We start from the raw sequence: 50,628 nt of genomic DNA on the forward strand, positions 1-50,628 counted from the left end.
GATTGAATACCGGTGCGCGCTGGCAGCATAGCTTTTTTCTAATGTCTACTTGACAGGGGTATGACCACAAGAGGTTCGGCTTTTCTGTATCCTACAGCTTCGGTTTTGGCAGCTGGATTCTAAAGGGGTAAGTTCTTCTATGCCTCAGTAACGAGTGAATAATCAAACACCTGCACTTGGTTTCTTCCGAGCATCTTCGCCTTATATTGCCGAAATAAGGGAGAAAACATTACGGAATATCTAATCGATCCGATGAACTTCGAACAACCGGGCCATCTTCGTATCCGGAAAGTGAACCTCTAACAGACCTTCTTCGGCATTCCAATTCCACTCGCAGGCATGCGATGCCCCCGGATAAGCGCAGCGGACAGCAGCCTGAAGACCCTTCAAATGTGCAAGGGGAAGCTTAATGTTTGCGGTATCTCCGGCAATACGCCATACAGCCAAATAATTGCGGTCATGATGGCGTAAGCCAAGGCTGATCCAATCATCCTGCTGCTTGGGCAGTCCGATCGGCCAATACGGATAGGCCTCACGAATGCTGCTGCGAATGGTTTTGTAGTAATCCAATGCTTCCTTAACGAGTTCCCTGCGCCTAGGATGGAGCTCTGCCAGGTGCCCGCTTTGATGCACGCGGAGCAGCAAGGCGTTTACCATGTTAAAGATAACCTCTTCATCATCACCCTCACGAAGCGGGTAAGACCACACAGCGGATTGCTCGGGGGTCAGCGCAGCCGGAGAACCCGCCGCAATAGCCGCATACTTGACGTAATTCTCCTGATCGCTTGTCGATTGAATGCTGTGGCGGCTGAGCATCGCATAGTCCATTCGCATTCCGCCGCTGGAGCAGTTCTCAATCACGAGCTGAGGGTATCGCGCAAACACCTCATCCAGCCAATTCAAATAGGCCCGGTTGTGCTGCAGCAAGCCGTCGCCATAGCTATCGGCATCGGTTTCGGTACCGATTCCTGCATTGATGTTATAGTCCATCTTGATGTAGCCAACCCCGTAATCTTCGACCAGGCGGCGAATGACTTCATTTGCATGATGAATGACTTTCGGATTCCGGTAGTCCAGCTGGTAACGGCTGCGGTCCTTGACCCGCTTCCCATGGCGCATGAAGAACCAGCTGTCATCCGTCTCTGCAAGCTTAGGGCTTTGAATGCCCATTACTTCAAGCTCCAGCCATAAGCCGGGGATCATTCCTTTATCGCGGATATAATCAAGAACAAGCTTGATGCCGCCGGGGAACCTTTCTTCCGAAGGCAGCCATTCGCCTACACCGTCCCACCACTCACCGGGAGCATACCAGCCCGCATCGATGCAGAAATATTCGCAACCGACCTCCGCCGCAGCGTCAATGAGCGGAAGCAGCTTCGCCGTAGTCGGGGAACCCCACAGACAATTCATGTAATCATTAAAAATAACACGCAGCAGCTCGTTATCTTCATTGGGCCTGCGGATGATCCGGCGATACCGGGTAAGCTGTTCGATCGCTTGCTCAAACCCGCCTTCTACGGATCCGACCGCAGCCGGAACGGATGTGAATGACTCGCCCGGCTGGAGCTTCAGCCACCAGTGATTGTCTTGCTCGGTCGGCCCGCTTATAAGCACAGTCAACAAATCCGACTGCTCCATGATCTCCCAATGCCAGGAGCCGTTGTGCTCGATTTGCCAGAATAAGCTGGTCCCTGACTCTTCATTCTCCAGCACCGCCATCGGAATATGCTCCGCTGCGGACCATGATCCCGTATTGCTGCAGGAAACCCGCTTCGATCCGCGGTCAATCAGATGCGACATCCCGAGCTCGGGCAGCTTGTACGATCTCCACTGCAGCTCGCTTTGCCAGCCATTGTGAGCGAGGAACAGCTTCATCTTGTCATCCCGGTCCTGCTTGCCTTCCTTATCCAGTCCGGTCAATGCCAGTGACGACACATACTCTACCTCGGCATCCGCCGTACCTTCATTCTTCAGCACAGCCCAGCAGCGAACGGTCTGCACCCCCTCATAGAACTGAAAGTGCTGCACGGCAAGCAGCCCTGTCTCTTCATCCCGCAGGCTAAGCTCCAGCTTGCGGCCGGCCTCATTGCGCGTATCCTGATGTCCGCCATATACCATCCGCAAGCCCGGATAGGAAGCACGGTGTGTCCGCCCGTGATATTCCGCGCGGTCCTCCCCGGTTAACTGCAGCTCCATCAAACGAAAGCCCGGTTTCTGCTTATTCTGAATATCCGCAGATACCAACGGTTTCGGGCTAAAATGAAGAAATAAGACATCCCCGCTTTCTGTAATCTCGAATGTAAGGTGAAGCCCATTTTCCACGATTTCTATTCGATTACTCATAACACGCTCACGCCTTTCTGATAAATTCATACAGGTTCTCACCCTTATTACAAAACTTAACCCAGCACTTCGAAAGTGCCGGGTTAAGAAACTGACTATAATTGAAGCTTACTGCGCAGATCCGAATTGAACCCAGGCTTTCTGAATTTCGTCGATCGCTTGATCCTTCGTTTTGCTGCCGCCGATGTAGGCCTGCATCAACTCACCGAATTTTTGGTGGAACGTATCAAGAGAATAGTTTACGGTCAGATCTCCGGATTTTTCCGTCTTCAAGATCTCTTCCATTTGCTTGGGCATATCCAGGTCAGGAAGCGGAGCATCCTTGATTGGAGGAATGACCTTCGCTACAGCCGAGAACCAGTTCTTGCCGTAATCGGACGTGTACAGCCAGTTGAAGAATGCGATTGTTTCTTTGGCTACTTTGGAATCTTTATTGATACGCAGCGCTTGGTCAGCGCCTGTAACAATTTGAGCCTGCTCCGGTTTGTCGCTGACCGGGTAGCCTGCAATACCGATTTGAATATCCGGCGTGATTTTTTTGATGGCTTCTTCGTCCCATGCGCCTTTACCGGTCATGAATGCAGCTTTGCCAAGTGCGAAGTCGCTTACCTCTGCATTGCTGTCGCGTTCAAGCGGTTTGTCCGTACCGTGCTTCACGGTCGTATCGATGAAGTTGAAGAAGTTAGTGGACAGTAAAGGGTGATCCTTAAAGGTTGTCTTGCCCGCGATGAACTGGTCAACCAGTTCCTTCGGCGTTATGCTTGCATCTGCTGCAGCTGCGTTCACGAAGTGCTGGAAGATATGCTTCCAAACCCACCACTCTTTATAGGCATTGGCGAATGGCGTGATTCCTTTTGCCTCCAGCTTCTTGATGGCGTCATCCAGCTGTGCGGTTGTTTTCGGCGCTTCTGTAATGCCGGCATCAGCAAGCAATTTCTTGTTGTAGATCAAAGACATCAAATTTCCTTTGAGCGGGAAGCCCAGCACTTTACCATCCGAAGAGGTCATGTTGACTTTAACGGCATCCGTCATGGCAGCCGCAAGCGGCTCATTGGTAAGATCAGCGCTGTACTCGGCGAAAGTATCGATATCTCCGCCTGCAGTCGTTTGGAATACATCCGGCGTACTGCCGGCAGCGATTTTCGATTTGAGCACGGTGTTATAGTCAGCCTGCATAATTTCAAGGTTAATCGTTACGTTCGGCTTTACTTTTTTGTACTCTGCAATGTATGCATTGAAAGCATCCGTGTATTCAGGAGAGGCGGTGAACATATTGATTGTAACGGGTCCGCCGGCAGCATCCCCTGCGCCGTTTCCAGCGTTATTGGCCGTATTGTCCTTACTGCCGCAAGCAGCCAGAATACTAATTATCAGTACGAGGCTCAAAGGCACTGCCAGAACTCTTTTGAACATTGTATTGCCCCCATTTCCTTTTGTTTGTTGTTCATGTTGCCTATTCTAAAGAAAAACCGGGAGGATAAGAATGTACATAAGTGAAGAGTTAAGGGTAAAAAAGTGGAGACATCCGGCCCGTTCACTTTTTGCCCCTTCCGCTGCCTGCGCGGTACTCTGAGGGCGACATAGCGTAGTAGTTGCGGAATGCCTTGCTGAAATAATTCTTGTCCTTGTAGCCAAGCATCTCGGAAATATCCTGAATTTTCAGGCTTGGATCATCGAGCAGACCCTTGGCCTTGTCCATCCTGACCTTCTGTACATATTCGTGAATGCCGAAGCTGAACTGCTGCTTGAACAGCTTCATTAAGTATTCCCTGCTCAGAAAGTATTTGTCCGCAAACATTGAAATTTTGATATCTTCAAAGTAATGATTATCGATATAAGTCTTAATGTCCTCGATAGCAAAGGGTTGATTCGCTGTTTGCGACTTTCTTATCAGGCCGCTGTAATAGTCCAATATGCCCTGAAGCAGCTGTTCGAATTGTTCCAGTGAGGCGAAGTCTGTTGAAAGACCGACCAAGCGCAGCCCTTGTTCCTCTCTCACCGGCAGCTGCTCCGATGCCACTCCAAGCTCAAGGGCCATATCACTCAGCAAAATAACAAACTCATGGATGGTCCGGTCAGCCTCGCCGATGCTAAGCCGTTCCGACGACTTCCAGTGGTTCACGTACTCGCTGAGAATACTCTTCGCGTTCTGAACGCTGCCGCTCTCAAGGGCGCTCCGCATCCTCGGAAGCCTGCTCATGAGAGACTGGTTATCCCTGAAGGCTGCAGGTTTATCCGGTATCCCCCTTACCGCAGCGCCTTTAAGCTTCAACAGGTCGATCCCGTTGACCGCTGCTTTGGCCGATTCATAAGACGATGCGATCTCCAGCGCATCTGTGCAGGAAGGTCCGACGCCTATCGTCACCAGAATGCCGAATAAATCATGCAGCGTAACGGCTACTTTATTCATTTGGCGGATGGCGCGGTTTGCGATATCTTCCGGATAACCGCCCTGGATGGTCAAGATGGATATCATCTCCCGTTCCCGCTTCGGACTTGCGAAGCTGAAAGCGCCGAAATGATCGCCGGCAATCTCATTAATGACATTGGCCAATGCAAAATGCAGTAAATCGATATCCTCATGAAACCGGCTCTTTCGAATCTCCTCCAGATTGAGCACCCTCATGGCAACAGCCGTGAAACGGTTATCCGGATCATCGGCCCCGATCAGTGCCAGAAATGCTTCATTGCTCTGGCTTTTGATGCTCCTCTCGATAAGGGAGAGATAAACCTTCTCTCTCAGCCTTGGCAGGGACATGTTCAGCGTGATATTGCGGTTAATAAACTCGCTTTCCTTCTTCCGCTTGGCATCGAGCACATCTATAGCCTTGCGCAGGGACGAATTGAGATCGGTGCGGTTAACCGGCTTGAGCAGATAGTCGACGACCTTCGAGCGGATCGCCTGCCTCGTATAATCAAAATCATTGTAGCCGCTGATCACAATCGTCAGCAGATCAGGATAATCACGCTCAATGATCTGCAGCAGCTCCATTCCGTTCATCTCCGGCATTTTCATATCGATCATCGCCAGATCCACCTTATGAGCGGCCAGCATTTCAAGTCCGATCCTGCCATCAGTCGCTTCCAGCACCTCTTCGACGCCCAGACCCTTCCAATCGCCTAATATACGGATCGCTTCACGCAATGGCTCTTCATCATCGATAATAAGTACTTTATACATGGCCTGCACCTCCTCGCGGTAGTAACATTTCCATCTCCGTCCCCGTATGATCCGTTCGTATGACCAGCTCCGCAGCTTCCCCATAGAGAAGCTTAAGCCGCGTATTCAGATTCACGAGACCGATACTCTCATCCCCGCTTTCCCGGTCTTCCCATTCATGCAGAAACGATTGCCTCACCTGCTCCAGTCTCTCCTCAGTAAAGCCAGGCCCATTGTCCCGTACAGAGATGACCGCATGGGATTCGCTTAAGCTTGCCCTAATATCAATCGTAATTGTGCTGGACACCTTCTCAAGCGCATGCTTGATCGAATTTTCCACCAGCGTCTGGATCGACAGCTTCGGAATTTCCAGCTCCATCAGCGACTCATCCCAGGCATACGCAGCCTGAAGCCGGCTGCCGAACCGCGCTTTCTGCAGGGACAGGTAGTTCTCGATATGCTTTAATTCCGCCCGCGCCTGCACGATGTCTTTGCCGCTGATGCAGTATCGTAGAGTCAACGCCAGCGCATCAACCATATCCGCAATATCATAACGTTCGTTCTTTAATGCTTTAGTCGATATCGCCTGCAGCGCATTGTATAAGAAATGGGGGTTGATTTCCGCCTCCAGCGCCTTCAGAATCGCATTTTTCTCCACCAGCTTCATTTTGTACCGTTCGTTGATCAAATCATTGGTTCTTCTGACCATTAGGTTGAAGTGGCGGGATATATAAGCGATCTCATCCCTTCCCTTTACCTCCGCCTCCGCATCAAACTTGCCTCCGCTAAAGCGGTTCATCTGATAAGAAAGCTTCTTGAGCGGCATCGTAATGGCATTGGAGAAATAAGTGACCGCGATAACGGATAAGATCAGGAATAAAAGCCCTATCGAGAAGTTAATATTCCGGGTCTTCGTGGCTGCTTTATACAGCTGTGTATAAGGGATCGGCTTTACCAGCTTCCACCCCTCCTGCTCCGCTGTGTCGGATACGACCAGATACTTCTGCCCTTGCTCCGACCAGGTTAAGGTTAACGGGCCAGGCCCGTCTTTATTTAGCTTGTCCATTAATCCAGCCGCCTGCGCCTGCTTGTAGAAGGTCAGGTCATCGGCATAAAAAGGTTCATTATCCGGGCTTAGAAACAACAGATGCTGCCCGCCGTCGAATGGAATGTCCTTGATGATTTCATCTCTGACCGAGGGAGCAAAGTAAAAGGACAGGACAGCCTGAGGCTGCCTGGTCACAATCGAGCGCAGCACCCGGTGATAAGCCATGAAGCTCTTGTCCGTTTTTACCGGATAACCGGGATCTGATCCAGGCAGGAGAAAGGATTGGTACGAACGATTCGATGGGCTTGCCATCGCTTTCTTATACCAGGGTAAGGCGGGAATTGCGGGCTCATTGCCGATCCGGACGTTGATATTATAATTCTCCTTGGTCAGGGCGTAGTACTTGCGCTCCTTTACCACGTACAGGTAGATGGCATTGAGATCATTGCGCGAATAATAAAGCTCACGCAGGTAATTCTCCAGATACATCTTGGATGCGTAATCCTCAGATTCATGCAGGATGGCATAAGTAATTTCGTCATACCGGATTTGCGGCAGCGACAGCTTCTCCATCCCTTTCAAATAATCCTCCAAATTCTGATTCACGAGCAGCAGGTTGTTCGACGTGCTAGCAATACTGTTCCTGACCGATTCCTTCTGAAGAATCTGATACGAGATGAAGGTTAGTGAGGCGACGACGAGGATAATAATCGAGGTAAACAGCAAAATTAGCTTGTTGACCAGTCTTCTTGACACACGCTCTAGTACCGCAGACAACCCTTTTCTCATGTTATGCAGGATGGCGTTCAGCTTCCCTTCCGCTCCATATTCCGTTCACCTTTTTACCCCTAACTGTTTTGTTAAATCCATTTTGGCGTCAGCAGGGCTGTTTTATAATACACATTATAGCTAAAACGGATTTGTTGTATAGGTGGGTATTATTCAACCAACTTACAGACTGAGACGAAATGAGGGTCTTCAATGTTTAAATCATTCGGAAGAAAATGGAGCGAGAAAATTGAGTTTGGCATTTTCACCCTGCCAGTATTAATTTGTATCGCCGTAGCGTTCTATATCCCGTTCGCGATGACGATCCGCTATTCCATGACCAAATGGAACGGCATTTCCAAGCACCCGAAATTTGTCGGGCTTGATAATTTCAAACAAATTTTTATGGGCGATGCGAACTTCACCAGCTCCGCGTGGTTTACCGTTAAATACGCGATTTTGTACATTGTCCTGGTGAATGTGCTGGCCATCCTGCTGGCCATCGTACTCGATATGAAGCTGAAGACATCCTCCTGGCTGCGGGCGGCTTTCTTCGTCCCTTATATTCTCAGCCTCGTCATTGTCGGATTTATTTGGAAATTCATCTTCATGCAGGGCTTCGAATCGCTTGGCGCCAGCACAGGCTGGGGTATATTTAGTCTCAGCTGGCTCGGAGAGTCGAAGCTGGCTTTTATTTCCATCCTGCTTGTTTCGATTTGGCAGTCCATCGGTTTCTATCTGGTGATCTATATCGCCGGCTTGCAGTCGATACCGGATGATTTGAAGGAAGCCGCCACCGTTGACGGCGCCGGCGCAGTACGCCGTTTCTTCAGCATCACGCTTCCGCTGCTTGCGCCATCGATTACGATTTCGGTATTTATGGCATTAACGAACTCCATTAAAGTATTCGACGTGATCTTGTCGCTTACCGGCGGCGGTCCGGGCGGCACAACGTACAGTATCGCTTACGACATCTATAGAGACACCTTCCAGAACAACCTGTACGGCTATGGAACGGCAAAAGCGCTCATTTTGTTCGTCGCGGTTCTAGTCGTTACACTCGTGCAGCTCACGATCTTCAAACGCAGGGAGGTTGAAGCCTAATGAAAAAGGATCGCCAATTCCATGCTGGACGAGTCGCTCTTGAGATCATTATGGTGCTCCTCTCACTCGTCTTCCTGTACCCGTTGTTCCTGGCTATTATTAACTCGCTGAAGAGCTTCGGGGAAGTCATGACTGATGTTGTCGCACTGCCGAAACATCTCGTATTCACAAACTATTCGTACGTCTGGTCGTTCATCAACTATCCGAAGCTGTTTCTTAACAACTTCATCATTACAACAGTGGGACTGGCGGGGATCGTTCTCGTGTCCTCTATCGCAGCCTATAAGCTGGCCAGAACAAAAACAAAGTGGAGCGGACTTATCTATTTGCTCGTTATTATGCCGATGCTTATTCCGTTCCAATCCATTATGTTAACGGTTCTCCAGCTGGCCAAAGATCTGAATTTGTCTGAAAGCACATGGGGACTCGGCATTCTCTACTGGGGCTTCGGCGCTCCGCTGGCCGTATTCATCTATCACGGCTTCGTGAAGGGCATTCCGAAGGAAATTGACGAAAGCGCAACGATTGACGGGGCTTCGGGCTTCAGACTGTTCTTCCTGGTTATATTCCCGCTGCTCAAATCCGTTACGACGACAATCGTCATCATTGATGTGATGTGGATTTGGAACGACTTCCTGCTGCCGCTGCTCATGGTTAACGGTTCGCCCGACACCAAGACATTGACGCTCGCAGCCTACACCTTTGTCGGTCAATACACATCAGACTGGCAGTATGCAATGACCGCCATGGTTATGGCTGTGCTTCCATCCATCGTAGTCTTCATCTTCTTGCAGAAATACATCGTTAAAGGGGTCGTAGCCGGTGCCGTAAAAGGTTAAGAGCGTTTAAGCTTGATGGCATAACATATGAAGGAGCCGGTCACCAGGGTGGTGACCGGCTCCTTCGATTACTACCGAAGTTTATTTCAGCTTACTTTCTTCCGTAATCCGCTTTAATTTCGCCCCATTGCTTCGTTTGCCACTTCACCACTTTGTTGCTGTATGTATTCGTCTGGAGCCACTTTACCGCGCGGTCTACGAGCTCCCAGATTTCAGCCGTTGATTCATCTCTTACGAGGGTGGAGGATACGGCTTTCTGCTTGACCCACTTGAGCGCATTGACAGAATCGCTGTACACGGTCTTATTGCTGCCCTGCTTCTTCAAGTAAGCGAGGCCGTGCACAATGGCCAGAAACTCGCCCAGGTTATTCGTGCCTTTGCGAATCGGTCCGACAGCGAAGATCACTTCCCCCGTCTGGGTGTCCACGCCCTTGTATTCCACCGGTCCCGGATTGCCGCTCGTGCCCACGTCAACGGAGATGCTGTTGTAATCGATCTCTTCGCCTGCCCCAGCTCCCTCCGCCTTGGCGGATTTCTGCGTTGATTTGCTGCCGCCGCCCTGTCCCCAATGCTTCTTCCAGCCTGCACGATACGCTTCCTCTGCTGCTGCCTTTGTTTCAAAGGATTTATACTTGGCATCGTCAAATTGATTGATTTGCTTCTGGCAATCCGGCCAGGCCGCGTAAACGCCGGGCTTTCTTCCTGCCCATACCACGTAAAATTTTTGATTTGCCATCTATGCAGCACCAGCCTATTCCTGAAATTAAGTAAACCTCTGGATCTTCCGATTCCGCTATTATAGCATGAAATTGCAGGACAAGCGTTGGTCTCCCAAAGCAATACAACAGCCTCAAAAGCCGTCCTCAGCACGGCTTCGTTCCGGGTGAGGACGGCTTTTTGGATAGCCAACTAAGATGTGCAAGCGTTCGCTAATGCCTCGCAGAAGAAATACGATTCGAATTGTAGACATCCGAATACTTTTTCTTCGTCTTCTCCCAAACATCCGCATATTCCGGATTTCTCTTGAACTGGGCGAGCGCGTACGAGCAGGAAGGGATGATTCTCCGCCCCTTCTCCCTGGCTTCTTCAACGACGTAATCAAGCAGCTGTTTGCCCAGATTGCGTCCCCGGTACCTGGGATCTAAGAACGTGTGGTCGATCACCCAGGTATCGACATCAACAAGCTTATACGTAATCTCACCTACCGTACCGCCTACGCCGATGAGTATATAGCTGTTTCCCTGCTTCTCCGCCACAAGCTCTTCTTGTATTTCCGTTTCTTTGGCCTCACTCATGGTTCCTGCACCTCCTGAAGGTTACTTTGAAAGCCTAACCCTCATTACCCCAAGCGGGAGATTTTGATGCAGGATTGCTAAGGGCCTAATTCCTCTTTCTTAATATGGTCGGTCTTCAGCTCTGCGCGCCGGAGGGCAATCTTGACCTTCACGGTGACGGGCGCTTTCGCGAACAGCTCATTCCAGTCAGCGGCAACAGGCTTGAATTGTTTAAAATGCCACCGGTACAGCTGCTCGCCGAAGCCGAATATGTCAACGCCGAATTTGTGCTGGACATTCTGAATAACCGCAGTCATCTGCTGCTTCACATAGCTCTCTGTTAACTCTTCCAGATGCTGATACCCGGATACTTCGGTCAAATGCTCCGCCATGTCAACACCGCCAATGATACCTTCTCCATTAATGGATAACTTGATACGAGGCGTACCTTTAATCATGGAAACCTGCATATGGGCGCGGGTACGGAGCAGCCGAATGGCAGCATACTTTTCTTTATCCTCAAGCGGTACGGATACGGTCGTGGCCTTCAACTGGTTGCTTGCCATCATTACCATGCGGCTTTCATCGGTATTAAGAAATCCAAGCAGCACATCTCCCCGAAAGACAGCTGTTCCTGATATTTCAACGAGAGACTTGGGAGTAACGGTTTGTATACTCTTCGTATCCATTCCCTTATCCGCTTTACCCTTTATCGTAACCGCTCCCATGATAAGCTCTCTCCCTTCAGCGAGAAGGCCTTGGTTGAAATCGAATAACCGGCTGGCGGGTACCCCTCCCCAAGCATCGCGGTAGCTTTCAATCTGTGACTGGATTTTGAGCGAAGAATAAGAGCCCCTGGGGAAAAGGATCTTCATGACACCCGAAGCATGAGCGGCTTGGCAAATCAAAATCAAGACATCCTCTCTCACATACCTCGAGCGCTGAATCGAATCCATATACTGCGAGATTCCTAACCTGGCCAGCCGCTCGTCAAACACAATAATCCGGGCATGAGAGATGACAAGCTGCCGATCCAGTTTTTCGTTCAACCGAAACAGGATCTCAGCAAGCGTGTTCCCTTCCATCGCCTGCACAATGGAAGGCGCAACTCCCTTTCCCGGCTGATGCGCCTGCGCTTCGCTCGCATTCATGATTTCCACCGTCGCCTTTAGCTTTCCCTTATGTCCTGGCTCAATAGCAATACCAGTAATAAGGGAAGCTTTATTCAGCTCCATGAGATCCCAGCACCCTGCCAATGTAACACTTGTCACAGCTACGCTAATTGCAAGAAGAAACCTTACCCATCTACTCATGGCGCTCCTCCTCTTTCACAGGGCTGGATGAATCGGCAGACGAAGCAAGGATCGGGAAACGCAGCAGCGCATCCTTCTGTCCAGCCTTGCGAAATGGAGAGAATGGGGATAGATAAGGCACGCCGAAGGATTCCAGCCTCGCCAAATGAATCAAGAGGAAGACGGTACCTATGATAACGCCGAACAAGCCTAGGATGGAAGCCAGAATAATGAATCCGAAACGCATCAGCCGGACATTAGCCCCAAACGTATACACAGGAGCAACGAAGCCCGATATGGCCGTCAGCGAGACTACAATGACATTAATATTCGATATAATGCCGGCTTGAACAGCTGCTTCCCCTAGTACCAAAGCACCCACAATGGATATCGCCTGCCCCACTACCCGGGGCATCCGGGTCCCCGCTTCCCGCAAAATATCGAAGGTGATCTCCATCGCCAGAATTTCGATAACTGCCGGAAAAGGCACCCCCTCCCTCTGCGCTGCTATGCTGGTCAGCAAGGCGGTTGGAATCAATTCCTGCTGGTAGCTGGTTACCGCTACATAAAGTGATGGAATGTATAAGGAGAACAGAAAAGCAAGATACCTCAGCATTCGTGTAAAGGTACCGAAGGCGAACCACTGGTAGTAATCTTCCGGGGATTTGAAGAAATCATTCATAACCGCCGGAACTGCCAGCACAAACGGACTTCCGTTCACGATGACGGCTATTCTTCTCTCCAGAAGGAGGGCGCAGATGGCGTCAGGCCGCTCGCTATTATAACTTAGGGGAAATAACGAGAACGGGGAAGAACTGATCATCTCTTCCAAGCTGCCCGAATCGAACAGGCTCTTCACCTTATTGGAGGATAGACAGCGCTTCACCTTTCGAAGCACCTTATCATCCACTTGGCCCTCAATATAGGCCGCATACACATCGGTACCCGATTGTGCGCCTAAGGTATATTTGTCGAACCGAAGATGCTCATTAGCCAGCCGACGGCGGATTAAACTCATGTTCGTTTGAGCAGACTCCGTGAATCCTTCTTTAGGCCCCCGAACCACAGTCTGTGTGGTCGGTTCATCAACCGATCTTGAAATCAGTTCCATGACGTCCAGTATAAGCATGGATGTGACGCCATGGATCCATAACCCTGCTTTTCCGGCCGTTAAATGTTTGGGAAGCGCTTGGATATCGGACAGAAATTCACCCGATAGGCCTCCATAACACTTTTCCTTCAAATATTGAAGCCGGTTGACGCCATCTTGTTCCCCTTCGCCTTGGCGCAGCAAAGAAAGCGGTTTGATGACATTCTCCATCATGAACGTGACGCTCGTCATCGTCTTGAGGTAACACAGCAGACCTTCCTCGGCGCCAATTAGGACAGTGACCAATGCAAGATCCTCAGTGCCGCCAAAAGCATCATGCAGATGAGACTTAACCTGCTCCATCGATTGAATTGGAATCGGCACCGCTGTCTGTTTGTTTGATATCGTCATGCTTGTCCCCCCTTTTTCCTCTACGAATCCAAATGATAATCCCTGTAAGCAGCGGAAGAAGGAGTTGGAAGGGAATATGCAGGATATACATGACATAATGAAGCCCTTCCTGTCCATGCTCGGCAAAATTATGCGTGATCATAATGGACATCGCCCCTATGATCAGAGCCAGGGGGAAAATGTAGCTATGACTGCTCGACCGGAATACAGATGAAACACCCTTCGCACCTGCGTATAGAAACACGGCGCATTTCAGCAATACTCCAAAAATAATAATTATCGCTACAAGCGCGTCCATACGGGTAATGATATCCGCGATATCAATCAGCCTTGCAGCATCCAGCAGCGGAAATGCGGAGTATTCCCCGTACTGCATACCGAGCGTACAGATCTGAAGAAGATCAGAGAGGGTAAGAACAGCACATGCGGTCACCAGTGCAGCTATGCCCGCTTTGCGAAACTGAGCACGGCCGCCCATGCTGGAATAAAACACGAGGAAAACAATTATTTCTCCATAGGGAAACCAAAGCGAGCTTGTGAAGCTGGCTTTAATAATAGGAGCAGCACCCTGAGATAGAATCGGCAGCACACGTTCCATATCAATGGACCCGCTCATTGCGAGGAATAGCCCCAGCGTACAAAAGAACAGTATCACTAAGCCTACGATTACCTCCGACAACCGGCCTAAGACCTTAATCCCTCCTGTCCCGGCATAAGCGACAAGACAGACAAACAGCACGACAAGAATATGGGGAGGGGTGCTTCGCAGCAGTGTAGTCATGACCAGCTCTATCATATCTCTTACATTACGTGCAGCAATATAAAGGAAGTAAATGGCGTAACCGAGCACGAACAGCTTGCCAAGGTAACGTCCCCAAGCATTCACCAGCAGGGAATACAGTCCGGTATGGGTAGAATCCGCCGAAAACAATAAGGTATACATCAAGAACATCAGAATAGCAGGCACCACGGCGATGATCTCAACCAGCCAGACATCCGGAGCAAGGCGCGGTGTGCCGATGATAATCGCCGTCCCCAGCAGCAGCGCAAGTATGAGGGTAAACGACTGAATTGCCGAGAATTTAGCTTCCATGGTTTCTCCGATTGCGGTGACGCCGTATAATCCGATATCGCCGAATGATAGGGATTGCGAAGGCAGCTGCGAGTATTAAATAGGTTTGCCAGCTATTATAGCCGAATCCCTGCTTGGAGAAGGCCTGCTGCAATGTTTCATGGAAGACGTACATATCCAGTACAGCCAAGAGTAAGGAGCTGAGCAGGACAACCGTCAACAAGCCAATAATCGTCATGTCAGCATCTCTCCCTTCTACATCCCTATGCGTTCCCTATTTTTCTCCATTCCGGCTAGGATTATGTAAAGCTGCGGCAAGTTCCCATGCCATAACGGCAAAAAATAAAGGATAGAGCGATCAGATACCATCTGATTCTCTATCCTTTTCCTTATGATGTGCAGGCAGCTTATTCTTAGGATGGCTGCTCTAGACGAATCGTAAACGCCGCCTGATCGGATGACTGCTCCGCATCCGCAGGAATGAAGTTCCAATACAGCGGCACCATAACCCTTAGACGTTCATATTCGGGAGGATTAAGCTGAAGGCCTTCTATCCGTTGCCCCGTAAAGCGGTAATCTCTCTCCTCGAGCTTGAGGAATTTGATCGCTAATAAACTCTTCAAGCCGCCGATCGTAATGAACGGGAAACTGTAGCCGTGAAGCACGGCCGCCTCTATTGCCGCCCGGTTCTCCTTGGCATAGGTCAGCAGACGCTCCCATTTCACCTCGGGATTGACACGCTCTGCAAGCTCATCTTCGCTTCCTGTCTGAAGAAGCTCCAAGATCTCGGAAGGCGCAAGCCCGTGAGCGAGCAGCCTCTCAAGCTGAAGCGCGTAAAGCTGAGGCAGCTTCACCTGGCTTCCAGCCTCTTCTTCGTTATGGCTGTTCATGCATTTCCCCCTCCATAACCATGTTTCACTGGTACCCTCATCATACGAGATGGCACGCGACGCTGTGATCGCTCCCCACCTTCCGGAATGCCGGTACTTCTTCGCGGCAGCACGCAACGGCAAACGGACAGCGCGTATGAAATTTGCAGCCGGAAGGCGGATTCGCCGGATTCGGCAGTTCCCCGCTCAGTACAATCCGCTCGCGCTTCAGCTTCGGAATCGGGATAGGCACAGCCGACAGCAAAGGGTGCAGCGGATTGCGGAACAGCTCGTCACGCGAGGCTGTCTCCATCATCGAACCTAGATACATCACGCCGATATGCGAGCATAAATGCTCGACAACGCTAAGATCATGGGAGATGAACAGATACGTAAGTCCCCGTGTATCCTGCATCTTGCGGAATAAGTTAATGATCTGCGCTTGAATGGATACATCCAAAGCAGACACAGGCTCGTCCGCGATAATGAGATCCGGATTCAAGACGAGCGCCCGGGCTATACCGACACGCTGCCGCTGACCGCCCGAGAATTCATGAGGGAACCGGTCGATATGATACGATGACAGCCCGCATGCAGCAAGAACCTCTAGTACGCGTTCACGAATCTCACCATGCGGTACGAGCCCATGATCGAGCAGCGCTTCACCGATCGCATCGCCAATTCGCACCCGCGGGTTCAATGAGCTGTACGGATCTTGGAAGATGAGCTGCATCTTCGGGCGCAGACTGCGCAGCTCCTGCGGTGATAATCCATGAAGATTAACGCCCTTAAACTTCACCTCGCCATCCGTCTTATCCGTCAGCCGCAGAATCGTACGGCCTACCGTACTCTTCCCGCTTCCCGATTCGCCGACAAGACCGAAGGTTTCACCTTGCTTAATCGAAAAGCTAATGTCATCAACAGCTTTCACATGACCGACCGTACGGCTGAGCAGACCTGATTTAATCGGAAAATATTTCTTAAGGTGATTAACCTCCAGCAGCGGCTGTGCCCGCTCAGACATGAGCAATCGCCTCCTCATACAGCCAGCATGCGGTCTTCTGCCGGCTGCCGGCCTTCTTCAATGCAGGCTCCGCCGTCCTGCAGATATCCATGCAGTGAGCGCACCGTTCATGGAAGTAGCAGGATGGCTTCAATTCAAGCGGACTTGGCACCTGCCCCGGGATCGAATACAGCTCTTCCTGGCGCTGATTAATAATCGGCTTGGATTTCAGCAAGCCCTGCGTGTAAGGATGCTTCGGATTCTCGAACAGCGCCACAACCTCGCCTTCCTCCACAACCTTGCCCGCATACATAACAATCACATAGTCCGCCATCTCCGCAACGACACCGAGGTCATGCGTGATCAGCAGAATAGACATGTCCGATTCTTCTTTAAACCTGCGCAGCATGTCCAGAATTTGCGCTTGTATCGTGACGTCCAGCGCTGTAGTCGGCTCATCCGCGATAAGCAGCTTCGGGCTGCACGAGATTGCAATGGCGATCATGATGCGCTGCAGCATGCCGCCGCTGAGCTCATGCGGATACGAATCCGCGATTTGCTCCGCACGGGAGATACCCACTTCACTGATAAGCTCAATGGCCCGCTTGCGCGCTGCTTTCCTGCCCAGCTTCTGATGCTCCATAAGCGGCTCCATGATTTGCTCGCCGATCCGCAGCACCGGATTAAGCGAAGTCATCGGCTCTTGGAAGATCATCGCAATCTCATTGCCGCGAAGGGTGCGAAGCTCGCTTCGGCTCAGCTTCAGGAGATCTTCCCCGCCAAACTTGATGCTTCCGCCGGCAACTTGGCCCGCAGGCTCTTCGACCAGCCCCATGACGGACATCGCCGTAATGCTTTTGCCGCTGCCGGATTCTCCAACGATACAGACAATCTCACCCCTGCGGACCTGTATACTAACATCATCAACCGCACGAACGACGCCTTCTTCGGTTGTGAAATGCGTTCTTAAATGCTCGATATCAAGGATATGATTCATGCTTGCATACACCTACCTTTTCTGCTTAGGATCGAGGACATCCCTTAACCCGTCGCCGAAAATATTAATGGCAATAACGGTCGCGAATATGGAGAAGCCAGGCGGAATCCACAGCCATGGCCGTTCTTGGAAGTCGATCATATTATTAGCGGCATCAATCATATTGCCCCATGTCGGTGTCGGCGGCATAACGCCGAGTCCGAAGAAGCTAAGCACCGATTCACTCAGGATCGCCCCGCCAATATTCAGCGTTGCAATGACGATTAGAAGTGGCACTAAATTCGGCAGCAAGTGGTTGAACAGCTTTCTGCGGTCGCGCAGCCCCAGAACAACAGCCGCCTGCATGAACTCCCGCTCACGCAGACTAAGCATCTGGCCCCGTACCATCCGGGCAAGTCCCGGCCATCCGACAATACTCAGCATCAGCATGACGATGTACATGCGGTAATCCGTAGGCACCTTCCACTCGGAGAGCAAAGCCCCGAATATGAACAGCAGCGGAAGACTCGGAATGGTCAGCAGAAGATCGGCAAGACGCATAATGATTTGGTCCACGATTCCCCGGTAATAGCCGGCGATGATACCGAGCAGCGATCCGATGAAGACCGACAGCACCATCGATGCCAGACCTACCGTAAGCGAAATGCGTCCCGCTTGAAGCACGCGCGTCAGCACATCGCGTCCAAGCTTGTCGGTGCCCAGCCAATGCTTCAGGCTCGGCGCCTTATTCATAAGCGCCATATGAATCTTGTTATCGGTGTACGGGGAGAACAGCGGCCCGATGAAGCAGGCCGCGAACATGAACACCACAACTGCGAATCCGCCGACAGCCAGCTTGTTCTTAAGCAGCCGCCGCAGCGACTGCCTCCAAAGCGAGGTGTGAGCCGCAGTTTTCTTAGCAGGGAAAACCTTCGTCTTCGCCGCTTCTCCGTTAATCGTTGACATTCACTTGACCTCCTACAGCCTGACCCGCGGGTCGGCGACATGGTACAGAATGTCCGATACCAGCGTGCCGATGACGGTCAGAATCGCAATAAACAAGGTGAATCCCATCAGCAGCGGGTAATCCCGCAGGGTGAAGGATTGCATATAGAGCTGGCCGATACCCGGCCAGTTGAATATTTTCTCAATAATCAGCGAGCCGCCGAACAAGGCGGGAAGCTCGAAGCCGATTAACGTAATCGCAGGCAGCAGCGCGTTGCGCAGCGCATGCGTGAACAGCACCTTGCGTTCCTTCAGTCCCTTGGCCCGCGCCGTACGGATGTAATCTTGTTTAAGGACATCAATCATATTGCTGCGGAAATAACGGGTTAGCGAGCCCAGCCCAAGCAGAGTCATCACGATGACCGGCAGGAACATATGGTGAATGACTTCCTTCATGTAAGCGAGTCCTGTGGCGCTGCTTCCGGTTGTCAGCATGCCGCCTGGGGGCAGCCACTTCCAATCGACAGCCAGCATTTTGATCAGCAGGAGCCCAATGAAGAACGACGGGATCGACATCGCAGCGAAGAGAGCGATCATCACGATCGTATCGAACCACGAATATTGCTTGTAAGCAGCGATAACACCAATAATCACGGCCAGCAGCCAAGTAAGGAAAGTTGAAACAACCGCCAGCAGGAAGGAGTTCCAGATATATTGGTTAAACAGCGTCAGAACCGGCTTCTGCTGCGCCAAAGAGTAGCCAAAGTCACCGTGAAAGGCATTTTTCATCCAAACGGCGTACCGTTCAATAACCGGTTTATTGAGCCCATAGATTTCACGGAGCTCCGCTTTGCGTTCCGCAGTCAGCTTGATGTTGCCCGTAATAAAGTCGCCCGGCGTTAAGGCGTATAGACAAAAGATTAAAAATGAGGCCGCAAACAAAATGATAACCATATACATGATTCGCTTCGTAATATACGCGCTCATAGCCGACTCCTTAACCTGCCATTCCCTGCCCGGAAGCTCCTGGCAGGGAATGGCTTTGCTTAATTGATCTTTATTTGCTCAGTGTCCAGCTTGGCAGGCTGGAGGAAAGTCCGTTGAACGGGCTGACGCTTAAATTCTGAATCCGGCCATTGTAGGCATAAACACTCTTCTTATAGCTGGTGAAGATGACCGGAAGATCGTCATTGACCAGCGCGTACAGCTCTTTATACACGGCTTTGCGCTCGTCGATATTCGAAGTGGCAAGACCTTTATCGTACAGTTCCTTGAACTTCGGATTATCGTAGCCTTTAATCTCGCCGTCGACGAATGGAAGCAGTCCGTCCGACGGATCCGTAAGCAGCGAGGTCGAGAAGGAAACGAGATCGTAATCCCCGCCCTCAACCTTGGAGACCAGCGCATTGAAATCCGCGAATACTTCAGGCTCGAACTTAATGCCGAGCGCTTCGTAGTTTTCTTTGGCTACCGCGATGAAGATGTCGGTGGTTGCGCTTTTGGAGCCGAGGTAATGAATCGACAGCTGCTTGCCGTCCTTCACGCGGATACCGTCCGCGCCTGCTTTCCAGCCTGCCTCGTCCAGCAGCTGCTTGGCTTTGTCTTGATCAAACTTATAAGGATTGATGCCCTCTTCCGTATACGACCATGAGATCGGAGAAGCAGGGATATTCGCGACTACGCCTGCACCTTGGTTCGCATCGACATAGATGCTTTGGCGGTCCAAGCCGTAGGTGAGCGCTTGACGGACCTTCTTATCCTTCAAGGCCGGGTGCTCCAGGTTCACTTGAAGGTAGCCGTAATTGCTTGGCGTATATGGGAGAAGATTAACGAATCCCAGCCCTTTCAGCTTGTCGATATTCTCCTGCGTTGCACTGAACGAGGCATAATCGACTTCACCGGTCTCCAGATACTGCCAGGTGTCGCCCTCAGCCGTTTTGTAGATAAAATGTTCGGTCTTCGGCTTGCCGTCGAAATAATTCTCGTTAGCAATCATGCGCACTTCCTGGCCGGGGATGAATTTCTCCAGCTTATACGGGCCGTTGCCCAGCGGGCTGCCGCTCAGCTTCTTCATGTATTCCAGCTGGCCCTGCTTGTAATCCTTGCCGTAGTAGGCCTTGGACAGCACATCAGATCCAAACGTGATAAGCGCACTTGCATTCGGCTTCTCCAGCGTAACGGAGATCGTTTGCGGATCGATCACTTTGATCCCTTCAATACTCTTGGCTGTACCGGCTTTGTAGGCTGCGCCGCCTTTAACAAGCAGTGTGTTGACCAGGGAATCGCCATCATACGATTTGTCATGCAGGATGGTCCAAGTGAAGGCAACATCATCCGCGGTTAGCGGCGTACCATCGCTGAATTTCAAGTCTTTACGCAGATGATACGTGTAAGTCAGGTTATCCGCAGTGACCTCCCAGCTCTCCGCGAGCCCCGGAACCGGAATCCCTTTATTATCCACTTTCACAAGCGGGGTATAGAGCAAAGACGATACGTTGCCGTCATAACCGCTTTGTTGGAAGTAAGGGGTGAACGCCCCGCTCGGATCCGTCAAACCGACGATAATGGTATCCGTGCGATTCTTTGCCGTTTCCGGCAGTTTGGACATGTCGCTCGCCTTGACCTCCTCGGTCAGCCCTGGCGCAGCGGCTGCCGGATCGGTTGTACCTGTGTTAGCGGCGTTATTCGCTGCAGGTTGAATCGCTCCTGCTTGGTTCGCGCTGTTGGTGCCGGTATTGCTGCCGCAAGCGGATAATAATAAAGATCCCGCAATAAGGACTGTGGATAGGGTTGCAATGCTTTTCTTCATGTTAAACCTCCTGGAGTGCGCTATTTCTGAATCGTCCCTGCTGTAATTCCGATAAAACCACTCTGATTTATTTGATATCCTTATTATATGAAGGAATATCAGTTCTGTAAAGAGAGAACCTTAAAATATTTCTTTTAGAAGAGAATTGTTATCCAGCTGTACAAAAAAACCACTCCCGCACCGGAATTTTCCCGGTGTGGAAGTGGTTATTCAACCTGCTTCTAGCTAAATGTCCTGCTCGATATAGCTCATGATTCTGTTATGCACCTGCTCCAAAGCGCCAATTCGCAGGCTGTATACGGTCAGCGTTTCGCCTTCGAAGTGCGCATGAAGCAGGCCGGCGCTGCGAAGCTTCGAGATATGATCATGAGTAATCCCCTTGGATAATTCCAAGTGACGAACGATTTCGATGAAGGAGCGCGGACCTCGCCGAAGATATCTTAATATCTTCAGCCTGCTCTTCTCCCCCAAGCTGCGAATCATCCGGTACTCATGCGGAGAGAGAAAGTCTTCGTCTCCGAGATGCATTCTGGCGGCATAATGGCAGATAGTCGCTTTGCCAAAATAACTAATGACATTAACCGGCTGAAAATGATACTGCGGCATGAGGATCACTTGCTCGAGACCGTTCATCGGGGTGAAAAGCAGCCCGTTCGTCGTGTCGTCGATGAGCTCAGGCACCGGTACCGAAGCAAGAGCCTGCTTCCGCCTCTGCGCTTCTTCATTAAGCTGGCTTACAATAGCCGGGTCGATATGCCGAAAATACTGCTCATTCCACTGTTCGAACAGTTCGATGGTCCGATCGCGGAATTCACCCATATGAACAGGGAACTGATTGCTGTAAGGCGACATGATTTCATATAAGTCCCCTGCTGACATCTCTTTCAGCCAAGCCGCGAATTCGGCTGCATCTTCGCCCGGGCACAGATGCACAAGCAGGTAAGTCAGCTTCCAATCGCCGTCAATTTGAATGTGATCCAGCAGCTCGGCCAGTGCAGGCGTCAAGCGCTGACGTACTTCCTTGGCCCATGAAGGAGATAAATCCAGTTTCTTATGTGATTTGCGGCAAACATAAGCATGCAGGCTGCCGATTACTTCGTATAAGGGTTTAAATCTTACATCCAAGCTGTAGTCCACATCGCACGCCCCCCTCTGCCCTCCATTATAGCGCGCAGACTCCGATGTGTTCTAGTTGGATTTTTCCACGGCCCTTATGCGGCAAGGATGCGCGTCACAAACCAGTAGAAGCCGGCCTCTTGAGACCGGCTTCTTATAAGCTTAGCGGAGCTATCGGAACGGCTTCGTGATGGTACGTCCAATATCCTCAATAATGACTCCGACTTCCGTGGCAAATTGTCTCACCGGATGTTTGCTGACCATATCCGCATGGGCGGCTTGAATCTTCTTATTGATCGCCTTATCCGATGTCACATAAATGTTGTAACCCGGAAACTCGCTCTTGAGTGTGCGGGTGACGCGCTTCTCCACTGTCTTCCCATGCTGATTGTTGTTCACATCCAGCCCAACAACGGCTTTATGTTTATCCACGATAACCGTTGCTTTGCTTACTCCTCTCAACCTCTCCGTGCTACTCTCCATCCGTTCCGCTATTCTTAAATGATTCCTGACAATGCTGGTATCCATGTCATCTCTGTTCATATGCGAATTACGAACGGTGATATCCGACAGCAATCTCGACCCTTTCGGAGCGGCCTTCGTCTCAATTCGATTCGCTGCATTTTTGGCTTTCATTTCGGTTTTATCCTCTGCGGTGTCAAGCCTGCAGGCTGTGAGCGAGGAGCCAATCGCAAGCGCCATTATCCATATTGCCGCTGATTTCCAAGGCTTATTCATATTTGACCTCCTCTTTGTGTTCTCTTGATTAGGATGATCCGGCCGGCCGTTTTCATAAGTGGGAAATAGCGGGGTAATGAGAGAAAATGCTAAGGACTAATTTCAATTCTTGGTGGAAAAAATAGTGCTGCTGATATAAAATTCATTAATGCCATGAATTTTCCGACAAACGTAATACAATCCGGAAATCTGCCGCTGCCCGCACATAATGAATGAATGATTGAACCCGGAGGCCTTAACTTAATAATGAAAAAGCTGTTTGTCACGATACCCGCTGCAATTATAGGCGCCTGCCTGTTTGCAACCCAGCTTACACTTGCCCCTGTAGCATTCGCTTATCCTCATCCAGGCGGATTATATTCGTTAAATCAAATCAATCTGGTTAAAGCCAACGCAGCCGCTAACAAATCGCCATGGAAATCCGCATACGATGTGCTGATCGCAAAGGCAAAATGGCTGCAGCCTGAGAAGCCGAGCGCAGTCGCGACCTTCTATGTCCCCGCTTATTATTCCGATCCCGTCGGGCATACGGCAGCATCCGCCATTCTGCAGGATGATGTAAAGGCTGCTTATCTATCGGCTGTCGCTTATGCGCTTACCGGAACCGCTTCATACGGGAATAAAGCCATCGAGATCCTCAACAACTGGGCTTATACCAATACCGCCATTGGCGCCGATGATAGTTCACTGGTTATGTCCTATGCAGGTATCGGTTTTATTCAAACGGCGGAGCTAATGTCCACTTATGAGGGCTGGGGCAATTCCGATAAAGCAAAATTCAAAGAATGGGTATCGGGCGTCTTTATTAACCAGGTGGCTACTCCAAACAAAAACCGGACCAATAATTGGGGGGCTTGGGGCGTATTCGACGCCATATCGGCCTACCGGTTTTTGGATGATTCCACAAATGTATTGAACAGCATCTCGCTTCTTCAATCCAAAATCGACACACAGATTGCACAGGACGGCTCCCTTCCTGAAGAAGTAAGCCGCGGCGCTGGCGGCCTGCGGTATACGTATTTCTATTTGGCTCCGTTAACAGCCGCTGCCCAGATTGCGCTCGAATCGGAAGGCATTGACCTATTTAATTGGATTTCTCCGCAAGGAAAAACCATTAAAAGCGCACTCGACTTTCTTTTGTACTATACCCAAAACCCTGCAAAATGGCCCTATTACGCCAATCCAGCAACGCCTACAGCTGTTGAAGCCTGGCCCTATAATTTATTTGAAGCGATGACGGATTTCTATCCCGACCCCGCCTTCGACGCTCTGGCATCGGCCAGACGGCCGATTATGGAGACGGGACATCATTATGCTTGGACATTTCCGACCTTAATGAAGAGTGAGCGCTCGCTTGTTAACGAGACCTTTGACGGAATGACAGTTGGTTCCGCGCCAACCGGATGGGTAATCACCAATTCGCAAGATTCCAGCACGACCGTCAGCAATGTACCGGGCGCTGCCGATAAAGCGTTGAAAATTACAGATACGAATATAACGGGCGCATCGCTTGCCCACAAATTATTTGCCCCGCAAACGGGCATCGTAACGGCCCAGTGGAGCTTCATGCAGCAAACCATCTTTCCCTATGCGAAATTCGGATTAAGAAGCGGCGCTGTCTTTGCGACTGAAATCTACACAGCCGGCTCCAATCTGGCCTATAGAGACAGCAGCAGACACTACGTGATGATCCAAAGCTTCACGCCAGGCACCTGGTACACGGTAAAAATCGTAGCTAACCCGATGACGGACAAGTATGATATCTATGTGAACGGGCTTTTAAAAGTGGTTGATGCCCCTTTTGCAAACCCTGTCTCCTCCTTCAACTCCATCGCCTTTTACGGAGGATGGGAGCCGACCGGGACGGTGTATATCAATAACGTCGGCCTATTGAAATAGGGTCGAACGATCCGTGTATCCACTTGCCTTCAAGACACCACTATGCCTTACGGTGCTTGAAGGCCTTCTTTGCGCGTTATACTTTTTTCCTGAATGTGGCACAAATCGGACTCTCGCTCACGAATAGTGTACTATCTACATCATGGAATCGGAGGCTGTATGAAATGAAATATTCCCTTTTCAAAAAATCAACGGGGATGCTTGCCATCCCGCTGCTTGTGCAGCTTCTGCTGTCCTCAACCGTTAACGCATACCCCCATCCGGGAGGGCTGCATTCACAAAGCCAAATTAACCAAGTCAAGACGAAGGTACAGGCGAATATTGGCCCATGGAAACCCGCTTATGATGTCCTTATCGCCAAAGCCGATTGGTTAAATAATGAGAAGCCCTCAGCTTCAGCAGATTTCTATGTGCCCGGTTACTATTCCAATCCGGACGGACATGTGCGTGCATCCGCGAGCCTCCAAGACGATGTTAAAGCGGCTTATGTATCCGCAGTCGCTTATGCCTTGACGGGGATTGCCTCCTACGGGAATAAAACGATCGAAATCCTGAATGACTGGGCGTATACGAACACGCATTTAGGGGGAGACGACAGCACGCTTGTCATGGCTTATGCCGGGGTTGGATTCATCCAAGCCGCAGAATTGGTCGATGATCTCGGCAGCTGGAACCCCGCTGATAAATCCCAGTTCAAGTCCTGGGTGTCGAATGTCTTCCTGGATCAGGGAGCCAATATCGATAAGGACCGTACTAATAATTGGGGCGCCTGGGGAGTCTACGGGGCGATCAGCGGCTACCGGTACCTGGATGATTCCGTTCATGTCAGGGAAGAAATCAATCGGATTAAAGCCAAAATCGACTCTCAAATCGGACTGAACGGAGCTATTTCGGAAGAAACCGGCCGGGGCGCAGGAGGCCTAAGGTATACATACTTCTACTTATCTCCGCTGACTGCAGCCGCCCAAGTGGCTCTTGAGGCAGAAGGTGTGGACTTATTCCATTGGACGTCACCGCGGGGCAAAACGATTAAGAAGGCTCTGGACTACCTGCTCTATTACACCCAGCATCCATCCCAGTGGCCGTATTACAATAAGCCTGCCGTGCCGACCGGGACAGAAGCATGGCCTTATAACCTGTTTGAAGCAATGTCAGACATTTATCCCGATCCCGCTTATGCCGCTTTCGCTTCTGCCCGAAGACCGCTCATGGAGACAGGCCATAATTATGCGTGGTCCTTCCCTACACTCATGAAGAGCGACCATATCCTTGTTGACGATACCTTCGACGAGACAGGAAGCGCAGCGCTGCCAGCCAGCTGGTTATTTACGAATTCGGCGAATACAAGAGCAGGTGTCACCGCCCTGCCAAGCGCTGCGGATAAAAGCTTGAAAATTACCGATAACAATCCGCAAGGCGCATCGCTGATCCGAAAATCATTCCCCGCACAGTCCGGTACCGTTTCGGCACAATGGAGTTTCATGGAGCAGTCTTCCTTGTTCTCTATGAAATTCGGCTTGAAAAGCGGTAACAATTTTGCGGCCGAGCTCTACACAATCGGATCCAATCTCGTCTACAAGGACAGCTTAAACCGGTATATTAACATTCAAAGCCTCAAAACCAACACCTGGTACACCGTAACCCTAACAGCCAATCCGGAGGCAGGTACATTCAGCCTCTCCATTAACGGATTTTTGAAGGCTTACGGTCTTCCTTTCACCAATCAGGTCTCTTCGATTGATTCCATCGGATTCTATAGCGGTTCTGCACAAAAGGGAGCCATATTCATTAATAATGTAGGTGTGAGAAAAGAGTAGCCATTAGTCCCCTTCAGGAAGGTTCGCCTTACGCGAGCTCTGCCTGGCGGGGATTTTGTTATTTCATCCGATTTCCCAATCAATGATATAATAGTATGAATGATTGAATGATTACCTAACTAACGCTCTCAGGAGACGACTCAATGATGAAAACAATTCATACCTTAGATGATATACAGTGGGAGCAGCTTGTTCACCAGGTAGGCGACAGCTTTGATGACCTGACGATAAAACGCGGATTTCAATATTATAAGCAGGAGCGTGTCTTGAAGCTGGAGATGCCCGCTCCCCTGCTTCTGGAAGCCGTTATCGAAGGAAATGAACCGTACCTGGTCAAAGTCCAGCTGGATGCCCTGCCGGTCAGTACCTGCACCTGCCCGGTGCGGCGCAGCTGCAAGCATATGATTGCAGCGCTGCTGCACTATGCAAGCCTGCAGGAGCGTTCGATTCATGCCATCGTCAATGCCAGGTCAACGGCATCCCTGTCGAAGAAAGCCTTCAAGCCGGCTCCTTCAGCTGCAGCAGCCTCAGCCAAATTAAGAGAAATGGCTGTCCGAATCCCTGAGATGACCGTTGCACAGTGGCATGAGCTGTTCGAGCTTGGCACGTCTTCATTATCTGATAATACGCCAAATGCACAGTATGTGAAGGAGGCTCTGGCGGCCATTTATGCGGTAAAGCCTTCATTATCTCCGGTCGTTGAACAGTTGTTTGGCCTTCATGCCCATTTCTTCGTGCTGGAGAAACTCGTTAAGCAATCGCTTCATCACACCCAGAATCCATGGCAGACCTCCGGTACCTATATGGGATTTCATACTCATGTTGCGGCAGATAGCGTTCGGGAAGCTATTGAACAGAGCTTTGCGAATGGACTGCCCGTGAGAAACGAACCGGAACAGTGGGAACGTATCAGCCAAACTGCAGCGTATTTGCGCCGCCGCATGCTGACAGAGGCCAAATCGCTAACTTATTTCCTGGATCTCTATTACCGGCTCTGGATGAATTGGGTTCATCCGAATCTCAGCTCCGGCGACACACAGCTGTACAAGGAAGAATTAACCCGATTGCTGGAAGCCCCTGAGGCGGTGGAGGCCGCGCTTTCCAAGCTGCCGTGGATGCTCGCGCAGAGCCGGATGCACTTCTATTTGGCTCAAGACGACCAAGCGCTGGCGCTGCTGCATAAGGCGAGCGAGTCTTCCCGGATCCGTCCTGAAGACCTGTACCCGTGTTTACAAACTCTGTCCCAATCGGCGTCGTGGCCGCGGCTCGCTTTATGGCTGGAGGAAGTCGGCCCTTTATTAAGCAGCTATCGAAAGGGCAGTCTGGAGCCCTACCTGATCTATTGGCAGACAGCGGTGGAGCATCTGCCGGAGTCCGAGCCGCGCATGTGGCAGTCCTTTGTCCGTATGCTTCCTTTTTCCAGGGATATCTACGAAGAGTCCATGCTTTTCTATGGCAAATGGCAGCAGTGGATGGATTATCACCTCAGTACCGGAAGAGAGCCGGCGGATTTTCGCGTAAGTGAGCTGCAGCCGATTGAGAAGAATGCGCCGGAGCTGCTGCTGCCCTTCTATCATCAGGCTGTGGAGCGAAACGTGCTTGAGAAAAACAGACACAGCTATAAAGCCGCGGTCAGACTGCTCAAGCGGCTGAACAAGCTGTACAAGAAGTTGAAGCAGGAAGATCGCTGGGAGCTGTTCTTCAGCGCATTCTCCGGGCGCCACAGCCGGCTTCGCGCGCTGCAGGAAGAGCTTCGGAAAGGAAAACTGCTATCATGAGCTCCTATACAGAAACGATTACCGTCCACATCAGCTTAAGCGCATATGGAGATGCGCTTATTTTCGGATCTATGCATTCGCACAGCTATGTCCCGGGCGTCTATCTTAAGCATCGTTTGTTCGCCTGGCATGCAGAATCCTTCTATGGCACAGAGCTGGCAACCCAAACGGTTCAGGATGTCGAGCTTATCGTTCTTCCTTCTGAGCTGGTGATCCCTTTCTTTGCGCAGCGCAAGCTGCTCGAGCATGTCGAATGGATATGGGCCGATGATGCAGCGCAGCTGATCCGCCTCGCGCCAATGCTCGAGGCTTGCATAGCGGACAGGCAGTACGTGCCCAGCTTCTCCGCATTTCAAACCGGCAAGCTGAGCTGGACTTGGGATAAAGCGGCTCTAAGCAGCGAAGAACAAGCCGTATTGAACTTGAACGATGGAAACAGCGGGACGGGCTTTAGCGATGGCCTGGAGGCCGCCTTCTCCGCTGCCGTATTCAATCAGTATTACGCAGCAGAAGCGACCGCATCCGACCTGCGGAGGGAATTTCCGCTTCTGTTCACCAAGGACCGCTCGGCGGCAGCCGGCTTAGATGAGCAGACTTGGCTGGTGGCGACCGGCTGGAAGGCCGATACCGCGCCGTTCCGGCCGCTTCTGCAGCTGCTCGAGCCTAATAACGATGAACCTGGCTGGCAGCTTAAGCTGGTTCTGCAGGATAAGCTTGATCCTGCGGTGCTTGTGCATGTCCGGCTCGCCAATGACGGCGGCGTATCCGGTTCATGGCCGAGCCGCTGGTCGGCCCATATACAGGAGCGTTCCGCCGGCTGGCTGGACCGTCTTCGCGCAGCTCTGCCGGCGGAACGTTTAACGGGAGGCAGCCTGGATCTGCTCGGCAGTCCGCTGCCTGATCAAGCAGCCTGGCAGTTCTTAACGGCAGACAGCCCAAGGCTGCTCGAATCCGGGTGGCAGGTGCTTCTGCCGGCTTGGTGGGAAACTGCGAGCCGGAGAAAGCCACGGCTTCGCGCTAAAGTCCGCTCAGGCGTCGGAGAAACCGGCAGTTCAGGGACCTCGCTGTTCGGACTCGATTCCCTTGTGGATTTTGACTGGCGTATTGCCATCGGCGACACCGACCTCACGGAGGCCGAGTTTGCCGAGCTTGTCGCACGGAATGAACGGCTCGTTAACTTCAGAGGAAAGTGGATTCCGCTTGATCCTGCCCTGCTTGCCCAAATCCGCAAAGCCATGGCGCGCGTAGGTAACACTGCTGGCCTCTCCTTTCAGGATGTCCTTCAGCTTCACTTGCTGGGCGGAAGCGAAGACCCGGAAGGCGGATCACCGGAGCAGCAGCAGGAGAATGAAGAGCGCGTTCAGCTCGAGGTCGAGCTCAATGAACACCTCCTTAGACTCATCAGCCAGCTCGGCCAGCAAACGGAGTGGCCATCGCTTGCCATACCGTCCGGCCTGCAGGCGGAACTTCGCACCTACCAGCGCGATGGGTTTGCTTGGCTTGCCTTTTTACGCCGCTTCGGACTCGGCGCCTGCCTTGCAGATGATATGGGACTTGGCAAAACCGTACAGTTTATCGCTTATTTATTGCATCTGAAGGAATCCAATCCTGATGCGGCCGCAGAAGTTCCTTCCCTTCTTATTTGCCCGACCTCGGTTCTGGGTAACTGGCAGAAGGAATTAAGCCGCTTCGCCCCGTCTTTGCGGGTGATGCTTCACTATGGAGGCAGGCGTCTGAGCGGTGAGGCGTTCAAAGAGCAGGCTGAACATGCGGATATCCTTCTGACTTCTTACGCGACCGCAACGCTCGATCAAGACATGCTGAAGGCATTCACATGGTCAACGGTCTGTTTAGATGAAGCGCAGAATATCAAGAATGCCCAAACCAAGCAATCCTCTGCTGTGCGCAGCTTTCCTGCCAGACATCGGATTGCGCTCACCGGGACACCGATTGAGAACCGGCTGTCGGAGCTGTGGTCTATCTATGATTTCATTAATCCCGGGTTTCTCGGCAGTCCACGCTCCTTCAATGAGCAGTTTGTTCAAGCTATTGAGAAGGAACGCAATGAACAGCGGACAGCGGATTTGCAGCGGCTGGTCAAGCCCTTTATGCTCCGCCGCAAGAAGAAGGATCCGGCCATCCAGCTGGATTTGCCGGATAAGAACGAGATGAAGACCTACATTCACCTTACCGCCGAGCAGGGTGCGCTGTACGATCAGACCGTTAATCAGCTGATGGAGCGGATGCAGAAGCTGGAGGGCATTGAGCGCAAGGGCGCTATACTCGCTGCACTGACGCAGCTCAAACAGCTCTGCGATCATCCGGCGCTCCTGTCGAAGGAGCCGCTTCCTGAGTCAGCGCCGCCTGGGGAAGAGCAGCCGGACACCGATTCGATGATCAGCCGTTCGGCCAAGCTCGAGCGACTGCTCGCCATGGTGAAGGAGCTGCGGGAGGAGGGCGAACGGTGCCTGATTTTCACCCAATATATCGGCATGGGACAAATGCTGCAGCAGGTGCTCAGGCAGGAGCTTCAGGAACCCGTGCTCTACCTGAACGGAAGCACGTCCAAAACCGCCCGCGACCGCATGATCGAGCAGTTTCAATCGCAGACGCTGCGAGCTGAAGAACAGCCTAGCGTGTTTATTCTCTCGATCAAGGCAGGCGGCGTAGGCCTTAATCTGACTGCCGCCAATCATGTGTTCCACTTCGACCGCTGGTGGAATCCGGCCGTTGAGAATCAGGCGACAGACCGTGCCTACCGGATGGGTCAAACCCGTGATGTGCAGGTGCATAAATTCATTTCTTTGGGCACGCTGGAGGAGCGCATCGATGAAATGCTGGAGAACAAGCAGCAGCTAAGCGATAATGTCATCACGAGCTCCGAGGGCTGGATCACCGAGCTGTCGACTGACGCGCTCAAGGATCTCTTCACACTGCGGCGCGACTGGGCCGGTTAAATGCCATCTTTACCCGACAAAACAAAACCTCTACCAGGATGCCTTTGCACCCGAGATAGAGGTTTTGTCGTTATGGCGATGAACGACAGACATCTGCTGTGCTCCGCCTGTTCCCGCCTGTTATTTAATCACTTTAACCGTAATCGCCTCGCTTGAGGTGCTGCCTGCAGCGTTGACTAATTCACAGCGGTATATATAGATGCCTTTTGTTCTGCCGGTGATTACGGTTGCCGCACTCTGTGCCGCCGGCGTATTCCCGCTTAAGGCCAGCGTATCGATAAGCCTGCCGTTCTCATATAAGCGATATTCCGCGGCATTCGTACCCCACCACATATTCATCGTCACCTTATAATTGCCGTCGCCGTCCCAGTTATCGCTGGACAATACGGCTTTGCCGGGACTCGCGGCATTAACGGTAACGACGAGCGGTGCACATGGGGTTGTACCGAATACATTCGTAAGTTCACATGTGTACGTGTAGGTCCCATTGGCTTTTCCTGCAACATCCACTTTGACGGTTTGTGCGGCTGGGGAAGCATCCGTCAGCTTCTTCGTGCTGATCAGCACGCCATTCTCGTAGAGCTTGAACCGGGTTCCATTATTGCCGTTCCACATATTCATCGTTACGGTATATTGGCCGTCCTTAAGCCCTGTGTCATGACCGTTATCGCCCGATAAAACCGGCTTGCCGGGAACGCCCTTTGCCAGCGGCTTAATGACACGGAACGAAATGCTGTTCGCCGCTGCATTACCGGCAGCATCTGTTACGGTGTACTTCACCGTATGTGCGCCGACCGTCAAATTCTTGGAATCAAGGCTTTGACCGCTGGTTATTCCCTGCCCGTCCAAAAGCAGCTCCTGTGAAGCTGCGCCTGATCCTGCATCCGTGCCTGTCAGAGTGAAATTAAGCGTCTCGCCTTGCGTAACATCGCCAACAGGGCCATTCGATTGCAGCAGCTCTGCCTCTGGCGCTGTCTTGTCTAATTTAATCTCCAGCGACTTGGCGGCTTCCGAGCGGCCTTCCGAATCCGTAGAGAAGTATTTAACCGTCGTTGTTCCTTCGGTTTGAACCGTAACCGGATTAGAATAGGCCGTATTCGCTCCCCCATTAATGGCGTATTGCGTAGAAGCGATTGTGCGGGACCCGCTGGCTGCCGCGGATAGCGTAACGGACACATCCTGATTGAACCAGCCCCCTGTAGTCGGGGATCCGGACAAGGCAGCCGTTGTAGTCGGCAGCCCATAACTGCCCAAATGACTTGGCAGCTCATCCAGCGTGATGACATAATCGCTGTTGAACACTTTCTTCACGTGCTCCAGCGCATTCTGCTCGCCGTCACGTATGAAAACCCCGCCCCATGTGCAGAACCAGCTCCAATCCGCATGATAGGCCTGCAGCAGATCCGGATCGGGAATCGGACCGTTCTCTGGCATTGTGACGATTTTCTTATCATTAACCACGTTAACGAGCGCATCGTATTTGTTGCTGCTTGCACTGTAATCGCCCGGCGTGTTATACACATCCGTACTGATAATGTCCACCACATCATCGCCTGGGTACCAATCCGCTGAAGCGGAGTTCCAAACCCAAATCAGGTTGTTCAAATGATGGTAGTTCGTCATCCGGTCATACATCAGCCGGTATAATTCCTTCGCAGGACCCGCTCCTTTGGAGCCCCACCAGAACCAGCCGCCTTCCGCTTCATGAAGAGGTCTCCACAGCACAGGGACATTCGCATCCTGAAGCCGTTTCAACTGCATGGAGATCGCATCAATATCTCTGAGGATAAGCTGGTAATATTCGGAATCCTTGTGGCTCAGCGCATAGGCAAGATCGAATGTAGTGAACTCCTGATAGAAGCCTCTCCACCATTCTTTCCCTTCTTCATTGCCAAACAAGCCTGACGGTGCATTCCAGTGCCAGCATAAGGAAAGAATCCCGCCTCTGCCCGCCCAGTCCAGCATACCTTCAACTTCCTTGGAGTCGGCTCCGTATTCCACGCGGGAAGGCGAATAGTCTATCATATCAAAGGCTACGAGCGCGGGATATTTACCCGTTTGCTCATGAACCCACTCCGCATCGCTCAGCGTCGTTTGTCCGCCAATGATTTTGCTGCCGTATTGATCCTTCAAATAACTCATAAGCGCTTGGGCTTCGGGTGATGCATTCGGATTAACGAGCTTATCCGTAACCGCATGTACTTTAGGCGGCGGTGTTGCTGTTATCGTTACATAGTCAATATTGTAATAACCCCAGCCCGGTTCAAAACGAAGGGTATTCTCACCCTCCTGCAGCATGATTTTACCTACCGGTATTTCCACAAAGTCTGTTGTGCCCTCTAACGTGACCGCTGAGGTCGGTGCCCCATTCACAAGAAGGGAAGTAACTTTCATTCCAAATGGTGAATGATAACCGACTCCCAAATCATACAGACCGGCTGCCGGCGCGTTATATTTCAAGGTAAGAGATCCTGCGCCTGTGAAGTAGACGTAACCCTCGCCGGAGAAATTGCCGCCCGAGGTTTGCAGGCTTGCACCCTCTTCGAGAACACCTGATTCCGCCTCAATACGATCAGCGACAGGCGCATCGGACTCCAGTCTCACGAACTCGATGCCGTAGTAGCCCCAGCCTCTGGCGATACCGATTGAATTGGCGCCTTTTTGCAGCAGGACTTTCCCTGCGGACATTTCGCCCGACGTCACACCAGCCGGAAGAACAGGAAAGTGAGCATCCCCGTTCGGAGTCCCGTTGACGATGATCCCGGTTGTTTTATCGCCATATGGCGCATAAAAGCCGAGGACCAGCTTGTACAATCCCGTCGAAGGCACATCCACATTAAAGGCAGCCATCCCCGGATTAGAGCTGTCTTCACCGTAGAAGAAGGAGACATATCCTTCCGCTTTATACTCCACATCTCCGATTTGTTCGGTCTTAAACTCCGGTCCGAATCCGGACAATACGGCATCCTTAGCCAGATAGGTGCCTACGACATGAGCAGGCGTCTCCGGCACAGCATCCGTATCCGCAACCAAGAGCACGTTATCGATGTAGATGGGGCCCCGGTAAGCAAACGTCCCATTGTTTTTTTGCAGCTGAATATCAAGCTCGCTCTGCGTGGAATCCTTCGGGATCGCAACGCTTTTATGTACCTTCACGTAGTCGGCTCCGTTGATGCTTTCAGCCGCCAGCGTGCTGATATCATAATTCGCAAAATCCAGCGTTGTCCATGAATTGTTCAGATCGGTTTCCACGCCCAACACGCCGTTAAACGCTTTAGGCACATAGAGATCATATTCAATCTTCTTATATTTCTTTAAATCAACGCCATGATTCACGCGGAAGGCAGCGGTCTGCCAAGCGCTTGCCGTTGTGAAGCTGGTATTGATCTTCAATCCATACGTATTGCCTGTTACGGACAAATCCTGACTGGCTTCAACGGAAACCAGGCCGTCGCCCCAGCCGGCGGACCAGCCCTGCGCAGTTCCATCCTCAAAGTCATAAACTTTATTCTGGGGAGTTGACTCTGGCTCAGCCGCACTTGCACGGTTGATGCTGCCTAGCGGAAATGATAAAGAGGCTAACAAAGAAAAACAAATAAATTTAGAAATCAGCTTTTCCCCTTGATTGAACAATCATTTTTCCTCCTTTGAATGATGATTATTCCTGCAATGAACCCTTATAACTGCGGTATTCCATTTATTATCATATAATAAAGCGCTTTCACAATCAATATGTTGTTAGTCGTATTCTCTTTATTTTTTATGATATTTGAAGAATAGTTTGCGGCATTAATTATATGATTTAGCTAACAAAAAGAATAACAAAAAGAGGATGGAGCACTGCAGCTCCACCCTCTCCTATCATCGCCCGATTCAACTAGGGGTGTTTCATAACCTCTACTCAAGCATTTTCTTCTGAAACGCAGCGATACTCGTATATTCGTCTTCCATCTTGCGTGCAATGCTGATGAAGATCGGCAGCAGCTCATGGTAGATAGCAGCAGATTCTTTAACCGGCTCATGCTCATGCGTGGTTCCAACCATCGAAGAGACGACACTGAGCGATTCGGCTTTGCCGGTTGCCAGCAGTCCAAGCACGACTGCCCCCAGGCAGGAGCTCTCGAAGCTCTCCGGTACGACTACGTTCTGGTCAAAAATATCTGCCATCATCTGACGCCACAGCGATGAACGTGCGAAACCTCCTGTGGCCTTAATGACCTTCGGCCGCCCGATACTTTCTTCAAGCGCAAGCAAAACCGTGTATAAATTATAAATAATCCCTTCCATCACCGCACGGATCATATGTTCTTTCTTATGATGCAAAGACAGGCCGAAGAACGAGCCCCTCGCATCCGGATTCCACAGCGGCGCACGTTCACCGGTCAAATAAGGATGGAACAGCAGGCCGTCGGAGCCTGGACGCACACCCTCCGCGATTTGCGTAATCATGTCGTACGGATTCCGTCCAAGCCGGTTTGCCGCCTCTACCTCCACACCGGCCAGCTCATCCCTTACCCACCGGAATATGACGCCGCCGTTGTTGACCGGGCCCCCGATGACCCAGTGTTTCTCCGTCAGCGCGTAGCAGAAATATCTGCCCTTCGGATCGGTAACCGGCTTATCCACCACCGTGCGGATCGCGCCGCTTGTGCCGATCGTAACTGCGACCACGCCGGGCTGAGTGGCATCAACGCCTAAATTCGAAAGTACCCCGTCGCTTGCTCCGACGATGAACAGGGTAGCGGCTGTCAGCCCCATCTCCGATGCATACCCTGCATGCAAGCCTTCCAGCTTGCATGTCGTAGGCACCAACCGGGACAATCGTTCAGGCGTCACCCCCGCCAGCTGAAGGGCCTCTTCATCCCAGTCAAGCGCTTCTAAATTCATCATGCCTGTCGAAGAAGCGATCGAATGATCGATGACATAATCATCGAACAACTTGAACAGCACATATTCCTTAATGGAAATAAATTTGGCTGTTTTCTCGAACAGCTCCGGATGATCATGACGCAGCCACATCAGCTTCGTAATTGGCGACATCGGGTGAATGGGTGTTCCTGTTCGCCTATACAGCTCATGTCCACCCATATCCCGCTTCAGCCGTGCGGCCCAATCCGCGCTTCGGTTATCCGCCCATGTCAAGCACCGCATAAGCGGCTTGCCCTCTTTGTCGACCGGAATGACGCTGTGCATGGCAGAGCTGAAGGAAACGAACATGACTTGGCCGGCATCCACGCCGCTATTGTGTACAACCTGTCTGACGGATTGAATAACGGCTGCGAAGATCTCATCAGGATCCTGCTCCGCGATTGAAGGCGTCGGTGTGTACAAGGGATACTCCACGTTAGCCTTTGTTACGACCTTCCCATTCTCCTCGAATAAGACAGCCTTCGTGCTCGTCGTTCCAATATCAATCCCGATCATATATTGTGTAGGATTCACATGTGAACCTTCTTTCCTAACTATTTCTACTTATAATTTAGATTAAACCGCTGCCGCCCTAAACAATCGTACTAAGTGCCAGAATGAATAGCAAGCCAAGAACAGACAGAAGGGTTTCCATCACGGTCCAAGACTTCAGCGTCTGGGCGACGGACATATTGAAGAACTCCTTCACCATCCAGAACCCGGCATCATTGACATGCGATAAAACCAGTGATCCGGCACCCGTCGCAAGCACGACCAGCTCGACATTTGCGCCCGGCGTTAATGCAAGAACGGGCGCTACGATGCCTGCGGTCGTCGTCATCGCGACGGTCGCAGAGCCGGTTGCCACCCGGATAAGCGCAGCCACGAACCAAGCGAACAATATAATATTCACATTCGCATGCGTCGCAATCTCAGCGATTGCGCCGCCAACACCGCTATCGATCAATACCTGCTTGAAAGCGCCGCCGCCGCCAATGATCAATATAATGCCGGCGATTGGAGCCAGGCTCTCGCTTGAGAACCGCGAAATATCCTCTTTGGAGAAGCCGCGCATGAAACCAAGTGAGAAGAACGAGAAGATAACCGCAATCAGCAGCGCGATAATCTCATGGCCGATGAATTCACAGAATAAAGTGAAGCTGTTCGTCGCATCGGGATCGATAATATCGGCCACCGAGCCGATCAGCATGAGAATGACAGGCATCAGAATGGTAAGCAGCGTAATGCCGAAGCCCGGAAGATCGCGGTTTTCTTTTGGCGCGAACTGCTCGACCAGCTTCTGGGGAGGCGTTACCTGTATTCGCTTACCGATGAATTTACCGAACACAGGACCCGCTAATATGGCAATCGGAAGCCCGACTATTAAAGAGTAGAGAATGGTTTTTCCCAGATTGGCTTGATAGGCATCTATGGCAATCATCGGCGCCGGATGCGGCGGCACGAGTCCGTGTACAGTCGAGAGACCGGCCAGAATCGGTATACCGATTTGGAGCAGGGACATATTCGTCTTCCGTGCAACGGTGAAAACGATCGGAATGAGGAGGATCACCCCAACCTCAAAGAATACCGGTATCCCAACCAGAAACCCGACCAGCATCATCGCCCAGTGAACGTTGCGTTCCCCGAATTTGTTGATCAGCGTCGTTGCAATCCGTTCCGCTCCGCCGGATTCCGCCATCATTTTACCAAGCATCGTGCCAAGCCCGATAACGATGGCGATCGTTCCAAGCGTACCTCCGAGGCCCTTAGTCACGGATGAAACGGCATCAAGCGGCTTCATACCGGAGAGAATACCAAGGATAAGCGCAGACATCAGCAGCGTGACAAACGGATTCCATTTGAACTTTGAAATGAAAACAATCAGGAAAACAATCGTAATCAGCGTCCAAATCAGTAATGTAGCATTGTGGCTAAAACCGAAAATTTCACCCATAAGGAACAGGACCTCCATACATGTATTTAATGTCTGATCTACCAAGTGTTTGTAGTATGAGCATTCGCGTCCAAAACCTTACTGTATACTTGTCGACAACTCGAACAAAAAAAAGCAGCATGAAAGAGTTGCTTGTGAAGGTAAGTAAACCCCAGTCCGCTTTAGCTCAGGTTCTGTAATGCTGCCATCAAGCGCCCGCTCTGCTGCTCAGCAAGCCCTGGTCAACTATTCGGAATACTATGGTGGAGCGTCGTATGGGAATCGGCAAAATAACTGCGTACACCCGCTTCGATCCGATCCGCATCCTTGGACTCCAGACCTTGAATGATTCTGCGATGCTTGTCGATCACGTCGCTAATCTTCGCTTCACCCATCGTGAATACTTCCTTCGTTGTGATGAGCATGACCGCTATGACCACTTCACGGATGCTTCTCCACAGATGGAGCATTCGCGCATGCTGCGCTTCGGTAATTATCGCCTCATGAAACGAGAAATCCTGATAGGAAAACTCGACAGCATCCTGATGTTTGGCCGCGAGCTCCATCTTGTCGATGGTCTGCCGCAAACGGCTGATAAGCGCATCTGTCTGCGTACCGGCCAATCTTCGTTGAACGAAGCTTTCGATCAGATAGCGCACGTCGTACAGCTCCTCTACATCCTTCAGCCCAAGGCCAAGCACAACAGCACCCATCCGTTCGAGCCGGATCAACCCTTCGTTCGATAGCGTTTTCATTGCATCTCTAACCGGGGAACGGCTTGTGCCAAAGTCAGCGGCAATGCCATTCTCGGATAAAATATGGCCCGGTCCTACCGTACCATTAATGATTTGCAGCCTAAGCTCGCAGGCGATGGCCTCGCCTAGAGAAACGCCTTTCAGCCATGAAGAAGGATACTGCTTAATCACGCTCTACACTCCTATTCCTGCACATGATCATGCCCTGTCGTTAGTAGTACGATTTTAGCATGAATAGCAGCGGAATTGAAGGCAAGGGGCAGGACGGCATGAACATGCCCGGGTAAAGGAACGGCCCTCCGAATCAAAGGTCATATCCGCTTTTCAGCATACTAGTACACTTGTATACAAGAACTTTTCCGTTATTATGATACTCTCTGCACCGCCATCTGTAAACGTTTTTTTCAGGGTTGCTGGCAGTACAAACAGGATCTCCCAGCTCGTAAGGCTATCTCTTCCTCCGTCTTGGTTCGTTCACTTGGATGATCCGGCTGCCGGTGAGACTTGGCGTCACCCTTGAACAAAAGCACCGGAATAGCCGGAAACAGCAGTCCTCTGACGCGAACGATTGACTGTAAACATGATGTATCCTCCCTTCCGGTTTATCGTCCATGCTTCCAGCAAGGGGCTGTCCCAAATTTAAACAAAGAGTCTCTGGGCCAAACCCGCAATAAACACTTAAGCGAATGACTTGTCGCGTGTTGCGTGTTTGGCACGTGAATGACAGTCGCGTGTTATGTGTTCAGCATGTGAATGACTTGTCGCATGTTGCGTGTTTGGCATGTGAATGTCTTGTCGCGTGTTGCGTGTTCGGCATGTGAATGTCTTGTCGCGTGTTGCGTGTTTGGCATGTGAATGTCTTGTCGCGTGTTGCGTGTTTGGCATGTGAATGTCTTGTCGCGTGTTGCGTGTTTGGCATGTGAATGACTTTTCGCGTGTTATGTGTTCGGCATATGGGCATGCGGTAATCAGCACGTGGTGGGGGCGATATGTGTTAGCACAACCACACGACGCATGCGCATCTATACTGGTTTTTTACAGCTATTTCAGGCTATTGACGTTCAAAATAGTGCTATACTGGAAATTTCCAGTTATAAATGCCTACTTGAGCTCTATAAGGCCCATTTGGGGCGATTTAACTGTATGGAATGCAGTATAGAGGCGGCCTCAAGCGAATGACACGTTTTTAACTGTACGAATTCCAGTATAGACCATCGGTTAAGGTGTATCAGGTATCTTTCTGCACTCCGCGCAGCTCCAGTTGGTTCATGATGACCTGTACAGCCATTATTAAGGGGAGACAAGACCGGGGCTTGATTGTCATGATTTTTAGCCCTTTTGAGTCTGTCCTTTTGCCATCCCCCTATACCTGCACACAAACTAGGGTTTATTTATGCGTTCGAATAATTTCTTCGTTCTTGTAATGAATAAGCTCAGTTACCGTCACGAATTCAAAGCCTCTCTTCTCAAGCTCCGGCAATATGATTTTCAGTGCTCTAACCGTCTGAGTCGAACCCGGAATATAATCATGAAGCAGAACGATATCCCCATTCCGTGCGTTGTTCAGCACTTTCTTCACGATGCGGTCTACCCCCGGGCTTCTCCAGTCGTTCGTATCCTGATGCCAGGACCATAAGACCGTGGTATAGCCGAGTTTCTTAGAAATCCCAAGCATTTGCTCATTGTAGAACCCCCCCGGCGGACGGAACAAAAGCGGTTTTTTGCCGGTTATCTGCTGGATGGACTGCTCCGTCTTAAGAATTTCACTTTGAATCGTTAACGGGTTCATCGCTGCTCTAAAGTACAAATGATTATACGTGTGGTTAGCCAGCTCATGCCCTTCCGCAATCTCGCGCTTGATCGTCTCGGGGTAAAGCTCTACGCGATTGCCGACGACAAAGAAGGTCGCCTTGGCATGATACTGCTTCAACAGATCCAAAATCGGATTGGTGGTTTCCGGGTACGGCCCATCATCGAAGGTCAAAGCGATTTTCTTATCCTCCAAAGGAACTTCCCAGACGATTTCCCCTCTTTTTTCGTAGAAATAACGGTCTTTCTTCTCTGAGGGAGCCGCGAACGCGCACACAATACTCATGCACAAAACAAGGAATAGAAGCCGGTTGATGACAGCCACTGTTGTACCTCCGTTTACTCGTTATGTAAGGCAATACCTGAATATGGACAACTGTTACTATTTACCTTTCCATTCATCCCTATACGGGAGGAAAAATAAATAAGAGGCCCGCTGAAGGCCTCTTATACGATAGCTGTGAAATTATATTCGAACCATCTGTTTCACCGGCTGGTTGCCGGATTGCAAGCTTGCCTGCTGAGTTGCCCTAGCCGCCCGAAGCCGGCTGTTATCATGCGGGATGCATAACGGTGTTCCGTACAGCGGATCGGGGATAATATCGCATTTAAGGCGAAAGACGGTTTCAATTAAAGGTACGTTCACCACATCATCCGGACGCCCCTGGGCTTCAATTTTGCCGTCGCGAATGGCCACGATGTGATCCGCATAACGGCAGGCGAGGTTAATATCATGCAGCACCATAACAATCGTGCGCTGCTCGTGGTCATTTAATTCATAGAGCAGATCCAGCACTTCGATCTGATGTGTCAAATCCAAATAAGTCGTTGGCTCATCGAGCAAAATCACCGGCGTCTCCTGCGCAAGCGTCATCGCAATCCAGGCGCGCTGCCGCTGTCCTCCTGAGAGGGAATCGACTGTTCGCTCCGCAAATTCACTCATACCCGTTGACGCAAGTGCCGCCTGAACGACTGACTCGTCTTCATGCGACCACTGCTTCAACCAGCTTTGATACGGATATCTGCCCTGCTTGACCAGCTGCAGTACCGTCAACCCTTCGGGCGCCGTCGGCCCCTGCGGAAGAATGGCCAGCTTGCGTGCAACCTCTTTGGTAGACATACCTGCAATATCGCCGCCATCCAATAGAACCGAACCCCGCTGCGGCTTAAGGAGTCTTGCCATGGAGCGGAGAAGTGTCGACTTGCCGCATCCGTTACTCCCGATGAATACGGTGATTTTCCCTTTCGGTATGGACAAATTCAGATCCTCAAAGATAAATGCCCCTCCATAGGATAATCCAAGCCCTTTGACATCCAGTGTACTCATGACAGCATTCCTCCTGACTAATAGCGGTTTCGGTTGCGGTAAAGCAGATACATGAAGAAGGGTGCGCCAATGGCGGCGGTTAATACACCGGCTGGCACATCTTTGGGAAGAAAAGCAGTCCGCGCCGCCAAATCTGCAACAAGCAGAATCAGCGCCCCAAGCAGCGCACTGACCGGCAGCACGCTGCCGAAGGAAGAACCGACAAGCTTGCGCGCCATATGTGGCGCCATCAACCCGATGAAGGCGATCGCCCCGCCAATCGCAACTGCAGCACCGGCAAGCCCGACACTGAGCGCGATTAGAATGAGACGCTGCTTCTGCACATTCGCCCCGGCACTGCTTGCTACATCATCGCCAAGCGCCTGAATGTTAACATTTCGGGCCTGCAGCCACGTAAGCGGCAGAAGCACCGCCACCCAAGGCAGCAGAGTGAACACATCTTTGTCCCAGGAGGTGCCGTAGATGCTCCCGGTCATGAACGTTAAAGCCCGGTCCGCCAGCTGCAGAGGGCCGGAGATAATTAACATATAAGAGACGGATTTCATGGCTGCCGAAATGCCGATGCCGACGAGAACAAGCCGCAGCGGTTCAACGCCTCTCTTCCATGAGAGTACATAGAGGAGCGCCGTAACAACCAGCGCTCCGCCGATCGAGAATAGAGGCATCCAGTGAATCGATACCGTTCCGCCGAATAAGAAAATGAACAGCACCGCGCCCAGCGACGCCCCTTCCGTAATTCCCGCCACGTCCGGCGAAGCTAAAGGGTTGCGGATGATGCCCTGAAGCACAGCCCCGGCAACAGCTAGTGAAGCACCGATCAACGTGGCGATAATAATCCTCGGAAGCCGCAGCTTCTCAACGATGACCTGTTCCATAGGCGTTCCACCGCCAAAAATCACCTTCATGACATTCAAGGGGGAAATATATGTACCTCCGGCCCCTGTACTGATAATGACAACAATTATACAAAGCACCATCAGGAGGAGCGTGATCCAGATGGTTCTTTTCTCTATTAACAAGGAAAATTTCGAGTCGGCCGATCGAAGCGGCCTATATTTACCCATTACGTTTGTCTGCCTTTCCTAGCAATATATACAAAGAACGGAACACCGATAATAGCAGTCATAACCCCGACAGGAACTTCCTTCGGCATCGCGATATAACGGGAGCCCAGATCTGCAGCCACCAGCAATAAAGCGCCTAATACCGCGCTGCCGGGCACAATCCATCTATAATCGGTGCCAACCAGATGACGGACAATATGCGGAATAATGATGCCGACGAAGGCAATCGGACCTGCCACAGCGACTGAACCGCCCGCCAGAAGAATGATTGAAACCGCTGCGAAGCTTTTAATATGAGCTGTTCGTAGGCCAAGTCCCTGCGCAACGTCGTCTCCCATGGCCAGTACATTCAAATGCCGCGAAAGCAGCAGCGCAATCACCATGCCCGCTCCCATATAGGGCCAAACGGATTCGAGCTGATCCATATCCCGGCCCGCAACAGAGCCGACCAGCCATACGAGGACTTGGTCGAACATTTTACCGTCCGTAAGCATGATGCCCTGGGTAAGCGAAGCAAAAAAAGCTGCCATCGACGCTCCGGCAAGCGTGATCTTCACCGGAGTCATGCCGTCTCTGCCGATACTGCCCAGGAAGAATACAATTCCCCCGCTGACAGCCGCGCCGATCAGGGCGACCCAAGTAAAAGCATGAAGCCCCGAGACTCCCAGCCAAGCGGCCGACATGATAATGAAAAAAGCAGCGCCGGAGTTCACTCCGAGCGTACTGGGGGATGCAATCGGATTGCGCGTTATAACCTGCATAAGAGCCCCGGCTACGGCCAAGCAAGCTCCGACAGCAGCTGCGATCAAAGCGCGGGGAACCCGGGTTGTACGAATGACCAGATGCTCATTGCTATTGTTGTAGTGGGTGAACGATTCCCAGACGACCCTAAGAGGAATATCCGTTACACCGAAAGCAATACTGCACATAATGGCTGCAGCAAGCGCAATAATGGATAGGATTAAGTAAAATACTCTCATCTTATATCTGTTCTTCCATTCTGAAACAGTCTAATTGAACCCGTTTACTCTTGTTGAATTGTAGAGGAATTGAGTCGGATTGTCAATGATTCTGATAATCATTCTCATATTTTTTGTTGACAGCGGGCGGCTTTGCGTTTATAGTTTGTAATTGCAAATGATAACGGTTCTCATAGTGAGACACACATAATGTAGGGGGAAGACAATCATGATCGCAAGATGGACACAAACAACCCGCAGCCGTGCTGCTTGGTGGGGAATACTGGCACTCATAATGGTCGTGGCGCTATCAGGATGCGGAAGTAATTCTGCTTCTAACGATAACAAACAGGCAAACACGGCGAATACCGATTCAGCGAAAAATTCAGAAACGGCAGCAAATGCAGACAATCAGGTCCGTACGGTGAAGCATGCTATGGGAGAGGCGCAAATCACGGGAACACCTTTGAAGGTTGTCGTACTCACGAATGAAGGTACGGAAGCAGTCCTGGCTCTGGGCGTAAAGCCGGTCGGAGCTGTTAAATCCTGGACAGGCAGCCCATGGTATGATCATATCAAAGCCGATATGGAAGGCGTTACTGAGGTCGGCGAGGAAAGTCAGCCCAACCTTGAGCTGATCGCCGGCCTTCAGCCCGATTTGATCATCGGTAACAAAATGCGTCAGGAAAAAGTCTACGAGCAGCTGAAAGCTATTGCTCCGACTGTCATGGCGGAGGATCTGCGGGGCGAATGGAAAATTAACTTCAAGCTGTATGCCGAAGCATTGAACAAGAAGGCTGAAGGCGATGCGCTGATGGCTGCTTTTGATAAACGGATCGAAGATTTCAAAGCAAAAGCCGGCGACAAGCTGAAAGAGACCGTATCCGTCGTTCGTTTCATGGCCGGCAAAACGCGTGTCTACCACACCAATACCTTCTCCGGTATTATCTTCAAGCAAATCGGTTTGGCACGTAATGAAATGACGAATAACGCCAAAGATACCTTTGTCGACGAAATTACGAAAGAACGTCTGCCTGAAGCGGACGCCGACCGCATTTTCTACTTCACCTATGAAACCGGTGATGGCAAAGCCAGCGAGACGGAACAAGAGTGGACGAAAGATCCGCTGTGGACAAACCTTAGCGCCGTCAAGAACGGTAAAGCCTACAAAGTTGATGATGCGATCTGGAACACGGCGGGCGGTATTAAGGCCGCTAACCTGATGCTTGACGAGCTGTACAAAATTTATGACATTAAACAGTAAGCCGGCTGCCTTTCAGCCCTGATATAATCGGCAGTAAACAAAAGAGCGACCTTACGGGGTTGCTTTTTTTTGCGTTTTACCAGCGTATATGTTTAATCAGATTAATCATGGAATCCTGCTCGTTTAAGCTTAGCGGCCATTGATGAATCTCATTGTTGATTCGTTCTAAATTGGTGAACCCTTTGGCCAAACCATTCAACCGTGCAGCCAAGGTAGAGTCAATCAGATCGTCCTGGGCAGGGTACAGCGTGCTCAGCTTCTCCATCGCATCCGGGAATCTTTTTAAATAATATTTTTGATGGTGATCTTCTGCTGGGTGAAAGTCCTTGTACGGCGCAATCTCGGTCTCCGGCACTCCCTTCCCCTGCTCCTTCCGCAGCTCTAAGACATGCTGTATGGAATCCTGCTGCTTCTGATCGTGAGCCAGCAGCAAGGATCTATACTGTCTTCCTTTATAATCGTTAATATTCAGCGGGTTATGGTTGTTCCAGAAAACATGCAGGATATCTTCAAACGGGATAATCGCAGGATCAAATTCAATCTGCACCGTCTCCGTATGATCTCCCATCTGCCGATAAGTAGGCTTCGCGGAAGTGCCGCCGGCATATCCAACGCGGGTTCCATTTACACCCGGCAGATGACCAAACAGCGCTTCCGGGCTCCAGAAGCATCCCATTCCCAGCGTGGCAGTCTGCAGATTGTTCATGAATAGAGATGATGCGGATGCGCCTGCCCGTTGTGCGGATTGTTCAGGCCGTTCTGGATGACTCATTGATTTCCCTCCGTCCCTGGATTTTCAATCTAACATACAACTTTAGGAAGGCTGCCGCAAGGCAGTTCATACCAATGTATCGGGAATCAAACTGTGAAGTTCCCACTACATTCTACTTAAAACCAACAAAAAAGGAGACCTCCTATTGAGATGCGGTCTTCCCTATATTACCAGGAATTCGTCATTACAATCGGCTTGATTTCTCCGTCGCCAATTTCCATTTTATCGATGCATAACATCCGGTTACCCGCTTCCGTGTCCCCGATAATTCTGCGGTGGTAGACAATCAGCCATTCATCCTCTTCCGGAATATGCAGGAATCCGTGATGCCCGGGACCTTCCGCGATCGGCTCCTGCCGCTCCAGGACTGTTCCCTTGTTATCGAAAGGGCCTAGCGGATTGTCGCTCACGCCATAAGCGACGCGATAGGAACCATTGACCCAATCCCCAAGCGACCACATCAGATAATAGAGCCCGTCCTTCTTGATCATGCAAGGGCCTTCCACATAACCTTCTGGAGTAATCGAAAGGAACGTTTCACCGTTCTCAAAAGACACAAAGCCTGTCATATCTTCATTCATCTTGGCTACATTGCAATGACGCCAGCCGCCGTAATAGAGATAAATGCTGCCATCGTCATCTTTGAACAGATGCGCATCAATCGGCTGGGCATTATGAATGAACCGATCAATCAGAGATTTGCCCAGATAGCCTCTGAACGGACCCTCCGGAGTGTCAGAGACTGCAATTTCCAGCCCGCCGATCTCATCATTATTCTGAATATCATTAGATGCAAACACGAGATAATATTTGCCTTTGCTCTCAATAATGGTTGGTGCCCACACCGCTCTCCAAATATATGGAAAATCGGACATTTCAATAATGGCTTCGTGCTTATCCCAGTTAATCAGATCATCGGAGCTGAAAGCATCCAGATTCATCTGTTGGGTATATTCCGTAAAGGAACGGGTAGCGTAGATCCAGTACTTTCCTTCATAGGTTCTGGCCTCAGGATCTGCATACCAGCCGGGTACAATCGGATTGGTTATTCCTTTCAATGAAGAGCAACTCCTTAAATATATAATTAGTTTGATAAGTATTACGTTTTAATTATACCCCACTATGGCCGTCCAATCTACATCTATAATGGGCAAAAGTAAAAACCCCATCTGTTATTAATGGGGTTAGTTAATTAACTTTCTAAATTAATGAGCATTAAATATCCAACTTACGAGTACCAATCCACTTCACGATTTCAGGATCATTATGTGAAAAGAATAAGCTGCTTCCCGTATCCAATGCAGCAATCCTCTCCCTATCCTCTTGGCTTAATTCAAAGTCGAAGCTATTGAAATTCTCAATGATTCTCTCTTTACGAACAGACTTTGGAATGACAACGACTCCTCTTTGCGTCAGCCAACGTAGAATCACCTGAGCAACGGTTTTATTGTATTTCCTGGCTATGGATACTAAAACCTCATTTTCAAACATGTTATTTTTCCCTTCAGCAAAAGGACCCCAGGATTCAATCTGAACGTTGTTCTCTTTCATAAATTGGGCACTTCCTACTTGCTGGCAGAACGGGTGAGTTTCAACCTGATTTACCGCAGGAACGACCTCATTATGAATAATTAAATCAATCAGACGATCCCTCTGAAAGTTACTTACCCCAATTGCCCGAACTTTACTTTCACGATACAATTCCTCCATTGCACGCCAAGAGCCATATACATCACCATATGGCTGATGTATCAAATACAAATCCAAATAATCCAATTGCAATCTTTCTAGTGATTTTTCAAATGCCTTCTTCGTGCGCTCGTAACCAGTATCCTGAACCCATAGTTTTGTTGTAATAAATAATTCTTCTCTTGGTACACCACTTCGTTTGATGGCCCTGCCAACCGCTTCTTCATTAAGATAAGAGGCAGCGGTATCAATCAGACGATAACCTGCCATAAGGGCATCGTAAACGGCTTGTTCGCATTCTTTTGAATCATTCATTTGATAAACACCAAAGCCAAGTATAGGCATTTCAACACCATTGTTTAAAATAACGTTTTCCATTTGAAATCCTCCCTAATGTCATTTTGCTGTATATAATAGTTAAATTTATTTTCCGGTTCGCTTTGAGTAATCGGAACCTGCCGGGTAACGATCGCCCAAAATATTTATTTTAGAAAGAGCTGCATTCAAATCAGTCAGTTCCTTGGCATTCAACTCGATATCTACGGCACCAAGGTTTTCTTCCAGACGATCCAATTGTCGGGTACCAGGGATAGGTACAATTCAAGGCCTTTGAGCAAGTATCCAAGCGAGTGCGATTTGAGCAGGTGTTGCATTCTTCTCTGCAGCGACCTTTACTATTATTTCCAATAAAACTTGATTAGCTTCAAGATTTCCCGTTTGGAAACGAGGCTGCTTACTACGGAAGTCATCGCTGCCGAATGTCGTATTCTTATTAATTGTCCCGGTAAGGAACCCCTTGCCCAATGGGGCAAATGGAACAAAACCGATTCCTAGTTCTTCAAGGGTAGGCAGCAAATCAATTTCAGGGTTTCTCCACATCATGGAGTATTCACTTTCGATAGCAGTTAGCGGCTGAATGGCATGTGCGCGGCGTATTGTCTCCACTCCTGCCTCAGAAAGACCCCAGTGTCTGATCTTCCCTTCCTTGATTAGGTCCTGTATGACCCCGGTCACTTCTTCGATTGGAACATTAGGGTCCACACGATGCTGATAGTATAGATCAATGGTTTCCACTTGCAGTCGTTTAAGCGAACCTTCAACTGATTGTCGGATAACTTTAGGCTTACTATCAAGAACCTGTTTACCATCTATAACTTTGATGCCAAACTTAGTCGCGATGAGAACCTTTCCCTTGTATGGGGCCAGTGCTTCACCTACCAGCTCCTCATTGTGATGAGAACGCCCATATACTTCAGCCGTATCGAAAAAATTAATTCCGCGGTCCACTGCAGCATGTATCAAAGAAATCGCATCATTCTTCTCTAGTATCGCTCCAAAACTTTGACTCATTCCCATGCAGTCGAGCCCGATAGCCGAAACCTCAAGTCCACGATTGCCTAAAATACGTGTTTGCATGCAGGATGCTCCCTTCCTATTCCGTTCCATACCTAATTGATATTCCGATGCTGAACGCAGCCGTATGTCCCTAACGGCTCTGGGCCAATCTATGTCTTTAGTGGACCGTTAGTGAGCTAAGTCTTATTATGCAGGAAGTGATAAGAAAACCGTTATCTCAATCATCTCGAATGATTGCCTAATTCTCTCGCGATTACTGACGATGGATGCATAATGGTCTATAATTTGACTAGTGTTAAACATGCAGGAGGAGATTATGGCTGAAGAATTAAAGAAACAACAACTTGAGCTTGCTAATTTGATTGAGCGTCATACGGATCATGACGGCGTGATAGAAACAGCTGTACCATCCTTATTTTTTATTCGCTATTCCAATTTGACTGAGCCGGGCTACAGAGTATACAAACCTTCGTACTGTTTCATCGCTCAAGGTTTAAAAGAGGTTTGGCTTGCACAAGAGCGATTTGAGTATGGCCCCGCGGATTATCTCATTTCATCCATGAATTTGCCTGTGATTGGCCAAGTCATTAGAGCTTCAAATGATGTGCCGTATTTAAGTTTAAAACTTGAATTTACACAGAATCAGATTTTAGAAGTATTAAGTGATTCGGATTTTCAAACATCTGCAAAGGAAAACCCAAAACGAGCACTGTTTGTGGGACAGATCGGGCTATCTTTATTAGACGCTACACTCCGCTTAGCGCGTTTACTCGATAACCCAGGAGATATTCCCTATCTCGCTCCAATTTATATTAAGGAAGTGCTTTATCGGCTTTTGCACGGGCAGTATGGAGTTGCGTTGGCCCAAATCGCATTGGAAGGAAGTAGCACGTTTCGGATTCGGGAAGGGATCGATCAAATTATTAAAAATTTTGATAAACCTCTACGAATTGATGAGCTTTCGGAAATGGCAAACATGGGTATTTCTACGTTCCATCGCGTCTTTAAAGAGGTAACCGCCATGAGCCCGATTCAATTTCAAAAACAAATTCGATTGCAAGAAGCGCGGCGCATACTCTTATCCGAGTCTGCGGATGCCGCTGATGTTGCTTTCCGCGTAGGCTATGAGAGTGCCTCCCAATTTAGTCGTGAATATGTACGGATGTTCGGTTCTCCTCCAAAAGCAGATATAAAACGTCTGAAAGAGAACTACGATGGCAGGCCGCTATCAACTGAACAGATTTTTACGGGCTCTAATGTGTGAGTATCTGGATGTCTGTACTTTTTCTTCCGATATAGAAAAAAGGCAGTTAATCATAGGATCAACTGCCTGAGGCTTTCCGGCTGGCTCTATCTGTTTTCTAACTCACACTGCCAGCTGCGTCCGCTCGCTTCACAATCATCGCATGAAGCAGAAGGGGCTGTCCCAAAAGCATGTAAATTCACACCAAAGGACAGTCTACTTTCTTAAAAAATGACCAGCA

General features: G+C 50.4%; 37 protein-coding genes and 1 pseudogene. 8 read left to right on the plus strand and 30 right to left on the minus strand.

Translation table 11 applies throughout. The features are described from left to right. Nucleotides 1–240: 240 nt before the first annotated feature. The 4 genes from ACFPYJ_RS26820 to ACFPYJ_RS26835 form a co-directional block, all read right to left on the minus strand. Complete coding sequence (locus tag ACFPYJ_RS26820) at nucleotides 241–2,343, minus strand: glycoside hydrolase family 36 protein (RefSeq protein WP_379191314.1); 2,103 nt, start codon at nucleotides 2,341–2,343, stop codon at nucleotides 241–243. 108 nt (nucleotides 2,344–2,451) lie between these two features. Beyond that, the gene (locus tag ACFPYJ_RS26825; protein WP_379191315.1) at nucleotides 2,452–3,756 is read right to left on the minus strand and encodes an ABC transporter substrate-binding protein; all 1,305 of its coding nucleotides are present in this window, start codon (nucleotides 3,754–3,756) and stop codon (nucleotides 2,452–2,454) included. A 121-nt stretch (nucleotides 3,757–3,877) separates the two neighbouring features. Continuing rightward, nucleotides 3,878–5,524: a response regulator gene (locus ACFPYJ_RS26830; protein ID WP_379191317.1), complete on the minus strand. Its 1,647-nt coding sequence runs from the start codon at nucleotides 5,522–5,524 to the stop codon at nucleotides 3,878–3,880. Further along, nucleotides 5,517–7,340: a sensor histidine kinase gene (locus ACFPYJ_RS26835; protein ID WP_379191318.1), complete on the minus strand. Its 1,824-nt coding sequence runs from the start codon at nucleotides 7,338–7,340 to the stop codon at nucleotides 5,517–5,519. The genes ACFPYJ_RS26830 and ACFPYJ_RS26835 overlap by 8 nt, the downstream gene beginning before the upstream one ends. 192 nt (nucleotides 7,341–7,532) lie before the next feature. Between ACFPYJ_RS26835 and ACFPYJ_RS26840 the strand changes: the two genes are divergently transcribed. Both ACFPYJ_RS26840 and ACFPYJ_RS26845 read left to right on the plus strand, forming a co-directional pair. Beyond that, the gene (locus tag ACFPYJ_RS26840; protein ID WP_379191319.1) at nucleotides 7,533–8,423 is read left to right on the plus strand and encodes a carbohydrate ABC transporter permease; all 891 of its coding nucleotides are present in this window, start codon (nucleotides 7,533–7,535) and stop codon (nucleotides 8,421–8,423) included. Beyond that, the gene (locus ACFPYJ_RS26845; RefSeq protein ID WP_379191320.1) at nucleotides 8,423–9,262 is read left to right on the plus strand and encodes a carbohydrate ABC transporter permease; all 840 of its coding nucleotides are present in this window, start codon (nucleotides 8,423–8,425) and stop codon (nucleotides 9,260–9,262) included. Before ACFPYJ_RS26840 ends, ACFPYJ_RS26845 begins: the two co-directional genes overlap by 1 nt. Before the next feature lie 91 nt (nucleotides 9,263–9,353). Here the strand turns inward: ACFPYJ_RS26845 and rnhA are convergent, their stop codons facing one another. From rnhA to ACFPYJ_RS26915, 14 genes are all read right to left on the minus strand, one after another. Then, nucleotides 9,354–9,998: a ribonuclease H gene (gene rnhA / locus ACFPYJ_RS26850; protein WP_379191321.1), complete on the minus strand. Its 645-nt coding sequence runs from the start codon at nucleotides 9,996–9,998 to the stop codon at nucleotides 9,354–9,356. A gap of 193 nt (nucleotides 9,999–10,191) precedes the next feature. Beyond that, nucleotides 10,192–10,557, minus strand: coding sequence for a GNAT family N-acetyltransferase (locus ACFPYJ_RS26855; RefSeq protein WP_379191322.1), 366 nt, complete (start codon nucleotides 10,555–10,557; stop codon nucleotides 10,192–10,194). Nucleotides 10,558–10,634: 77 nt separating this feature from the next. Further along, the gene (locus ACFPYJ_RS26860) at nucleotides 10,635–11,849 is read right to left on the minus strand and encodes a Ger(x)C family spore germination protein (protein WP_379191323.1); all 1,215 of its coding nucleotides are present in this window, start codon (nucleotides 11,847–11,849) and stop codon (nucleotides 10,635–10,637) included. Continuing rightward, nucleotides 11,842–13,329 (minus strand): spore germination protein, encoded by a 1,488-nt coding sequence (locus tag ACFPYJ_RS26865; RefSeq protein WP_379191324.1) that lies wholly within the window; start codon nucleotides 13,327–13,329, stop codon nucleotides 11,842–11,844. The genes ACFPYJ_RS26860 and ACFPYJ_RS26865 overlap by 8 nt, the downstream gene beginning before the upstream one ends. Continuing rightward, on the minus strand, nucleotides 13,268–14,422 hold the full coding sequence (locus ACFPYJ_RS26870) for a GerAB/ArcD/ProY family transporter (protein WP_379191325.1): 1,155 nt from the start codon (nucleotides 14,420–14,422) through the stop codon (nucleotides 13,268–13,270). Before ACFPYJ_RS26870 ends, ACFPYJ_RS26865 begins: the two co-directional genes overlap by 62 nt. Next, nucleotides 14,412–14,639 (minus strand): hypothetical protein, encoded by a 228-nt coding sequence (locus ACFPYJ_RS26875; protein WP_379191326.1) that lies wholly within the window; start codon nucleotides 14,637–14,639, stop codon nucleotides 14,412–14,414. Before ACFPYJ_RS26875 ends, ACFPYJ_RS26870 begins: the two co-directional genes overlap by 11 nt. 175 nt (nucleotides 14,640–14,814) lie before the next feature. Then, complete coding sequence (locus tag ACFPYJ_RS26880; protein ID WP_379191327.1) at nucleotides 14,815–15,291, minus strand: hypothetical protein; 477 nt, start codon at nucleotides 15,289–15,291, stop codon at nucleotides 14,815–14,817. Nucleotides 15,292–15,331: 40 nt separating this feature from the next. After that, nucleotides 15,332–16,294 carry an ABC transporter ATP-binding protein gene (locus tag ACFPYJ_RS26885; RefSeq protein ID WP_379191328.1) on the minus strand — a complete coding sequence of 321 codons (963 nt, stop codon included), beginning with the start codon at nucleotides 16,292–16,294 and terminating at the stop codon, nucleotides 15,332–15,334. Continuing rightward, the gene (locus ACFPYJ_RS26890) at nucleotides 16,287–17,270 is read right to left on the minus strand and encodes an ABC transporter ATP-binding protein (protein WP_379191329.1); all 984 of its coding nucleotides are present in this window, start codon (nucleotides 17,268–17,270) and stop codon (nucleotides 16,287–16,289) included. Before ACFPYJ_RS26890 ends, ACFPYJ_RS26885 begins: the two co-directional genes overlap by 8 nt. A gap of 12 nt (nucleotides 17,271–17,282) precedes the next feature. Next, nucleotides 17,283–18,215, minus strand: a complete 933-nt coding sequence (gene opp4C / locus ACFPYJ_RS26895) for an oligopeptide ABC transporter permease (protein ID WP_379191330.1) — start codon at nucleotides 18,213–18,215, stop codon at nucleotides 17,283–17,285. Nucleotides 18,216–18,227: 12 nt separating this feature from the next. Then, the gene (locus ACFPYJ_RS26900) at nucleotides 18,228–19,181 is read right to left on the minus strand and encodes an ABC transporter permease (protein WP_379191331.1); all 954 of its coding nucleotides are present in this window, start codon (nucleotides 19,179–19,181) and stop codon (nucleotides 18,228–18,230) included. Nucleotides 19,182–19,251: 70 nt separating this feature from the next. Further along, nucleotides 19,252–21,003, minus strand: a complete 1,752-nt coding sequence (locus ACFPYJ_RS26905) for an ABC transporter substrate-binding protein (protein WP_379191333.1) — start codon at nucleotides 21,001–21,003, stop codon at nucleotides 19,252–19,254. 225 nt (nucleotides 21,004–21,228) lie between these two features. Continuing rightward, nucleotides 21,229–22,140 (minus strand): ArsR/SmtB family transcription factor, encoded by a 912-nt coding sequence (locus ACFPYJ_RS26910; RefSeq protein ID WP_379191334.1) that lies wholly within the window; start codon nucleotides 22,138–22,140, stop codon nucleotides 21,229–21,231. Between the two features lie 150 nt (nucleotides 22,141–22,290). Then, nucleotides 22,291–22,935 (minus strand): YhcN/YlaJ family sporulation lipoprotein, encoded by a 645-nt coding sequence (locus tag ACFPYJ_RS26915; RefSeq protein WP_379191349.1) that lies wholly within the window; start codon nucleotides 22,933–22,935, stop codon nucleotides 22,291–22,293. Nucleotides 22,936–23,103: 168 nt separating this feature from the next. Here ACFPYJ_RS26915 and ACFPYJ_RS26920 point away from each other — a divergent pair, with 168 nt between their 5' ends. From ACFPYJ_RS26920 to ACFPYJ_RS26935, 4 genes are all read left to right on the plus strand, one after another. Next, nucleotides 23,104–24,756 (plus strand): alginate lyase family protein, encoded by a 1,653-nt coding sequence (locus tag ACFPYJ_RS26920; RefSeq protein WP_379191335.1) that lies wholly within the window; start codon nucleotides 23,104–23,106, stop codon nucleotides 24,754–24,756. Between the two features lie 164 nt (nucleotides 24,757–24,920). Beyond that, nucleotides 24,921–26,573, plus strand: coding sequence for an alginate lyase family protein (locus ACFPYJ_RS26925; protein WP_379191336.1), 1,653 nt, complete (start codon nucleotides 24,921–24,923; stop codon nucleotides 26,571–26,573). Between the two features lie 143 nt (nucleotides 26,574–26,716). Next, a complete protein-coding gene (locus ACFPYJ_RS26930; RefSeq protein WP_379191337.1) occupies nucleotides 26,717–28,351 on the plus strand; it encodes an SWIM zinc finger family protein in 1,635 nt (544 codons plus the stop codon). Continuing rightward, nucleotides 28,348–31,308 (plus strand): DEAD/DEAH box helicase, encoded by a 2,961-nt coding sequence (locus tag ACFPYJ_RS26935; protein ID WP_379191338.1) that lies wholly within the window; start codon nucleotides 28,348–28,350, stop codon nucleotides 31,306–31,308. Before ACFPYJ_RS26930 ends, ACFPYJ_RS26935 begins: the two co-directional genes overlap by 4 nt. A 120-nt stretch (nucleotides 31,309–31,428) precedes the next feature. On the opposite strand, the gene ACFPYJ_RS26940 is transcribed toward ACFPYJ_RS26935, so the two are convergent. The 8 genes from ACFPYJ_RS26940 to ACFPYJ_RS26975 all read right to left on the minus strand — a co-directional run bounded on the left by ACFPYJ_RS26940 (nucleotide 31,429) and on the right by ACFPYJ_RS26975 (nucleotide 44,084). Next, on the minus strand, nucleotides 31,429–34,941 hold the full coding sequence (locus tag ACFPYJ_RS26940) for a glycosyl hydrolase (RefSeq protein WP_379191339.1): 3,513 nt from the start codon (nucleotides 34,939–34,941) through the stop codon (nucleotides 31,429–31,431). 264 nt (nucleotides 34,942–35,205) lie between these two features. Continuing rightward, the gene (gene gntK, locus ACFPYJ_RS26945) at nucleotides 35,206–36,732 is read right to left on the minus strand and encodes a gluconokinase (RefSeq protein WP_379191350.1); all 1,527 of its coding nucleotides are present in this window, start codon (nucleotides 36,730–36,732) and stop codon (nucleotides 35,206–35,208) included. Nucleotides 36,733–36,808: 76 nt separating this feature from the next. Next, nucleotides 36,809–38,170, minus strand: coding sequence for a GntP family permease (locus ACFPYJ_RS26950; protein ID WP_379191340.1), 1,362 nt, complete (start codon nucleotides 38,168–38,170; stop codon nucleotides 36,809–36,811). Nucleotides 38,171–38,391: 221 nt separating this feature from the next. After that, complete coding sequence (locus ACFPYJ_RS26955; RefSeq protein ID WP_379191351.1) at nucleotides 38,392–39,072, minus strand: GntR family transcriptional regulator; 681 nt, start codon at nucleotides 39,070–39,072, stop codon at nucleotides 38,392–38,394. A gap of 1,219 nt (nucleotides 39,073–40,291) precedes the next feature. Next, nucleotides 40,292–40,999: a polysaccharide deacetylase family protein gene (locus ACFPYJ_RS26960; protein ID WP_379191352.1), complete on the minus strand. Its 708-nt coding sequence runs from the start codon at nucleotides 40,997–40,999 to the stop codon at nucleotides 40,292–40,294. 180 nt (nucleotides 41,000–41,179) lie between these two features. Then, the gene (locus tag ACFPYJ_RS26965; protein WP_379191341.1) at nucleotides 41,180–42,040 is read right to left on the minus strand and encodes an ABC transporter ATP-binding protein; all 861 of its coding nucleotides are present in this window, start codon (nucleotides 42,038–42,040) and stop codon (nucleotides 41,180–41,182) included. 17 nt (nucleotides 42,041–42,057) lie between these two features. After that, nucleotides 42,058–43,104, minus strand: coding sequence for a FecCD family ABC transporter permease (locus ACFPYJ_RS26970; RefSeq protein WP_379191342.1), 1,047 nt, complete (start codon nucleotides 43,102–43,104; stop codon nucleotides 42,058–42,060). Continuing rightward, a complete protein-coding gene (locus ACFPYJ_RS26975) occupies nucleotides 43,104–44,084 on the minus strand; it encodes a FecCD family ABC transporter permease (RefSeq protein WP_379191343.1) in 981 nt (326 codons plus the stop codon). Before ACFPYJ_RS26975 ends, ACFPYJ_RS26970 begins: the two co-directional genes overlap by 1 nt. 208 nt (nucleotides 44,085–44,292) lie before the next feature. On the opposite strand from ACFPYJ_RS26975, the gene ACFPYJ_RS26980 reads away from it, so the two are divergent. Next, the gene (locus tag ACFPYJ_RS26980; RefSeq protein WP_379191344.1) at nucleotides 44,293–45,327 is read left to right on the plus strand and encodes an ABC transporter substrate-binding protein; all 1,035 of its coding nucleotides are present in this window, start codon (nucleotides 44,293–44,295) and stop codon (nucleotides 45,325–45,327) included. Between the two features lie 76 nt (nucleotides 45,328–45,403). Here ACFPYJ_RS26980 and msrA read toward each other — a convergent pair whose 3' ends face one another. The 4 genes and pseudogenes from msrA to ACFPYJ_RS27000 form a co-directional block, all read right to left on the minus strand. Beyond that, nucleotides 45,404–46,099 carry a peptide-methionine (S)-S-oxide reductase MsrA gene (gene msrA / locus ACFPYJ_RS26985; protein WP_379191345.1) on the minus strand — a complete coding sequence of 232 codons (696 nt, stop codon included), beginning with the start codon at nucleotides 46,097–46,099 and terminating at the stop codon, nucleotides 45,404–45,406. Between the two features lie 167 nt (nucleotides 46,100–46,266). Then, nucleotides 46,267–47,157 (minus strand): glycoside hydrolase family 43 protein, encoded by an 891-nt coding sequence (locus ACFPYJ_RS26990; protein WP_379191346.1) that lies wholly within the window; start codon nucleotides 47,155–47,157, stop codon nucleotides 46,267–46,269. A gap of 157 nt (nucleotides 47,158–47,314) precedes the next feature. After that, on the minus strand, nucleotides 47,315–48,166 hold the full coding sequence (locus tag ACFPYJ_RS26995; protein WP_379191347.1) for an aldo/keto reductase: 852 nt from the start codon (nucleotides 48,164–48,166) through the stop codon (nucleotides 47,315–47,317). Between the two features lie 45 nt (nucleotides 48,167–48,211). Then, a pseudogene (locus ACFPYJ_RS27000) lies at nucleotides 48,212–49,204 on the minus strand (aldo/keto reductase). 256 nt (nucleotides 49,205–49,460) lie between these two features. Between ACFPYJ_RS27000 and ACFPYJ_RS27005 the strand changes: the two are divergent. Then, complete coding sequence (locus ACFPYJ_RS27005; RefSeq protein ID WP_379191348.1) at nucleotides 49,461–50,408, plus strand: AraC family transcriptional regulator; 948 nt, start codon at nucleotides 49,461–49,463, stop codon at nucleotides 50,406–50,408. Nucleotides 50,409–50,628: the final 220 nt, after the last annotated feature.

Origin of the sequence: Paenibacillus solisilvae, from assembly GCF_042656405.1 — a bacterium.
Lineage (GTDB): Bacteria > Bacillota > Bacilli > Paenibacillales > Paenibacillaceae > Paenibacillus_Z > Paenibacillus_Z solisilvae.

Excerpts from the sequence above, each read along its gene's own strand:
- ACFPYJ_RS26820 (WP_379191314.1), bottom strand. The coding sequence starts at position 2,343 with ATGAGTAATCGAATAGAAATCGTGGAAAATGGGCTTCACCTTACATTC.
- ACFPYJ_RS26825 (WP_379191315.1), bottom strand. The coding sequence starts at position 3,756 with ATGTTCAAAAGAGTTCTGGCAGTGCCTTTGAGCCTCGTACTGATAATT.
- ACFPYJ_RS26830 (WP_379191317.1), bottom strand. The coding sequence starts at position 5,524 with ATGTATAAAGTACTTATTATCGATGATGAAGAGCCATTGCGTGAAGCG.
- ACFPYJ_RS26835 (WP_379191318.1), bottom strand. The coding sequence starts at position 7,340 with ATGAGAAAAGGGTTGTCTGCGGTACTAGAGCGTGTGTCAAGAAGACTG.
- ACFPYJ_RS26840 (WP_379191319.1), top strand. The coding sequence starts at position 7,533 with ATGTTTAAATCATTCGGAAGAAAATGGAGCGAGAAAATTGAGTTTGGC.
- ACFPYJ_RS26845 (WP_379191320.1), top strand. The coding sequence starts at position 8,423 with ATGAAAAAGGATCGCCAATTCCATGCTGGACGAGTCGCTCTTGAGATC.
- rnhA (WP_379191321.1), bottom strand. The coding sequence starts at position 9,998 with ATGGCAAATCAAAAATTTTACGTGGTATGGGCAGGAAGAAAGCCCGGC.
- ACFPYJ_RS26855 (WP_379191322.1), bottom strand. The coding sequence starts at position 10,557 with ATGAGTGAGGCCAAAGAAACGGAAATACAAGAAGAGCTTGTGGCGGAG.
- ACFPYJ_RS26860 (WP_379191323.1), bottom strand. The coding sequence starts at position 11,849 with ATGAGTAGATGGGTAAGGTTTCTTCTTGCAATTAGCGTAGCTGTGACA.
- ACFPYJ_RS26865 (WP_379191324.1), bottom strand. The coding sequence starts at position 13,329 with ATGACGATATCAAACAAACAGACAGCGGTGCCGATTCCAATTCAATCG.
- ACFPYJ_RS26870 (WP_379191325.1), bottom strand. The coding sequence starts at position 14,422 with ATGGAAGCTAAATTCTCGGCAATTCAGTCGTTTACCCTCATACTTGCG.
- ACFPYJ_RS26875 (WP_379191326.1), bottom strand. The coding sequence starts at position 14,639 with ATGACGATTATTGGCTTGTTGACGGTTGTCCTGCTCAGCTCCTTACTC.
- ACFPYJ_RS26880 (WP_379191327.1), bottom strand. The coding sequence starts at position 15,291 with ATGAACAGCCATAACGAAGAAGAGGCTGGAAGCCAGGTGAAGCTGCCT.
- ACFPYJ_RS26885 (WP_379191328.1), bottom strand. The coding sequence starts at position 16,294 with ATGTCTGAGCGGGCACAGCCGCTGCTGGAGGTTAATCACCTTAAGAAA.
- ACFPYJ_RS26890 (WP_379191329.1), bottom strand. The coding sequence starts at position 17,270 with ATGAATCATATCCTTGATATCGAGCATTTAAGAACGCATTTCACAACC.
- opp4C (WP_379191330.1), bottom strand. The coding sequence starts at position 18,215 with ATGTCAACGATTAACGGAGAAGCGGCGAAGACGAAGGTTTTCCCTGCT.
- ACFPYJ_RS26900 (WP_379191331.1), bottom strand. The coding sequence starts at position 19,181 with ATGAGCGCGTATATTACGAAGCGAATCATGTATATGGTTATCATTTTG.
- ACFPYJ_RS26905 (WP_379191333.1), bottom strand. The coding sequence starts at position 21,003 with ATGAAGAAAAGCATTGCAACCCTATCCACAGTCCTTATTGCGGGATCT.
- ACFPYJ_RS26920 (WP_379191335.1), top strand. The coding sequence starts at position 23,104 with ATGAAAAAGCTGTTTGTCACGATACCCGCTGCAATTATAGGCGCCTGC.
- ACFPYJ_RS26925 (WP_379191336.1), top strand. The coding sequence starts at position 24,921 with ATGAAATATTCCCTTTTCAAAAAATCAACGGGGATGCTTGCCATCCCG.
- ACFPYJ_RS26930 (WP_379191337.1), top strand. The coding sequence starts at position 26,717 with ATGATGAAAACAATTCATACCTTAGATGATATACAGTGGGAGCAGCTT.
- ACFPYJ_RS26935 (WP_379191338.1), top strand. The coding sequence starts at position 28,348 with ATGAGCTCCTATACAGAAACGATTACCGTCCACATCAGCTTAAGCGCA.
- gntK (WP_379191350.1), bottom strand. The coding sequence starts at position 36,732 with ATGATCGGGATTGATATTGGAACGACGAGCACGAAGGCTGTCTTATTC.
- ACFPYJ_RS26950 (WP_379191340.1), bottom strand. The coding sequence starts at position 38,170 with ATGGGTGAAATTTTCGGTTTTAGCCACAATGCTACATTACTGATTTGG.
- ACFPYJ_RS26960 (WP_379191352.1), bottom strand. The coding sequence starts at position 40,999 with ATGAGTATTGTGTGCGCGTTCGCGGCTCCCTCAGAGAAGAAAGACCGT.
- ACFPYJ_RS26965 (WP_379191341.1), bottom strand. The coding sequence starts at position 42,040 with ATGAGTACACTGGATGTCAAAGGGCTTGGATTATCCTATGGAGGGGCA.
- ACFPYJ_RS26970 (WP_379191342.1), bottom strand. The coding sequence starts at position 43,104 with ATGGGTAAATATAGGCCGCTTCGATCGGCCGACTCGAAATTTTCCTTG.
- ACFPYJ_RS26975 (WP_379191343.1), bottom strand. The coding sequence starts at position 44,084 with ATGAGAGTATTTTACTTAATCCTATCCATTATTGCGCTTGCTGCAGCC.
- ACFPYJ_RS26980 (WP_379191344.1), top strand. The coding sequence starts at position 44,293 with ATGATCGCAAGATGGACACAAACAACCCGCAGCCGTGCTGCTTGGTGG.
- msrA (WP_379191345.1), bottom strand. The coding sequence starts at position 46,099 with ATGAGTCATCCAGAACGGCCTGAACAATCCGCACAACGGGCAGGCGCA.
- ACFPYJ_RS26995 (WP_379191347.1), bottom strand. The coding sequence starts at position 48,166 with ATGGAAAACGTTATTTTAAACAATGGTGTTGAAATGCCTATACTTGGC.
- ACFPYJ_RS27005 (WP_379191348.1), top strand. The coding sequence starts at position 49,461 with ATGGCTGAAGAATTAAAGAAACAACAACTTGAGCTTGCTAATTTGATT.